This window comes from Terrihalobacillus insolitus, assembly GCF_028416575.1.
In the GTDB taxonomy this organism is placed as follows: Bacteria; Bacillota; Bacilli; order Bacillales; family Amphibacillaceae; genus Terrihalobacillus; species Terrihalobacillus insolitus.
In genome coordinates this window covers 1-57,671 of the sequence record NZ_JAMQKB010000011.1, presented here as the reverse complement: position 1 = coordinate 57,671, position 57,671 = coordinate 1, and the positions used below count along the sequence as shown (strand labels likewise).

The following is a 57,671-nucleotide window of genomic DNA, read 5'->3' as shown; positions in this document are numbered from 1 at the left end:
GTGTTTTTGTTAACATTTATAAAATATACGTCGTGAAAAATACTTGGTTTTAATCCCATATCTTGATTACAGACTGCCTTTAGCATGGGAATATATTCAAAGTCAGATGTTTTGCACGTTAGAAAAAATCTATGTGTTCTATACTTTCCATCTTCATCATCTTCTGGATAGATATAAGGGATTGTATTTTAGATAGTGGTAAAACTTGTTTCACTTCTGGTATATGCCCACATAAGTTTTAGAGCAATGTAATTTTAGATAGTGGTAAAACCCCAGTCAGTTCTTTACAGGACTGAAGGATTATATCGAAGAGTCAAATGATAGCGTAACGTCTTGAAGGGCTCTCTCTTAGTCGAATAGCACTTGATTTAGCAAGAATGAGAGTGTTATAAGCTCGGTGAAAAGGCGTGAGAATTTACCGTAACAGTCCCGGCTGACGAAATTCTACCCGCGGGGGCGGTGTAAATCATGGCGCTTGAGCTGAATGAACATGGTGAGAGAGCTCGGTCTTTCGGATTGGCATTGTCATCATAAAGAGCCTTATCATCTCACAAGAGATGATAAGTTTTCGAATCTGATCGTGCTATATGAACCTATTCACCGACTTGTCCATTTAAAGGATAAGCTTAAAATTAAAGCTACACTTCAAACATTACACCTGAACCATAAACAAAAAGAAATGATTAATGAACTTCGTAGACAATGCAACCTTCAGGCAATCTAAGATTGGAACAAAATAAACTTCTTTAAATACATAGAATAGGATGAATTGGATTAGTTGGCGCGCCGTACGCGATGAAAGTTGCACATACAGTGCAAACAGGGGGAAAAGGGGGAGATAATGTCAAACCCTTACCTATCTGTATGAGTAACTCTTATATTACGTAGTAGACTGATACTATGTAAAAGAAAAATGAATTTCAACAAACGAGGCGCGTTTGAGGAAGAAGAATAAAATTGGTTTCTGAAGAGTTAGTTACCAATATTAATGTCCGTGAACACAGTTTGTGACATGGCCACAATAGTTCAAAAACAATTGGAATTAGAACTACCTGCTAGGAAAGAAGAAATTTTATAAAAAAGAAGGCAAGGATTCTATTTGGTAATAGATCCTTGCCTTTTTTATTTAATGCTTTGTTCCGTGTATCTATTTTAATTTTAAAAAAATATTGGTTTTTTTTTAAAAAAAAAGAAGGGAATGTAACTTTTTTGAATAATTTGTAATTAAGCGAAAAGGGAGGTGTGATTAATTATTCTATTTACTAGTGCAAAACTTTAATTTTAAGGAGGAATTAGATTGAGTTTTATTGTTAAAAAAATTCTAAAGAGTATTATGGTTTTAACATCAGCAGTAGTCTTAAGTTCAATGTTTTTTATTATTGATGTGAAGGCTGATTACTTTGGTGGAAGTAGAAGTTATCAGGCAGCCCCTTATGCATGGTATCATAGTTCAGTTTATTCTTATAATTATGACGATAATTATGATGCAGGTAGAGGGTACTGGAATGATCATTTTGGTGTAAATATTAAGAAAACTTATGATACTGGTACATATATTGATAGGTATTATGTTGGAAATACATCAACTTCAGGATTGCTTGGAAGAATACAACCCATTAATGGTAACTCGGAAGTTGCAAGTGTTAATGAATATTGGTATCGCGTGAATGTATTTATTTATGACAATCAAATGAGAGCCCAATCCTCATATAATAATAGTCATGTAAGTATGAATGCAGCTCATGAGATTGGACATTCTATAAAAATGGCTCATGCATCCAGTGCATATTATTCTGTTATGCCACAAGGTTGGAGAACCTTACCGTATAATATAACAAGTTATGATTCTGGTGAAATAGATGCTAAGTGGTATTAGATATTTGACCTTGGAGGGATTAGATGAAGAATAGTAATATTTTTTTAGTATATGTTTTTTTATTAGGTATAATTTTTACTAGTGCGTGCTCAATTGAATCTGACAAAAACTCAGCACCTAAAAGTGGTGATACAAATGTTGATGAAACAAATGTTTTAGAAACAGTTAATTTTGATGCAAACTATATTAAATATACTGAGGAAAGTAAGATGTTTGAAGAAGCTGACCTTGTTGTTTTAGCCAAGGTAAATAAAAGTTTTGAGGATAGGGAACATGTTGTGAAATATTTACCATCTGATCCACAACTAAAAGAAGATGTAATAGAAGACTTTTACACTAAAACTCCTATTACAATAAAAAAAGTATTAAAGAAAACTAATGATGATAACATTGATAAAAAAGGAACTTTGAATATTATAGAACCAGTATCTATAATTAAAAATAAAGACAAAAGAAAAAAATTTACTACAGAAAATTATTTGGAATTAAAAAAGGGTGAAAAATATGTGCTGTACCTTAAGAAAAACACATTTGGTGAATATAGCGTAATAAACATGAATAATGGTCGTTTTAATATGAATGTTGATGATGAATTTAAAAACAAACAAATAGATAAGAAAGACAAAGAAACACACAAAAAAATGAAACAAGAGATAAAAAAGAAATACAAAAAAGAAATAAGTGAATTATAATAAAATGTCTGTCAAATAATTGTAGTGATGGAACAAGCCAATCTAAAAAAGTCAATCCTTAGCGTACAAAATTTCCGAATGTTGGCTGTACCCCGTATACGTCAAATTAAGTTAGAATTATTACAACAAATGACATGTTATGCTGAATTATATGACATTTTTAAGTTAGAAAAAGGCATATACTTTAAGGTCGTTTGTGACATTTCACATTAGAATTCACATCAATTGTGAATTCTAATATAAAATGTCATAGGTCAGTGATAGCATATTGCTATTACTGACTTTTTGTTATGTTTTAAAAACAATTTTTTATATTATAAAGATGAAATAGACAAGCTATTGTTAAGTAACAATAAAGTTGGAAACTGACATCAAATCAAACAACCAGGAGCTAAAGCTTTGTCACAGTGACGCCCCGAAATTTGTCGAAGGTTGAAAGGTGTTAAGAGTAGTAGAATATGATATGAGTATGCTTATAATACCCTCATTACTAGGTGTTGACTAATTTAATCTTACGAAGGCATGATGTAATTATGTCCTCCAGCCATTGATATAAGATTTTCTGAGTGAAATGAGGATTCTAATGGAGGCTTCTCATAAGTTGATGAAACTTTCGGGGAGCTTCTTTTTTCATTTTATGGGTGACGTGGAAGTATTGTACATTTTTGAGATTTGATCATCTGAATGGCCAAGTCTGTCATAGTTTATTCGAGTGTACGCAAGCCTCTGAAAGAAGTAATGTATATGTCTTAATGAATGTAGTATAAAAATTCTCGATTTAAGTCCATAATAGCTAGTTACCTTACCATATAATTTTGAACAATCTAGATGGCGATGGTATGACCATACTGTCGTTCTGTTTTGAAAGGAGAAGTTCTAGTAATAATTCGGGTCTTCACTGTGACCATACCTTGGAGAATCATTTATTGATTTTCTTAAGTAGTTCTTTTTCAATGTGTAGTACATCGGGGAAAATTAATTTTATTCCTTTTCTTTGGAGGGCTAACACTCTCTTGGCTTTAGTGATTAGTTCTTTTTCAAAAACTCCGTCTACTTTTACAGGAATATTTGCTTTAGCATCTATGTATTAATTCTTGATGTAACTTGGTAATGCAGCGCATATATTTTGAATGAGAAAAGCTTTCTCGTGTCCTAATACTTCTCCAAATACGATCGTATCACATTTACCATAACGATCGATTTTCTTCTGATATATCCCCTTGAATTTTGTAAGCTGTGAAGAGAAAGGAACGAGCCAGTATATAGAAGTCGCTTCATCGTATACAGCATAAAAACAGGGGCGATCATGTGCAATACCATGTACAGTTTCTTTATTTGACATAAGTTTAGTATCAGGAAAGTCAATAAAATAGTCATCGATTAAAAAATAAAAATTACCTAAATTCATTTTCCCCGCTATCCCCTTACATAAGTAAAGCTCTATCCAATTAGGACAGAGCTTTAAAAGCATTTGAACTCGACCTTTTATTAGTCGCATATCGAGTAGCGACAAACATTTGAACTCGGCCTTTTATTAGTCGCATGTCGAGTAGCGACAAATATTTGATATTTCTCTGTAATTAAATTGTACAGTATTTTAAATGAAATCTCAAGAGGGAATAGCAATTCTTGAGATGAACTGTATCAATTCATTACACTCATAGTATATGCTTATTTACAATAAAAATTTCGTTATTTTTTGGAAAAATTATTGTTTGGTTAAATATATTCATTTTTAGTGCTGTATAAAATAAGGAAATTCGTTAAAACTACAATTTAATCGAACTTGTTCTTATTAATATTAGTAAAAGCTAAAATCATTATAACTACTGCTTTTCATTTTTCCATCGAGAAATTCTTTAATCGATTCCGTAAATGTGAAGATCTCCAGATTAGTCGAATTGGTGGTGGCAAAAATAAACCAAGTTATAAAATTGACATATCTACAATTCAATCGCTCAATCGTAATGGTTTAATAAAATCTGAGTTACATCAATATGGACAAATTATCGTGGATGAATGCCATCACATTTCTGCCGTCAGTTTTGAAAAAGTATTAAAAGCAGTCCGAGCAAAAAAAGTGTATGGTTTAACAGCGACACCAGTTAGGAAAGATGGGTTACACCCGATAATATTTATGCAATGTGGACCTATAAGATATAAAACGAATAGTAAGCAGCAAGCCAATATTCGACCGTTTAAGCAAACTCTTGTTAGAAGAGAAAAATTAATGAGAACAAATGAAACGGACTGAAGCTTTGTCACAGTGACGCCCCGAAAGTATTCCCATCAATTTCAGAAGCTTCAACAGGAGAACCAAAATTCGCTGTTACCCCCGGTGGAGGCGAATACTGCGAATCGAACTACTGCATTTACGGTCCATATTATCAAACTGTTTCCGGAGAAGATTTAACAACATGGACAGCCAAAAATGCACCTGATTCCACCAGTTTATACGCCGCAGCACGTGAAGCCGTTTTAGACCATCATGGTTCCATTGACGAAAGTAAATCTTATCTTATTATGTATGACCAAAAAATTGTGTATAGTAGCTATGGCTTAAGTGATAATGGTTACATAATTAATGTGTACTGCTTAACATAATAAGAGGAGTTGATTAATTTTGGGACTTATTGGCGTTATAGCTATAATCGTTTCAAGTGTTGCCAGCGCTTACTGGTTTAGTGCGGGAACATCAAAAAAAAAAAAGAAAGTAATACTTAAATACAAACGAAACCCTCTGTTTAACAATAACAGGGGGTTTTAAATAAAATAGACTTCATAATTTATGCAGGTAAATAAGGTGCCACGCCAATGTTGACTATGGATTTAACCATCATGGTTCCATTGAGGTTATTGGCGTAGATAAGAAATGTTGTTTTTATGTCCAAGAGCAAGCTTCAAGAGACATGAAGGGATAGATTATTGACTGGAGGTAGCCAAGCGTGAAGGAACGCCATGGCAATCTCTTTTTTTTGCGATTCTTTCTAGCCTAAACACATACCGGGTTTGGGGGAGAAGAAATTAAGTTTTGTCACAGTGACGCCCCGAAATTTGTCGAAGGTTGAAAGCCCGATTTTGTTGTAACTTAGACAAAACTGATTTCTCTTTTACATACTTAGAGAAGATGTTTAACTTGTGTTTGAAGGTTTCGCCGTCTGCAAAGTCATTTACATCCACTACAATATAAATATCATCATTCGGTGAGTGTAAAGACTTAAATAGAGTAATTGCTCTTTTATAAACTCCTTTTAAATATGGACTATTTTTATAAGCATACTTAACATCATAGTCCACACCTAATTCAAAACGAATACCAATATCCCAATTATAAAATAGGGGTGATCTGAGTTCTAAATCAGGAAACTTTTCCTGCATATATATATCTAATAACACATTCAAATCTCATTTCTCATAGCATTTATCTCGTGGCTTTTTAATTATTCTGCTCATTACTTGAAACAAAGGCAGCGACAGCTATTAAGCTATCGCACCCGTTAGCACAACAAGGAATAGAGTTTCAAACTACCCTCTTAACAAACAATACCCTATCTTGATTTGGTCCATCGTAATCAGAAAACACAGATACTCCGTTCACTTCTTTATCACCATTTTCAATATCAAATCCCATCTTAGTATGATAAGCAATTGAAACCTTATTTACTGGTGATGTTACAGCACGGACAACATTTCTTTTATTCTTATTTACCACATTGAAAAATTCATTGTAAAGTTGCTTTCCAATTTGGTTTTTACGGTAATCAGGATTAACACCAACAAAATGTATGTATGCAACATCTGTATCAGATTGAGACAAAAAGCCAATTAAAAAGCCAATGATTTGACCGTCTTTTTCAGCAATAAAACTTGTATTATTAAAATGATCAAAGAATAACTTAGGCAACATATCGGACATTTGCCTACCACCCCACCATTCGTTAATCAAAGGTGAGATAACGTAATAATCAGAACTTTTCACATTGCGTATTTCCACTAATAAACATCCTTTCCCGTTGTTTAACTCTTGCCACCCGTTAATTGAATAAAGACTACACAATTATGTTTGTTTTAGGTTCTTTTTAGTTTAGTGAAATATCTTTAAACTCTTTGAATGTTTTTAATTCCTTTGTTACAGATTCTTTCATTTTCTCTCCACACTTTTCACTACATAAAGCAAATATACCATCAGTTCCTTGATTCTTTGCTTCTGAACCTCTAGCTGTCACAATCATAGGAACACTAGTATTCCGAGTATTTAACCCTATTTGAATAATCGTTCCTTCACTATCCGAGTAATCTACGCCTTCAGCAAACTTAACACTTAGTCCAAATACTGGCTTACCATCTTTAATTTTTTTCATACACCATACATCTCAACATTAAAATCACATCCTTATAATTTATCAGTCCATTTTTTGTTCGCTAAATTATAGGTTTTAGTAAAAACAGGATCAATAAATAACATAATAAAGTGATGCCACTATTCTATTCTTTTACGTAAGCCATATGAATATTTAATGCCGCACCAAAATTTCCTTGTGACATATGGTAATCAATCCATTGACGATCATCTTCACTATATGCTATAGACTCCCCAAAATAGTTATAAGTTAACGGCTGTTCTACTATCAATTCTACGTTTTCATCTAACAAATCGTTTTCTGACCTCACCGCAATATCGAACATCTTCCTCTTCTTTTCTGAAAGAGATTCTTCTTGTTCACGACATATTTCATCCCAAAAATCCTCATGTATTTCTTCCATACTTGGAAGAAAATATTGTTGAAAATCCCTCAATCGATTTTGAGTTTTTAATTGAATTACCTCTAAAGCCATAGGGCTAGATAAATCTTCACGAAACTGTTGTTTATTTGCATCTAAATCTACTATTTCAAAAACCTGTTCTTTGTTTTGTGATGAGTATATAAAAAGCTTTTTGCCCAAGGTAAAGAACGTATATGTGCTGTACATTCCTTCTGTCACAATTACATTCTTAATATGTTTGTGATATTTGCTTGTATTACTTTTTTGATTTTTGTACTTGTTTTTCTTATTCTTCTTTGCCATTACAGTTTCTCCTCTGAAATTTAAATATTAAGAACAGACAAACGATCAAATGACTAGAAATCTTTTCCCTGCCCTAACTTTATACACCACTTATAAAACAATCTTAACAATTTTTGTGTATAATATGGTGTTTTTCTTAAAGAAAAAGCGATTGCTTTCTCCTTCAGCAATCGCTACCCGATAATGCAATAAGAAACAATGTATCTTATCTACTGAAAAGTGTAATAAAAAACCGTCCATATGACGGTGAGGTTTAAATAATGCATTTAATCTTTATAACTTACTCCTAATAAGGGAAAAGTCAATGACCATATTCGTTTCCATCATAAAATCTAGACCAATAAATCCATCAAAACCATATGAATCTTTTGTTATCCCTAATTGAAGTGGAAATTGATTCAATACTCTTCCACCTATAGAAAGATCATTGACTATTTGTTGATTACATACTTCACCTTTTCCTCCAATACCATACATTGTAGTTGGCATACCGTTAACATAATCAACATAAAGCCCTATTTCGGCAAGTAAATCAGTGTCAAAAATACTATCTGAACAACCTGTATCTACTAACACATTATTTAGCGTTAGTTTTTTCCCTTGATACTCTATACCCATTTTCGCTATTAATAGACCGTCTTCTACCCTTAACTCCATCTTCGCCCACGAACTCCAGTGAAAAATTTTTCAAGTACTTCAGGTTTTTCTTCAGAAGTATGGAATACATATAACTCCTTTTCTGGATTTTCTTTATGAGTTTTCTTGTATGCCTTCCATGCTTCCATATTATCGTCAAAAGTTGAGATGATGGACATTTCTTCGACTGTTCGTATATTATCTCTTGAGTTAGCCGATAATGCTTCGACTAATACTAATTTATCAGGAAATTGTTCACGTACTAATCCCCAATCCATTTTTCATCCCTCCACAAAATACTTTTATATCCTTATTTTATCACATAGCTTAACATTTAGAGAGTTAGAAACAGAGAAAGCTATTCGAATTTCCTTCTTCAACTCTCGCCACCCATTACTTTAAGTACATTACTTCACAAACTCACAATTCCTTGAACAAGAAAATGTTTTTAATATTAACATCAACTGATGCTGTCGACCTTTATATATTTAACCATCTATCACTTTCGTATATGATATTAACCTCATATTTAGAAATATCGGCAGCCTTACCTGTACCATCAATGACAATATCTGCGTTTTCCTTTGGTCTATTAACCTCAATATATTTTTCTTCAGCAGGACGATAGACGTTTTCCCACATATACCTATTGCCAGCTCCAACCTGTTCCCTCTCAACGACTCTTTCAAGACTAGTTTGTTTTGGACTATCCACCCAAATTCGAACATCATAAAAAGGGAGTAATTCATTTCGAATCGAAAAGCAGCCTTCAACGATTATGATTCCATCTGTCGGCACATCGTGCCATTCAGCCAACTTATCTGTTTCCCAATCATATCGCTGATACCGCCCGAATTTGTTTTCAGTTAATGGAGTAAGCACCTGTTTGCGTACTCGTTCCCAATCAAAATTTGCACCAATTAGTTCTAAATCGATGTCTTTTTGTTCTTCAGAAGGACGATAGAAGTCATCCATATGGACAACAATCACTCTATCATCCAACTCCTTAAGTTTATCCGCTATTGTGCTTTTTCCCGAGGCACTAGCACCATCAACACCAACGATAGGAGTATTTCGGTCTTTTTGAATTTGGTCGAATTTAGTTATGAAATGCCTCAATGACCTAATCATAAACCCTCCTCCTCACTCTTCTATAATATTCCAATCTAAAATAACTATTTCTACCCTGATGGCTATAATCCCTTTGATTAAATCTTAACCTTCTTATTTCACTATCCTGCTCTTTAACACAATAAGAGCTGACGTATTGGACAACCCCTTGTTCCACTCTTGCCCCCGTTAGTTTAGCAAAAACTTTCTCACCAACTTAAAATAAGCCAGTTTTGCTACTAAAAAGCCAATTGTTAGTCCAACAAAAATACTCGTTAGCAAACGTAGCAGTCCTTCACCAAAACCATAGTTTACATATTCACCTTCCGAAAATAAGAAAGCGTATAATAACATGTCTGACAGGACAACTGAAACAATAAGATATACAGCGATACCAACGTATAAAACGGTTGTTGGGATAGCTGAAGCATATTTCTTTACCATATAAAAGGATGTACCAAAGAACAATGACCAAAAAAGTATAGCGAGCATAACTCCAATTCCCATTCCACCTGTTTCGGAGAAAATCTGAAAAAACGTCATTTTAAATCCTCCTTTTAAAATTTATCTCAATAATCTTTCCTTCTTTAAGAAATCCCTTCATTATCACTTTAACATAAGATCCCAGAACCCTTTCTGAAGAAAAGAAAAAAGCCAAGCGGTTTCCGCTCGACTTGGAAATATAATGTTCCCGCTCAAATGCAACAAAATGTATGTATGCAACATCTGAATTAGATTGGGACAAAAATCAATTAAAAAGCCTGCAATTTCAACATTTTTTCAGCGATAAAACTTGTATTATTGAAATGAACTATTCCTGCCCCAAAATACTCTTATTTCAATTCAGACAACCCTTTATCTGTCATAGAGTATACAATATCCTTGTCTTTAAAACTTACTGTGACAGTAAAATCTGAAGTTGGTGGATACCCAATGGTATATTTTTTATTGTCTTTTCCGGGAAACGGTTGTACAGAATATGGCTTAATGACATAGCCGACTTCAGTTTTTTTACCATTCTCGTCCACCCCATAGACAGGTCTTGTTGTCACACGTAACCTCTTACCATTAGTAAGTTCCAGTCGAATAGCCCCTGCTTCTAATGGGGTAGTGATTTCATTAATTGTGGTTGTGATATTAACGTCTTCGGAATGTGCTTTTGTACCTATTGCAAAGACCCAAGTTAATATTCCTGAAATAAGAGAAAATAATAATGCACTTATGATTACTCCTTTGATAAAGGACTTAACTCTTGAACGGTTCCAGAATGAAGATATTTTTTTTATAACATTAGCATCATTTCTATTTTTTTTAATTTCTTCTTTCGGAATTTTTATATCTTCTTCTATTCTATCTAATTCATTTTTGCAGCTATCACACCCTGAAAGATGTTCTTCAACTATTTTTTTGCTATCATTACTACAAACATTGTCATAATACAAAGGAAGTATATCTTTGACTATATCACACGATATTTTACTCATTATGATTCCTCCTTTAACATACTTTGAATTTTTTGTTTAGCTCGGTGAAATGTGACTCTTGCCCAACTCTCCGTTTTCTCAAAGAGCTGGCTTATTTGTTTAAAGGAGAGTTCTCCAAATACTCTTAGTGTGAATACCTCTTTATAAGGCTCATCTAAGCTATGTAAGATTTGATGAATACGTAAAGTCTTTTCTTTATCAAGTATCATCGCTTCGATACCATTCTCACTTGCTTTTTCTCCTACATCGTCTGCACTATCGTACCGTTTTTGTTTGCCAAGATAAGTAAAGTATGTATTTTTAGCTATTTGACAAAGCCATACATTGATTTTGCAATTGCCATTAAATTTATCAATACTTTTTAGAGCCTTAAAAAATGTTTCCTGAGTAATTTCTTCAGCAATCTTTTCATTACGACTTAGTGATAATACAAACGAGTATACATCTCTAAAATATTGAATGTATATACTCTCAAACTCATCCACATTTCTACCTCCTTTCATAAATATGACTACGTTAAAGGGGGTTCGTTACAAAAATCATAAAAAAAATTGGCAGAACCATTACGTCTGCCATTAAATCATATCATTTATTTACAATAACAAATCAGAATACCTTTGTTCGCACTAATTTAATTACATTCCTTATTAAAGATTAGTGGCAGTTATATACAGTATCAACTATAAAACGTTGATGTGGTGCACCTTTTATCTTTGTGTACATGTAACCAAAGTTAAGCGTTTAAGGACTTGACTTGGAGCCTCTATGGGCATGATCTGTCTTGAAAGGCTGAAGCAGTTGTTTCATCAGGCATCCAAGCCTATCATACCCACCTCTCCAAATAAAGTCCTATGTTTGTTAACGTTGAAAACTATAAATATTGACTGTATATAATCTTTCTACAAAGATAAAAATCTGGCATTTTTGGTAACTTTACTTACGTTGAATACGGTGGAAAACCATACTGTATATAACTGCCCGTTAGCTTAATAAGATTTTTATTTAGTTCCATCAATTATGAGTTCTGCTCTTTCTAAAGGTTTATGTTCCTCAATATAAACATCTTCTGAAATCATCCATATGAACAACAGTTACATTTGAACATTCCGTCTTTAGATTATTTGCTAATGTACTCTTGCCTGAACCTCCATATATTTCATAACTGGCATTACTGGGAAAACCTCTTGATCCAGTGCAATATGTATCTCTTGTTGTTATTTTCTATCTTGTACCCTCATACCACTCAACCCCTAAAATCATATTAACGCTCGGTCTAAAGTCCTCACTATGTCCCCCACCAAAAACATGTGTTTCCTTATCTTGTATACATATTATACAATATTCTCAATATCTAATTCATAAATCTAATATGTATAGGAAAAAAGGATATATGCTCTTATATTGAACATAATATCCTCTTATTAGTTTAGTCTATTTAATTAAGTAAAAGGCAGTCTTTTTGTTATATGTGAACCGCATTTTCTGCTATCCACCGCCAATACCATATATATTTCTCCATATATCTTAGTCATTATGTCGAAAATGATAACGATTATGCTGAAACTATTACATGTTATAATAAGTTATAACTTTTTATAACATGTATCAATCATGAACACATGAAAAAAAACACCTAATTCCCAAGTAAATTATTGTCTATTCTGCATTCCCCTACTATTTAAGCTTCATTCAAATTCCCGTAACAAATTTGCCATTTCTATTGCGGACAGAGCTGCTTCTGCTCCTTTGTTACCTGCTTTTGTTCCAGAGCGTTCAATTGCTTGTTCAATTGTGTCCGTTGTTAACACGCCAAAGATAACGGGTAGCCCCTCTTGCATCGAGACACTGGCAACACCTTTAGACACTTCACTACTAACATAATCAAAGTGTGGAGTTGATCCCCGTATCACTGTTCCTAGCGTAATGACTGCATCATACTTTCCTGAAGCGGCCATTTTCTTTGCAACTAGCGGAATCTCAAAGGCTCCTGGCACCCATGCAATAGAAACGTCTTCTTCCCTAACACCGTGTCTTTTTAACGTATCTTGTGCTCCACCAAGCAATTTGCTCGTAATAAATTCATTAAACCTTCCAACTACAACTCCAATTTTTAAATCTGTCGCTACAAGATTCCCTTCATAGATCTGACTCATTCTGTTTCCTCCTTATTTTCCCTATCTTAATTGTCGGTAAGATTCAACATATGTCCAAGCTTTGTGTATTTTGTTAATAAATAGTCTTTGTTGTCCTTCTGAGCTGGGATTTCAATTGGCATGCGTTCCACCAATTCTAAGCCAAACTCACTCAACCCTGAAATTTTACGTGGATTGTTTGTTAATAACCGGAGCCTTTTTACCCCTAAATCCTTTAACATCTGGGCACTGATCGCATAATCACGTAAATCAGCTGGAAACCCAAGCTGATGATTGGCCTCCACAGTATCATAGCCTTCTTCTTGAAGCTTGTATGCCTTTAATTTATTAATTAGCCCGATCCCTCTTCCTTCTTGTCGCATATATAAAAGAACTCCCCTGCCGGCTTCTTCTATTTCTGCCAATGCTAACCGGAGCTGTGGGCCACAATCGCACCGATTTGATCCGAGGGCATCACCTGTTAAACATTCCGAATGGATGCGAACAAGTACAGGTTCTTCTGTATTTACATCTCCTTTTACGATCGCGAGATGCTCTTTTCCTGAAGCTTTTTCTGTGTATGCTGCTAATCGGAAATCTCCATGCTCCGTCGGCAGGTTAACTTCAACTTCTTTCTCTATTAATGTTTCCATTTTCTTACGATACGTAATTAAATCTTGAATCGTAATAATAGGAAGTCCATGTTTAGCAGCTACCTTTTTTAATTCTGGCAAGCGAGCCATTGAACCATCTTCATTCATAATCTCACAAATCACCCCAGCTGGCTTTGCTCCTGCTAACCGAGCAAGATCAACAGCCGCTTCCGTATGTCCTGGTCTTTCTAGTACGCCACCAGGTTTTGCAATTAACGGGAATACATGTCCTGGCTGTTTAAAATCAGCTGCTATACTATTTTCTTCTATCAGTTTTTGAATCGTTAATGAACGTTCATGTGCACTAATCCCTGTATCTGTTGCTACGTGATCGACACTTACGGTAAATGCGGTTCCCAATGCATCTGTATTATTTGTTGTCATCGGGTGGAGCCTTAATTTATGTGCCAGTTCATGATCTAATGGCGTACAAATTAGTCCCCTGCCTTCTTTCGCCATAAAATTTACAGATTCAGGAGTAGCATGTTCTGCTAAGACGAAAAAATCGCCCTCATTTTCTCGGTTTTCATCATCAACCACAATGAGCATGTTTCCCATTTTTAACTGTTCAATCGCATTTTCAATCGTTTCAAACATGTACCCACCTCCTATATAAAGCCATTTTGTTTTAGCGTATCTATGGTAATACTTGTTGATTCATTTCTTTCATCTTCCCTTGCCAATAGTAAACGATCTAAATATTTTGCTAGCATATCGTATTCAATGTTTACGGGATCTCCTTCTACTTTACTTCCTAAAATGGTAGCAAGCTGCGTTTCTGGAATTAAGGAGATGATAAAACCCGTCGCTTCCACTCCAAAAACGGTAAGGGATGTACCATCAACAGCTACCGATCCTTTTTGGGTTATATATTTCAATCCCTCTTTCGGCATTCCAATATGGATATATTTTGCATTATCTTCCCTATAAATGCGTTCAATTTTACCTACTCCATCTACATGACCTGATACAAAATGACCACCCAATCGATCGGAAGCTTTCATGGCGCGTTCTAGATTTAATAAGGTTCCCACCTTAGCATCAGCAAGGGAGGATGCCCGAAAAGTCTCTGGAATAACATCAACAGTAAACTGTTCAGCGCCAAAGGAAGTAACGGTTAAACATACCCCATTAACCGCTATACTATCTCCAATGGCTACGTCAGATGTAACTATTGGACCCGTGATCGTTAGGGCTAAGGAATTCCGGTTTCTGTTAACTTGGGTTATTTCTCCTTTTTCCTCTACAATACCAGTAAACATTTAACCTTCCTCCTTTTTCGGTAAAGCAATAATTTTAATATCGCTACCAATTTGTTCAATTGAATCAATCGCCAATGAAATAGAATCTCTCATTAAAATTGGTCCTTTGCCACCAACTGGAGAGAAAGCTTCCAATCCACCCAGTAGCTTCGGGGCAATATACCAATGGCATGCATTAAATAAACCCGATTCTACAAATGATCCGTGAACAGAATTGCCGCCTTCTACGTATAAAGATTGGATGCCTTTTTTTCCTAGAAGCGTAAGCAGCGAATGAATGTCTATTTTTTTTGTTTCCATTTGAATTACGTTTATATCACGGTGCTTCTCCCTAAACTGCTCTGCATCGGCAAGAGCACCACAGACGATCCATGTAGGCGCTTCGTCTGTCAAAACGTTTGCCTGATCAGGAGTACGTAAATAGGTATCCAAAACAATGCGAATCGGATTATTTCCACCTTGGGGCAATCTAGTCGTTAATTGAGGATCATCCTTCAATATGGTTCCTATCCCAACAAGAATCGCATCGTGAATCGATCGTTGGTAATGGACGTCTTGTCGTGCAGGTTCAGACGTAATCCATCGGCTATCTCCTGTTGCTGTGGCTGTTTTGCCATCAAGGGTCATTGCCGCTTTCAGTGTCACGTATGGTTGATTGGTACGTATGGAATGGAAAAATGTACGATTGATTGTTTTTGCTCGCGCTTCCCTTAAACCAATTTCCACCTCGATTCCTGCATCCTTAAGCTTTTGAATCCCTGTCCCTGCAACCTTGGGATTTGGATCTGTACTCGCAACATATACTTTCTTCAATTTGTTATCGATAATCAAATCAGCGCAAGGAGGTGTCTTTCCATAATGTGAACATGGTTCCAATGTCACATATAACTCTGCACCTTGAGCAGCTTCACCAGCCTGTTGCAACGCATACACCTCTGCATGTGGACAACCAGGTTTCAGGTGGCTGCCCATACCTATAATCCTTCCATCCTTAACTACTACAGCACCAACAGAAGGGTTTGGACTCGTTTGACCAATCGTTGCCTCTGCAAGTCCAAGAGCTACATCCATATATTGTTCCTTTGTCAAAATTTTCACACCCTCTCTAATAGTGCGTGTTCAAAAAGTCGGCAAATTAGAAGCAAGCAGGTCGAGGCGGCGCTGTTTTGAGTAACGGAGCGTATGCTTTTAATACGTGAGTAACGGAAAAACAAGCCAACGAAGAGATGCGCCGCTTATCATTTGGTGACTTTTTGAACAACCTCTAATAAAAGAGAAACAAAAAGCCCCGATTTTAGCATCGGGGCTTTACACGTAAAAACGAATGTAATCATAAATAAACGTACCAAAGTACGATCCGTTTCCTTTTCCCATCCAGACTTTAACTGTCGGCTTTGGAATCTCACCAAATCCACCGTTACCTTTTGCTGTAACGGGTCACGGACTAAGGGTACCACTACCCATCACCGCCGGTCGGGAATTTCACCCTGCCCCAAAGGAATATCCTATTCAATTAGACATATCTTATCATAACTAATTGTAGATTGCATCTCAAATGAATTACTTATTTTGTCCTTTTGAATTTGAGAAGCAATCCAATCTACATTCTTTTCAAATGCATTGTTTCTTGCCAATAATCTATTTTCTTAGGATTCATTCGATTTAGTTCATCCACTAACGCACCATGCATAAAATAGAATGTTTTGCCTCAATCTACATATAGAGGTGATAAACAGTGGAGATATTTTTAACTTATATCATGAAACCACTTGTTATATTTTTGGTTTCATATCTTTATATTCGACTAGCAGGAAAAAAGGCCGTATCCGAAATGAACAGTTTTGACATGCTGTTTATCATCGCACTTGGAACAATTATTAGTGAACCACTTGTTACAAAACAACCTGTGCAGGCACTATCTTATGCCCTAGTTTTTTCGATCATTTACATCTTATTTTCGTTAGCTACTTTAAACAATAAACTACGTTGGTTATTAATCGCTAAACCTACTGTGTTAATAAGGGATGGTGATATTGACGAACAAGGATTAAGGAAAACACGTATAACCACGGAAGAATTGATTAGCACCCTTAGACAAAAAGGATATGCAAAAACGACAGATGTTGAAATTGCAATTATGGAAGATATGGGAAAAATCAGCGTGATTCCAAAAGCAAATGCTCGCCCACTTCAACCTAATGATATTCAACTAACACCATCACCAACATTTATACCCATTCCTATTATTATGAATGGCCAAATCATAAAACATAATATGAACTATTTGGAAAAGGATGAAGCGTGGCTTAAAGGCCAACTTCAATCACAATCAATGAGTCTAGACAATATATCCGATATTACATTGGGAACCTATACAAAAGAAGGAACATTAGCCATTGATACCGATAATCCAAACGATAAACAAAAGGGGCCACAATACTACAAACCAGGGACGAATAATTAGGAATAGAGAGGATGCTTGTTCAGCCCATTCCAACTTCATTTATAATTCTCCCTGATCTATCATTTCAAATACCTCTTCTGTCGTATAGGTTTTTCCATCCAAAATATCCTTTTTTGCTTGAAGTAATTTTTGTTTTAGTTCGGGATCGGCTTCAACATCTTCTGCAACTGTCGTTTCCGATTCTTCAATAAAGACAGGTAATACTTCTTTCCATCTACCTCAATAACTGTGTCGCCATCATGGATGATTCCTTTGATTACTTCTGCAACTTGGCCTTCAAGCTTTTTCATTAAATTGCCTCCCTGGAAAACTGTTTATATCTTATTATACAAAATCCATAATGAACTATCGACTCGACTGATAAGCATGTGGTAATAAATCCGTTTCAACTTCCCACCGTTTTACAAGTCCAAATGATCTCAATAGACCTTGAACAAACAGCTCAAGTTATGGAATTAAATAACGGCCTCTGAGACCGCTAAAAATGCGAAGCGGACTGAGAGGCCGTTATTTTCAGAAATAGGCCTGTTTTCCATGGTTAAGCGGACTCACAGTGGAATCAGATATTCTAATTGAATCTTCAATCCATCAAAAAACAAGTGCATACACTAGATATAGAGCAATCGAAAGCACAAAAGGAACGATTGTATGCTTAATCTTATATACCGAGTACTCCATAATTTCCATTTCCATTATTTTTGCTATTGTAACGGTCGTATTGCTTAGTGGCGAAATCAATCCACCTAGAGTACCACAGGCAAAAATAATTCCAATCATTAAGGATAATGAAATGTCTGAGCTCTCTGCTAGTGATACACCGATTGGCATTAATAACCCCCAAGACCCCCATGAAGAACCAATAAAATAGGCTAAAACGGACCCTATGATAAAAGTGATCGGCGGAATAAACAGACTAGGTATAAATCCTAAAGTGTTTGTAATAAACTTCGGTAGGCCAAGGTCATTAGTTGCCAACGTTAACCCCCATACAAGCGCAAAAAGAAAGAAAGCTGGCATCAATTTATTTCCTCCATCAAAAAAAGCTTTCACCAATTCTTGCAGAGGATATTTGGCAATAAGAAACTGAACAAAAGCAAGGAACAGTGTAATGATGATCGCTATGAGCATATATTTCGAAACATCCGCCTCAATAAATGCTTGAAGCACATTTGCAGTTTTCTGATACCCATCCCACCATGACAAAAATATAGATAGTACTAATGCTAATGTAAGTGGAATGAACAAATGAATCGGTTTGGATTTTATATCTGTACCTTTTTCTGTCGTAGCTTTCTCCTGTTTATCTGTGCTTTCTTTTTTATTATCAACGTTTACCTTCCCAGGTTTATTTTTTCCACCACCAAACATTTTTGGGTGCTGAAAAATACTATAGATCAATGCTAATGCAATTGTTAAAAAAGAGAAAAAGTTAAACGGAATACTTTTAATAAAGTACGCGTATGCGTTAACATCTTCTGAATTATTGCCCAAAGAAACGTCAATCGTTGACGTCATATACCCGATAAACGCGGTCGCAATAGGCACTAAAGCAATGATAGGTAAAGAACTTGCTTCAATGACAAAGCTGACCCTTTCTTTTGTAATGTTCAATTTTTGTTGTAGCTGCTTCATAATCGGTGCAATCGTAACGATCCGTAAACTAGGGGAAATAAATGTACCTAGTAGTGTTATCCAAATTAAAAAAATCGCCTGTTTTTCTGTTTTTACTTTTTCAGAGGTTAATTCAATAAAGCCTTTTATCCCCCCAGTCATATTGATCATATTTACCAAGCCAGTAAAAACATATAAAAAACCAATGATTTGTAATTTAGGTTCTTTGGCAAGGCTACCAATAATATAGGAAGTCATTTTTTCAATACCACCTAGTAACGAGGGCTCTACGATGTAGGAAGCAACTAACAGACCAAGCGTGAGTCCTGGCAAAACTTGTTTTGTCCAAATGGCAATAGGTATAATTATTAAAAAGGGTATAATTGATTCCCAATTATTCATCATCAACCATCCTTCATGTGAGTTATACCTCTTAGCTTGATCTTTAATTCTAGGATTATTCTTACCCCCTTAGGTCTTTTAAGTGTGATCACCCACAAATATTTGACTATCTATTGGTAAACCCTATTTACAAAAGGTTTTAAATAGTATGAACTATTTGGATAAGGATGAAGCGTGGCTTGAAGGCCAACTTCAATCACAATCGATGAGTCTAGACAATATATCCGATATTACTTTAGCAACCTATACCAAAGAAAGAACATTAGCCATTGATACCGATCATCCAAACGATAAACAAAAAGGGCCACAATACTACAAACCTGGAATGAATAACTAAGGCTATCATTGCTCGCCTCTCCAAATAAAGTGGGCCTTTTTTACTAGCAAAAACTGCAAAAAGAAAATACTACAAATGAAAATAAGTTAGGTGTACTTTTCAATGCCCTAAGTGTCCCTATTTCTTATCTTAGATGTTACTAAAATTTGGCATAAATGCAACCTTTTAGTGGCTGTAATCATTATTACCTAATGAATTTGGTAGCCAGCAAGCAGGGCATAAAATCTTAATTTTCAGGTTTCCAATCGAAGTCTGCATTTTCAATAAGCTGATAAAGGTTATTGTTTTTGACTATTTTGTATTGCCCCTTAGTTCCAATCTGTATATGATTTTTCCCCAACATAATTAAATAATCTTTATATGTATCGGTGTTAATAGTTATCATGTAATCTACAGTAGGTATTTTATTTTGTTTTTTTAATTCCATTTGTGAAGGCTCATTTACTATTTTATTTATTATTTGTTTATTATTTGTACGGAACATATTATCTTTACGAGTACTTTCGATTGATATTTCAGTAATTGCTTCCTCTTGATTCACCATATCTGATATAACTGTTCCATAAGTGGTATATTTCATCTGATCATTTATAAAAAGCCACGTTCCAATCCCAATTACGATTATAGATACCAATATTATTGATCTTTTTTTCAAAGCTATATACCCCCTCTTCAATTTTTAATAATACCATATGTGATCGAGTATAAAAACCAACAGGTTTTATACTCGATTTCCTTTTTATAATTCAATACATTGTCGTTTAATAGATCCATCTGCTCTATCATTACTTTACTTTTGTTTACTGATAGAAAGTATAACTGAATTAGGCGACGAGAAGCTACTGTATCTAAGATCATCCTTTGGTTCCCGATTTCTTCGCTTACACCCACAAATATTTGACTATCTATTGGTAAACCCTATTTACAAAAGGTTTTAAATAGGAGGTCTACAATGGCAAGCAACCATAAATCAGATAGCCAAACGTACTGCTATAGTGAATACGACCAACTGAAACGGGTTATCGTATGTCAGCCCCAGTATATGACGATTCGTGATGTGATCAATGAAACACAAAAAAATTTAAGGACGAAGGAATCCATATTAAGCGTGCAATCGCCCAGCACCAGGCATTTGTAAACATACTAGAAGAGAACGATGTGGAAGTCATTTTTCTTCCCTATCATAAAAAGTATCCAGAACAGGTTTTTACGCGAGACATTGGTTTTACACTTGGACAAACAGTTTTCATAGCAGAAATGGCAAGTGACATAAGAAAAGGGGAACAAGATGTCTTAAAGTTATGGCTTGAGGATGAGGAACTATCCTATTACAACATTATCGGAGACAGGATTGAGGGTGGAGATGTCATTATCGATCGTGACACGATTTATGTTGGATTAAGCAATCGAACCGATCAAGAGGCAGCTGAGCATTTGCAACGTCTCTTGAATCAGTTTACTGTTATACCAATCCCTTTTAAGGAAAGGTATTTGCATTTGGACTGTGTATTTAATGTCGTTTCTCCAGAAGTTGCCTTAATCTTTCCAGAAGCCCTAACAAAAGAGGACATCGAGCTTTTTGGTTCAAGATACGACCTAATTGAAGTAAGCAAAGAAGAGCAATTTTCACTCGGTACAAATGTTTTGGGAATTGGAAATAAGCGTATTTTAAGCCTTCCTGTTAATAAAAAGGTGAACAGGGAACTCCGCAACTGGGGCTTCGAGGTAATAGAAGTAGATATTTCAGAAATCATTAAATCTGGAGGTTCTTTTCGCTGCTGTACACTTCCTATTTTACGCGAAACGACATGATGTAAACCTGCCTAACGAAAGTCGCTACTATTCTTGTTAGGAGCGACTTTCGTTAGGTACAAGTTAGTTTTTCTTTAAATCTAATGATAACAACATATTACCCAATCCATTCATAAAGTACAATGGAATAATAAATCGGGTCAAATAAAGGGTTGGATTGAAACGTCTTTACTTTTCTTATTTTCCCTTCAAGACTGGCTCCCTGTTTTTTAAATCCCTCGATGACGCTATTCGTTAAATAGATCTTTTCTGTTTTTCTGTTTTGGATTTCTCCAAGAAATTCACTGTACGTGTAAATTTCTCTATGTCCATAAGAAACATTTAAGTAATCGAGCACCCTGGTTTCTTCCCAAGTATACACAAACAAAGGCTTACTATAAGAACTAAGTTCGCTCGCCAATTGATAGGTTGCTGGAGGAACTGTCGCTTTTTCTTTGATCCATTGAAATCCTGTCCAAGATTGCATCACAATAAATAAGGTAAGTAAAATAACTTTCGCCTTCATATGTTTTCTATTTTGAAAAATAACATAAAAAAGAACGTATCCACCTATGGGTATTAATGGAGCGATATGTCTTGGCTTTTCAACATTTTGAGCAATTAGTGCCCATAAAAAGTAAGCAGTGCCCATCAAAAAAAGAATCTTAAACTCTTGGCTGAACTTTATTCGCCTATTCGTAACGTAGGTTATGATGAGGACACAAGCCAATAATATGATTAACGCTATTTTTTGACCAAAAATACCTGTCCAAATTAAATTTTCCCACGTCAGCATGAACAGTCTGTCGATTAATGGGATCGATGTCGCTGTAACCGCTCCACCCCAATCAGAGAAGTGCCCGCTTACAAACGATATAGATAAATAAACAAAGTTCCGTATACTTCCTTCCGAGATGATCAGCGCACCAATCCAAATGAATTGTAAACCGACCGCAAGCATGATTTGGTTTGCAATAAACGTCTTCTTTTTATAATTATTTCTCTTCCAATCCAAGTACCAAAGCAGCACAAGGACAATACCAAATGGAAAATAAGATAACCTTGTCCCAAGAAGTAGGCTGTATAACAATAAAGGTAATAAGCGAAACTTCATATGTTGCGGTCGATTAAGTGTTATGAAAACACTCCAAAGAAACCACCACAAAATTGAAATCGCCATCCCCTCACTCATTGGATCCGTGCTGATAATCCAAAGATAACTAAATGATTGAACAAATAGAACGGAGAGCAGGCTTAAGACTCGTGTAAAGTATTTTCTAGCCATTAAATAGATAGGAATCCCTGAAAGTGCAGTCATAATGGCAGTTAAAATTGATAGGGAAAGAGCTGGATCCTTAATAAATATATGGGTGATCATCCCTCCTAAAATAAAATAGGGATAGCCCGGAAAATGTGGTCGCATCTCTAATAAGCTAAATCTGTCAATTGCAAGAGCAAAGTCAACTGTATCCCATGAAGCTGCGAACGGATTACTATAAATAATCCTCGTTATGTTCATGACTAGTAGACCTATGAATAGTATGGTAACGAACACTTTTTCTCTATTATAATCGACATTACTTCCCATGAAATAATCTCCTCCCCTCTATCAGCATGCACAAGGTCTGGGAGCATATTCGCCGCACATATCATTACACTTTGTTTTAACCACTAATTGAATTTAATAAATATAAAATAGCAAAGCGGTCCGCTCTGATGCGAACCGCTTGCTCGTTACTCATATTATCTTGTTTTCATCAATGGATTCGTGTGCTGTACTACTTTTTCAGTTGTCTTTTTTCGTTTGAATTGTAATATACTTATCCTACCTTTTCCGAACATTTTGATCCAACCGATCACCCCTGCAAAGTATAACCAATAAAAGATTACTTGTTCGACGGAAGGGTTTTGAGAGTAGCCAAACATTGCCGCCATAAACAGACCAACCTGACCACTGATTAATGGAGATTCTCCAGTGTTGCGTTCGTATTGTACTTCATCAATGTAATGCTCAGGCATAAATTCAACAATGTTATAAACTGGTGCAGGTTTCCCATCTGCCCCTTCATAGACGCTACCAACGACTCCTAGATCTTGAAGGACACCGACACCTTGAACGAGCAAGCCAGCTGCGATAAACATGATAAATACCCCTGTAATTTGGAAGAAGGCTTTCAAAGAAATCTTCATCGTGCCAGAGAAAAACGCATAACCAATAATTAACGCTAGAATAAGTCCACTTAATGCTCCATAGCTAGTAAGAACATTTTGGATGTCCCCACCACTGATCGCCGCAAAGAAGAAAACCGTTTCAATCCCCTCACGCACGACGATGAGATAAGAGTGAATAATCATGGACGAAATACTACCAGCAGTCAAGGCCGTCTGAATTTTAGTTTTCATTTCACCTTGTAAACTATTAGACTGTTTTTTCATAAACATAACCATGTGCGTCAATAAAATGACAGAAGCGAACATTATGGCAACTCTAAAGTAGATGTCTGCGCCGTATGTAGCAAATCCTGTTAGAACGACCTGGAATAACATCGCTACAAGGTAGCTTGTAACCAATGCTAATCCAACACCAACAATGACCCATTTACGGTATTTTTTTCCGTTCAATCTCGTTAAAAAGGATAAGATTAAACCTACTATTAAAATGGCCTCAAGTGATTCTCGTAACGTTATAAGAAAAGCCTGAAAATCCAAACAAATTCCCCTCCCTTTTTCATAAGATAAGAAAGAATAAATCCTTGCTTATCTTATATTTACGACTACAACTCTGCTGTCGACCCGTTCACTTTATTCATAATTCTACTTCTTATTTCTCTTTTTCCTAATGTTTAAAATAACTAGTACGATCAGAATCGCGGTTAATCCTAAGGCAAACACGAACCAAAACATTTGGTTTCCTTGCTCACCTTGCATGAAATTTAACTCCTCCGTAAAGTCTTTCTGTTCTTTATTGCTACTTTCTCCTGGCATTGGGAATAAGGGCTTAAGCTCATTCTCTATGTATTTTTTTTCAGTCTGAAAAGCTTCGAGATTGCTTTCTGCCTTTCCGACTCCAAATAATCCAGGATTCCCTAATGCTTCTAATGCCTTATCAAACGACGAGTAAATCTCATCCACAAATTCTTGACTTTCTTTTTCAGCTGCAATTGGCTCAAGCACATTAAACGTTCCCCTTGCTTTCGCTAAAAGCAATTTTGCTTGACCGTAATCATCGAATTGATCCTCTGCAAACTGCAACCTTCTTTCAATATTTTGGACCATGGCAGTTTGGTAGGCTGATTGAATCAGGTCTTTATCCTTTTTTTCAAACCCTTGTTCGATTAATTGTAGGGATTCTTGAAAATAAAGGTCAAATTCTTCCTGCTGAGAGGCTACCGCTTCCTTAGCCATTTCCCAATCATCACTTTCTAAATAGGACTCTAGTTGTTTATACGTTTCAGCCATCTTTTCTTCACCGGGGTTCCCATAAGTATAAGCAAAAGCGGTTTTTTGAGTAACTGCAATTAGACTGACCGCGATCAACATAATTTGAAAATATCTTTTCATCGTATCCTCCTTTTATGATAATGATTATCATTGTTAATGTCAATTGTTGTCACTAATTTTTTAGGCTTTAGGATGTTTTCCTCTTTGGATTCATTAAAGCAACAGGACTTTTCCGCTTCCTGTTTACAGGTCTTCTCATCTCTTTTATGATAGCTGGAAGAACAGATGACATATATGCTTTAAATTTAATAAACGATTGCCCTTTTGTCCGAACCTTGTAATCAATCGGCACCTCAATCATTCGGTAACCTTGTCTCATTAAATTAAGTGTTAACACTTGCGCATAATTGTAGTCGTGAATAATGTGTGCATTTTTGATTGCTGATCGAGAAAAAGCTCTCATCCCCGACTGTCCATCCCAAATCCACCTTCTCAATAAGATCGATTGCAAGAGTGTAAATAAATAGTTACCATAGCGGCGATGGATCCTCATTCCCTGAATTGTCCCTTTGAACCGAGACCCCATCGTGTAGTCTGCTGTGCCATCTAAAATTGGTTGGATTAGCTCTGGAATTTGCTTTGCTGGGTATTCGTGGTCAGCATCAATCATAACTGCAATACTGGCATCGTGCTCATAGCTTAGCTTCAAGCCTTGCCGAACCGCTGCTCCTAAGCCCTGATTGTTAGGTAAGCTATAAACCACATCAGCCCCCGCTTCTTTCGCCACCGCTACCGTTTGATCTGAAGAACCATCATCGATCACGATCACCTGCACTTCAAGTCCTTCCCCTAGATGACGTGGTACTTCACGAATCACCTCTCCTACTGTATCCTCTTCATTGTAAGCAGGTAAAAAAACAACTATTTTCTTCATACAGCCTTCTCCTTCTGCTTCCCTTTCATTGCCTCAAGCAGGACATGTCCTCTACTTTTATTCGGATAAGGTGCACCAAGCAGATAAGCAATCGTTGGTGCAACCGAGACTAATGAATGCTTTGTTTGAATTATTTGTCCACTTTCAATCGATGGACCATGCAAAAAGAACGGTACAAATCGTTCACCTTCATCCAAATGACCATGTCCACCAATTCCGTCGGCTTGACCGTGGTCTGCACAAATAAGCAAGGTAGTATTATCCATCATGCCATTTTCCGTTAACCAGTCGACATATTCTTCTATGAGCTTGTCTGCTTCTTCAATTTTTTCTTTATATTCTTCATACAATGCCCCCCGACTATGACCTGTTTGATCTGTACTAATTAATTGGGTAATGAGTAAATCAGGGTTCTGTTCCTTCATAATCTTTTTAGATCGTTCCATAATGTTTCGATCAGCTAGGTCATTGTTCATTACAGCCGTTACCGTTTCAACATCCGTACCCATTGAATCAACGAGATGGGCAATTCCTAACAAACGACCTTTTTTACCGACTTTCCGCAAAGAATCAAAAATACTTTCAACCTTTATTCCAAGCTTCCAAACCATGTTTGAAGTAATCCCATGCTCCCTTGGGTAAGTTCCCGTGAACATCGACGAAAAACAGACGACCGTTCTTGCTGGGTAAACAGTCTCCATTTTTGTGAACTCAGTTCCATCTTTTCTTAACGAATCCAGAAAAGGGGTTTGGGCCTCTTGAAAGCGATCCATTCTCATTCCATCTATAACGATCACAATAACTTTCTTCGATAATTCAGCTGATTGATTCGGATGTTGTTCCGTTGTTAATTCTTTATATTCACTTGGCTTCCAATCAAATAAATAACGATGGAGAATATAACTATACAGGAAGAGCCCAATATAGAAGCCAGTCAAAATTAAATAGTTTGAGAGATTAAGCTCTCTACCATTTTCAAACGCAGTGAAAAAGTAATTCCAAACCGATAATAACAGTAAAAATTTTGGCATCTGTTCTTGGGCATTTCCACTTGTTGAATCACTATTTTTCAAGACGAGCTTCCAAAAACGGGTGAAATTCGTCCAGGCTGTCCCAATCCTGAGATGATAATAAAAGGTACCCCAAAAGAAAACGGTGAAGAAAAAATATAACCCTACTGCGAACAGAAGTAATGGTAGATTTATTCCATTAAATAGTAGCAAATAAGCGAAGAGCGGAATCCACAAGTAATTTCGAAGCATTAACGGAAAATCAAAAATAAAAAACAGGGCGATTAATGGTATGCTAATCGCTAAGGCTAGTAAAAAGTGAATCCAGAAGCTACCATTTAGCAAACTAGGAATCTGAAATATAAGAATGGTGCCAATGACAAAGATAGGTGTAAATGGTTTCCCTTCGTTTAAAAGATTCCAGCATCTAGCAGCTATTTTTTCAAATTTAGAAGCTTGTTTCATCGTGGTTCATTTGCTCCTTTCTTTTCTTCCATTCTTTTATTTGATGGAATGTAATTGGTGTTGTAACAAGGAGAATCATTCCTACAAAGAATGAGTAGACAAACTTATATGCATGTGTAACGACGGCAATCGTTAGCCCATCTTTTAATGAATAACGCAACACAGAAAGGCTGTAACTCATAAAACTTTCATATGTACCAATACCACCTGGTGAAAATTGAAAGGTTTGTCCTGCAATTGTAATACTATTAACCCAAACAGCTTCCGTAAAAGAGAGTTCCTTCCCACTTCCTACCACATTAGCTATTGAAAAAACAATTACTGCTTCCAGTATCCAGCTAAGGGTAATAAGCAATACGATACGAACACCTTTCCAGGAAGACATCGTTTCCATTAAAACGCGCAGATAGTGCAGGATTATTCTCCTCGTTTTTTTAAAGGAGAAGCTTCCTAGAATAAGGGTGGAAATGATAACAAGAATGACGATAAAGACTTTAAAGGACAGTGCAAACTGATAATAAACTGCTCCTATGACGACAAAACTAGCAAGCAACAATAAGTCGAACATTCGCATAATGACGACCGAATACAGCACATCCGCCCATTTGCAGTTTGTTTTTTGGACAAGAAACCCTACTCTAATAAGATCTCCAGCCTTAACTGGAGAAAGATGATTCACAACGAGACTATACAGTATAGCCGTTAAGAATTTACTTAGTGATTCATTAGATCGGAGAAATAACTGCCATGCTTTAGCCCTCGCGAAAAACGCAGCCGTATAAGCAATAGTCATAATTACGGGTAGCCACGGTCGTTTAATTAAAGTAGCCGAATATTGAACGATTTGCTCGAGATCAAAGAACTGAGTAATTAGCCATACAAAAAACCCGAAAATAGAAAGCTTTATCGTCCAGGTCACGCTTTTTTTATTTATAATTGTTGTTTTGCCCATTGGATTGTCCGCTCAATTCCTTCTTCAATAGAGATAGTCGGTTTGTAATTAAATACCTTGTGCGCCTTTTCAACATTAGCCCACGTTTCCTTGACGTCTCCTGGCCTTGTAGTCTTGTCGATGATCTTCATTTCAGGAAAATGCTTACGAATAATGGACAATAATCGATCCATTGAAACAGGCTGTGATGAACCGAGGTTAAATGTTTCGTTTTGATGGTTCAAAGAAAGAACAGACGCAATGCCAGCAACAATATCATCAATGTACGTGTAATCCCTACTCGACTGCCGGCCATACACTGTTATCGGTTCATCCTGCAAACACCGATCTATAAAAAGAGGAATCGCCATATCTGGTCTGCCCCAAGATCCATAAACGGTAAAAAAGCGAAGAATCGTCAGCTGGAATTGATACAGATCTTGATAAACGTGACAAAATGATTCTGCACTAAATTTTGAAGCAGCATAAGGCGATATCACTCTCCCCGTTGCCATTTCCTCCGATAAGGATTGGTCCTGCTTGTTTCCATAAACAGACGATGAAGAAGCGAAAATGACATGCTTCACATTTGTTTCACCTGCTAATTTCAAAACATTAATAGTTGCCTTAATATCATAATCAACATAAAGAAGTGGATCCTTCAGAGAATAGGAGACCCCTGGAACAGCAGCTAGATGGATTACGATATCAAATTGGTGCCGTTTAAAAATTTTTTCCACTCGATCAAAATCGAGTAGATTTTCCTGATAAAAGGTAAACGTGCCCTCTTTTTTAATTTGATGAAGTTGTTTTTCCTTTCGTTCAACGGAATAATATTCGTGCAGGCTATCAATGATCGTTATGTGATGTTGTTGTTGAAGAAGGCGAATGGACAGATGACTGCCAATAAAGCCCGCTCCTCCAGTAATTAAAATATGCATAGTTTATCCGTCCCAATTCATTAACAGTGCGTGTTCAAAAAGTCGACAAATTAGAAGCAAGCAGGTCGAGGCGGTGCAGTTTTGAGTAGCGCAGCGTATGCTTTTAATACGTGAGCAAAAGGAATGCTTCCCCGAATATACTTCGCACGCAGGAAAAGCGAGTTTCTTTTCCAAGGAACGGAAAAACAAGCCAACGAAGAGATGCGCAGCTTATCATTTGGTGACTTTTTGAACATCCTCTAACAGAAAAACCTTGTCACAGAAGACAAGGTTTTTCATCTGTCCATTTTACTTCGCTGTTTCCACGACGTTTGTTAATGTCTCCACAATTTGCTCATTTAATTCAAGTGCTTTATCTTGTTCATCTGCCTGAACAGCTTCTAAATAAGATTGGGCTTGTTCATTTAACGTACTATACCCATCTTCTCCAACAATTCGCTTCAGGTCAGAATCGATCATGTCGATAAAAAGTGCTCCCTCAAGAGCAGTAATAACTGCTTCGTCTTTACCCAAGTTTTCTTCGCTTTCTTCAAACTCATTTAGCGCCGTTTGCGCCCAGCCACGAACAAATGCAAGGTTAACCGTTTCTGGGTTAACCTCTTTTACATCTGTTTCGAGGTTGAATTGTTGCTCAATTAATTCAGCTTCTTCAGGAGAATTACCAGTTAAATAACCTACTAGGGATTGATAGAATGCCCATCCTTCAGCTTGCTGTACTTTTGCTTCATTTACATCTTCATTTGCAGCAATCTTTGTTGCATAACCATTAGGTAGAGCTCCTGTAGCTAGATAAAATGTCTTCATAAGCGTCTTATCAACAACTTGCTTCCCAAGCTGGAACGCTAGTGAATCATCATTCGTTACCGCTTCTTCCATTTGAGTAAATCCTGCATCGATTTTATCAACAAGTGTTGTTGAATATGCAGCATCACGTTTTTCTACGGTTCCTTTAATTAACTCGTAAAATTCTTCTGCTTCTTCAATCTCTTCATTTACTTCTTCCTTATCATCCCAAGCTTCCGTAACTTCAGCAAATTCAGCACGAATCGTTAAGAAGAACACCTTTTGCATCAACTTGTCAAAAAGTTGCTTGACGACAGCAGGATCCATATCCCCTGATTTACCAGCTTCTAGTGCTGCTGTAATCGTTTGATCTAAATTATCCTTGTCAGAATCACGATTTTGTACGAAGGGTTGAAGCTTTTCATCATAGATTGAAATCAGTTTATCAAAGTCAACCTCTTCTTTAGCAAGTTCATCAAGACCTTCTTTATATACAGCGCCATAATCAATTTCTTCTTCTGATTCTTCATCTTCTTCTTGATCTTCTGATGCATTTTCCTCATCATTAACTTCTGTATCTTGGCTAGCAGCTGTCGTATCATCCTCTTTAGCTGCTGATTCATCGGTTTGACCACACGCCGCTAAGACTAAAATTAGTGCTGTAGCAAGGAATGCTACTATAATATTCTTGTTCTTAAACATGAAGTTTTTCCCCCTAATATGTATTAATTGATAATGATTTTCATTGTCGAAATCAATTATAAAGAGAATGAGAATCATTGTCAACAACTTTTTCAACAACTTTTTCAAAATAACGTAGACATTCAAAAATGCTCTTTCTATAAATCCACGAAGCACTAAGAAAGGATAATACGATAGGATGTTCAAAAAAGCCCATGCTAAGCAGCGATTTTTTGATCTCACATCTCTAGAAAATTTCACACTAAAAAGCATTGGAAAAGATTCGTTTTCATCCTTTTCCAATGCTCTTTTTGAACATCCTCTTCTATTTTTGTTAATCAACCTTTGCTGGCTCTTCCATATCTTCACCAATTATCTTTACTTCTCTTTCTAAGGATACAGCGAATTTTTCCTTCACTGTACGTTGGACAAGCTCGATGACGGAAATGTACTCTGTTGCTGTTGCATTATTTTTGTTTACAATAAATCCAGCGTGCTTTGTAGAAACCTCTGCTCCACCAATGCTTTTACCTTGTAAATCGCTATCTTGAATCAATTTGCCGGCAAAATAACCTGGTGGACGTTTGAACACACTTCCACATGATGGATATTCTAATGGCTGCTTTGATTCTCTACGGTGTGTAAGGTCATCCATAACAGCCTTTATTTCATCATATTCCCCATTCTTTAATTGAAACCTAGCTTCTAACACAATATAACCTTTTTCTGGGATGTTACTTGTGCGATAGTCGAGATCTAATTCGTCGGCGGATAATGTTAATTGCTCCCCGTTTCGATCTACAACGACCGTTTCATAAAGAACATCCTTAATTTCCCCACCGTAGGCACCTGCATTCATGAACAGTGCACCACCAACCGTTCCTGGAATGCCACATGCAAATTCCAACCCTGTAAGGGCGTCAGCTAATGCACTTCTAGAGACATCGATAATTGCTGCTCCACTTTGGGCTATAATCCGTTCGTCTTCAGTTGTAATGTCTTTCAGTCGCTTTAAGCTCAGAACAATCCCCCTGATGCCACCATCCTTTACAATTAGGTTCGAACCATTACCTAATAAAGTAAAAGCGACATCCTCTCGATTAGCAAGCTTTACGACTTCCTGTACTTCATCATAGTTTGTTGGTGTGACAAAAAGGTCTGCTTTACCACCCAATTGTGTGTAGGTATGATTTTTCAAGTATTCATTCACCATCACGTTTTCTTCAGAAGTAATGGCTAGTAGTTTTTGATAAATTTGATGGTAATTACCCAATCGGAATCATTCCTTTATAGTGTATGTTCAAAAAGTCTGAAAACATGTCATCGAAGCCCAGCGCGGGCAAGTAGATGGACTGCTTATCATTTGATCCTTTTTGAACATCCTTTTATTCGGATCGTCTATGATGTTATTATATCAGACAGTGAGGAGAGGCTCCAACTATCCTTTTAGCACTTGGTAAGAAACAGTTCCTTTGGTTTATACGTATGTCTAAACATAGTTGATTGTGCCTACACAACCTAAACCTAAAGTACTTTAAATACGGCTATATGACTAAAGATACATTAAATACTTCTCAACTAAAGAAATGTAATGTATTATTAAGATAATTTAAATAAACGATTAAAAAAGGTGGGGTGAGATCGATGCGGACAATTACTCTTGAACGTATTAATCAAAATATTACGAATAACCGTAAACAAGCAAATGCTATTATCAGAACTTCCGCACTTGCCAATGGACGTAGAAAGAAATCTCGCACCCGTACACCTGGAGAAGTAAAAGCCTTGAACGAAATATCCGTTGCTCGATGGCAAAAAGCTGTAAAAGCTGGCAAAATTATTAGAACGGGTAAGAGGTCCATGTACTATGACTACAGTTAATGATTTAAAAGAAGCACTGAAATATTTAGAAGATAAACCTATATTCGAGAGACAACTTGAATTTGCATCCCTTATAACAGACTTTTTTAAAAATAAAGGTATTACGCCTATAGTTGTAGGTGGATTATCTGTTGAAATCTACACAAGAAATGATTACCACACACATGATATAGACTTTGTAAGTGATGGTTGGAATCTATTTGACGAGCTTCTCACTAACCAGTTAGGGTTCGAGCGTACGGAACGTGAGTGGTACCATGTGGAAACTGAAATTGCAGTTGAAGTACCGTCCAACCACCTTGAAGGTAATCCAGATCTTGTGTTTGAATTGACACTTCCTAATGGCAAGAAACTCTATGTAATAGGTGTTGAGGATATCATTATTCATCGTATTGAAGGGATTGCTTTTACCATAAAGTTCCCCGAAGATGATGAAGATTATGAATGGGCTTATAGAATGTTCTTAATTCATAAAGATGACATGGATCTTAAGTATTTGGTCGAGCGTGCGAAACAAACTAAAATTTTCAACCTTATAGAACATTGGTTTTACTAGGTAGAAGTGTTTGGCGAGAATATAGGTAGAGGATACGGTTCAGTTTTAATTGATTCATTAATTAAATTTGCTATAGATAACTCTGTAAAGAAGATTTCGGGTTGGATCTCCTATTCGGATAAGGACCACTTTGATAAACTGGATTTTTTCTATAAAAAACATTCTATCTCATCGGGGTTTTCTACGGCGTGTAACGTTTGGCCAAGGTGGCCCTCTTGTCCACCTTGGGATTTACCTGTTTTTGACCGTAAGCTTTTGGTTTTTCGAAGCCATCTGAAGAAGAGGTTTACTGCTGTTATGGCTGTCTTTGTTCATTTGTGATTTCAGGGCGACTATTGTATCTGCCGCCCATTCAGGGTTTTTCTTGCATTTGGAGAGAATGCCCTGATATTTTTCCATCACAGAGGACCTCCTTATACTTGCGGTTTAGTGGATAAAGATACACATCCTTGACGAGAACTTTAAGTGTTGTGTTCCGATCATTCCGACTTCTCCCTTTGGTTTTGCCAACGTATTGCCAGTTGGCAGCTTGATAACTTGTCCCCCGAAAACGTTCGCGCTCCATAAAGGTTTCAAGTAAATGAATGGGATGACCTTATTTGTTGATCCAATCTGTACTTAGCCGGCGACTTACCTTGCCTAACAGATGGCTGGCCAACTGCGGCACCTTTACCCAATGGAAAATCAAAAAACGTGTATTGTTCGTTGTCAAATGAAGATGGGCTTTTCGCTCCTCTTCCTGCCAGCCAATCCACTGGTCTCGGGCAGCGACGCGCCAGGCAGATGATCCGAACAAAAGGCAGGCCAATGGTCTCCCGTAGATATCAAAGGCCATGTATTGCATATTTTCGCCGACGGTTCCGTGAAAACCCAAATAGTGATACTTGTCCAGCAGATGGTTGAACAATGACTTCTCCCCAGCCTTCTCAATGGGAAGAACGCGAACCGGCGCAATCTTACTAAGACTACCGGAAATCTCCGTCGTATCATGATCAACCGCTGGCTGTGGCTTTTTTCTGATAACCGCTCAATCCGACACGACGGGGTGCCGGAAGCGTGATGAACCCTTTTTGTTCCAGTTTGCGTAAGAGGGAACGGCATGCAATATCTTTGGGTTGTCCATTTTCATGCACCCAATTCCAGACCAGGCAGATTTCCTTGGATAATCGCGTTCGATGCCAAGACGGGTTCGACTCCATTAGTTGTCGTATCCACGTAATATCTTCTGTTATGATTTGTCTTCCTTGAAGAATCATTATTTGTTTTTCCATATGTTAAATATACTACAGAAAAGATTAAGAGTTCGGAGGGAATTTTTAAAAATGAAGTTTTTTGGTGAAAAAAAAGAGGCACCTGAACAGTTACGTCCAAAAAAACATTAGTGATTGGTAATATTTCTTTAAATGAAAAGAAGGTAAGATGTCACTGTATAGAATTGACCTTTTCTAAAACCTGTTTAGCATCAATTATCTCTACTGTGCTGCTTTCTTATTAAATGTTGATTTACTTTCTTTAAGGACTTTCGCTAACTCGTTACTTTGAATACTAGGGTATGCACTTTTAGCAAGTGCAGCAATACCTGTTACATAAGTAGTGGCAAACGATGTACCATTTGAGAATGTATTTTCCCCCTCAGGCAAGACTCCGTAAACGTTTACTCCTGGTGCTGACACCAGATCCAAACCGTAACCAGAAAACTCTTCCAATTCCCCTGCATTATCAACCGCACTTACACATGTAGCCTTAAAATAAAGTTCGATTAAAAACCCCCACGAACCCGTATTTTACCGTAACCAAGAAGAACCCATTTTGAAAAAAGATTGAACAAATGGATTCCTTATTTGTGAAGTAGTATACAATTTTTGTAATAAAGATTGATTATTTTCTACCTATGTTGTTAAACAATTGTCAGCAATAGATAAGCCTTTAGTGTTATCTCCAGTTTTCTCCTGCTCAATACGGGGCGTGTAAGTTTCCCCGCACTCCGCGTTCCATCTAACAAAATTTACTTGATTATAAGTTCCTCGTTACTTCATGTTTGAGTTTTCGATAGATTCAAGTTTATATTTTCTCCGAAAACGATTGACTTTTTCAATCATTGTCCCCGTAAGTAGAAATCTCTTTATGAGTTCATCAGTATCAGTCATCTTTTTGTCCTTCGTATGAATCATTCGATGCACATCTTTGTGAATTATACAAAAGGTAAGGTGGTAAACAGTTTGTAAATTACTGGTACATTCTGTGTCACTTGGCTGCAAAAAATGATGGCAAGCGTATTTTATTCGCCGTAATCACTTTTCGAGCACAAAGGCTACATCTGTTCAAGCTGAAGTTTTCACAGCGTCTTAACAGCCGCTGACACAGCTTATATAAAAATAACAACCAACCCACTTCGACATTTTCAAACATTAACATCTTACAAAAATACATTTTTAATTTCCTGCCTAAGTAGGTTATGAACATACTTCATTTCTTGATTTTTTTCAAATATGATTACGCTAACTATCACATGATGAATATAATCGATGTAATTAATATCTATTTTCCTATTGATTAAAAAACTATCTCTTGTATATTTTATTGAATATCCTATTTTATTTTTATGAATTTTTATTGACTTAAAATCTTTTAATCTAACTATTCCATTAGAAGCCTTGATAAATGCTTCTTTGATACCAAAAAAAAGTGCCAGAACATTTTCAGGATTCATATCCGAGTTAATAACATCAATTTCATACTCATTGAACCATTTTTGTAAAAAAAAGTCGACTCTATCGCTGTGATAAAGTTGACTAATTCTCCTTTTATCAACAATATCAATACCTGTTCCATACAAACTACTGTTCATTAACTCGACATTTTTCCTTTTCTTTTCCGTTAACTTTTTTTCGAATGTTTATAAAATCCACAAGATACTTAGCTATTAATACTACTACTGTTATGATTCCTGAAATCACAAAAATTAGTGATAAAGACTTTTCAGCAAGCGGACTGAATAAAAAAGCTCCTATGCCAACACCAACATAAGACATGATACCAAATAAAGAATATGCATCTGCTTTAAAACGTTGTTCATTTACAGCTGCTATAATACTATAAAACACATTCATCAATGCCCCATAACCAAATCCAAATATCCCCCCCAAAGGAAGTAGTAACCAATAACTGCCAGCGTAACCAATTAACATGATTGATACAGATAATACAAAAAGAAATAGATATAATAATGTTGGAAGTTTAAATTTTACACCTAGTCTCGGAACAAATATTTGCGCCAATACAAAACATATCCAAAATGCCAAGTAGAAGTAATCAATCCGCAAGTCATTTATGTCTAACAAAATCGGTAAATATGCGATAATACAGCCATAATTAATGGAACTAATTAAAAAAATCAAGAGGTTTGATGCATAATCCTTGTTAAGAATTATCGCTTTTAAATTTAGCTCATTTGATTCTGATTTCTCTTCATTAACTTTTCCTTTACCGAACAGAAAACTAACGATTACCATTGTAGCTCCCATTGCAAATAGAATTGGATACATGTTCTCCTTCAATTTATTTAGCATATACACACCCAAAACAGGACCTGTCGCTGATGCTAAAGCCATTAACATATTATGATAAGAAACAGCTTTTTTGTCGGAAGATGCATCGGTCAACATCGTGAGTAGTATAGGACCAACCACTCCAACGCCTACTCCTAAAAATACGCTCCCTATATAAAAGGCAATAATCTGATCATAATAAAAAACTAATAATAAAAATCCTAAACAATATGAAATAACCCCAAATTTATTTAGTAATATTGGTTCAACATATTTATAAAACAAAATAAAACGAACAGTAAGTAAAGACACCATAAATACTGTCATAACGTAACCAGAGGTTGCTGAGGAATTTGTTATTGAAAAAACAATTAACGGTAAGATGGCTGTTAATAAACTAAATAAAAAATTAAATGTAAATACCAGATATAGAATTTTTTTCTTCATTTATTTTGCCTTCTGTCTATGATTTAGAAAAATTTTTCTGTAATATTCTTTTAGCAAAGCCACTTAAAAATTTACTCTTAAACGAAATAAAAGCATGATTAGGTATTAAAGAACAACCAATTCTTTTTTTGGTTTCATAGGTTGTAGAGCCACAATACATTTTTTTATAGCCTTTTGAAATACCATATTGAATAGCTATGTAAAATAAATTAAAGTATGCAAAACAATCATAGCTATGTTTGTAATCTAAACCTACATGTTTAAAGACTAATGCTTCATTCTCTTCAAACAATAAAGCAAATCCCACAAGCTGATTCTTATATGTAACATATATCCATTTATAACAGTCTGGTAATTCATTCATGTTGTTAAATGTCTGTTGATTATAGTTAATTACATTACTTACTTCTTCATTATGATTACTGGTATTTTTATAGAGCTGGAATACTTCTTCGTAATTATTGATCTCTGAATTACGATATATCACTACATCACAACCATACTCATTCAAAAGCTTCATCTTGTTCCTAGCATCCCACCGCTTTTTCTTTTTCAGATGCTTTAAATAATCTTCAAAGCTATTAAAATCTAGCTCTAGAACGGTATTAGGATAAAACGGAATTCTATTATACGTTTTACTATAGCTATTTACATTTGCATCACTGATATTATTCACAAATATAGACGCTGGCTTAATATTTGTGTATATATAGTCGGTAATTTCACTGATGAACTCATCTAATAAAACTTGGTGAGCCACCCTTATTCCCTTCTCACCTGACATAGGATTTGTCAAAAAGACAACATTAAACTTAAATGGATTGATTTTTAACTTATTTAAAAAAGATAAAATTTTCTTTATTCTGGGAGGTAAATACTGTAATAAATCTAATCTTTGAACGTTATATCCTGTACCAAGTGCCACTAGTTTTTCATTCTTAATTCCAACGAAATATAAGGGTTCATAATTAGGCAGATGTTGATCCAATAAGTGGTACCAAGCTATGTGGCTGTCTAAACTATCTAGCAATATATTATTTAAATCTTCTTTATAATCTTTTTCAACATCTTTTATCGTGTTATAAAGTGAAATTTGCATATTATATAGCTAAACCCCCGTCAACAATAATGGTTTGTCCTGTAATATAAGAAGCTTTATTACTGATTAAGAAAACAACAACATCTGCAATTTCTTTCGTACTACCAAATCTTCCTAATGTAATATCTTGTATCATTTCTGTTTCATTCAGTTGTTCGGTCATTTCTGTTTTAATAAAACCAGGACAGACAGAATTAACTCTTATGTTATTAGGGCCAAGTTCTTTAGCTAAAGCTTTTGTAAATCCATTTACACCAGCTTTAGAAGCCGAGTAATTAGTTTGTCCTTTTAAGCCAATAAAGGCTGAAATGGACGAGATATTGATAATCACACCAGTTTTCTGTTTGATCATCTGTTTTCCTACAAATTTACTGTAATTAAACACACCAGACAAATTTGTTTCAATTACATCTCTCCAATTTCTTTCGTTCATAAAACCTAACGATTTATCTCTCTTTATTCCGGCATTGTTTATTAAGCAATCAATTTTTCCCTCAATTGAAATAACTTCCTCTACCACTTCCCTAGTCCTTTTGTAGTCCTTTACATCTGCTTTATAAGCAAAGACATTCTCATATTTATCTAGAAGGTCATTTGCACTCTGTTCATCGCTTTGATAAGTAAAATGAACATTCCAATCATTACTTGCCAATTGATGGACAATGGCCGCCCCTAGACCTCTAGTTCCCCCAGTGACAATAGCTATATATTTCTTCAACAATTTAAACCACTCCCTCTGAAGATAAAATGAGTATACTTTTATTACCTATTTGATTTGTCTCAACTATCATACTATTAGATTTCTGTTCAAGTGCTAGTAAGACCTTTAACATACCCGGTAAAAACATCGTATCATCAGTATAGCTATGAAGTTTATACTGATTTATACTAGCTCTATCTTCAAAGTAGCTCCGTATGAATGCATCATTCTCGTTAGATGATCCAAATATAATATGGTTGACATCTGATAAAGCATATTTTTCAAAAATCGTGTTTAAACGCTTATTAGATATGTTAGAATTATGTTCAAATTCTTGCCAACTGCTAATGAAGTCAATATATCCATAATTTGAAATAGCTTCGTTTTCACGCTCCAAAATAATTGTAGCAGCATGTTCGGGGAATTGCCCGTCACCTAACATTTTTTTATTGTAAGAACTCCCTTTTCCTACACCATCAACCCCAATTACAAGTGCATGGTCTATAATATCATTTTCCAAGTATGTCTTTGCCATATCTATAGCATCAAAGGGTGAAGTAATACCAGTTTGAAGTGTATTATTAACCCCTTGAATATTAAAAACGATAGACACCCATCCAGAGATATTATTAAGTACTGTATTGGGAAACCTCATTGGACTCACATATTTCGCACCACTATTGGCTGCATCATCTAAAAAATCATAAACCTCATCTAAATAACTTAATGAAGTACCAACAAAAACACCAACTCTTTCCATATTCCATTCTTGACTGTTCTCATGGCCTTCCAAAGCTATTGCAGTGGAGGCAATAGCTATTTTTGCTGACCTCCCAATAGTCCTTAACCCTTTTTTATTAATATAATCTTTAAGATTAAACTGCTCAATTTCTATTTGATCCAAAAATTGCCCATTTCTTATCTTTTCTATTATAAGATTTACCTGATCACCAGTTGGTGTGACGGCTCCAACTCCCGTTACAGCAATTTTATCCATATATTTACTCCTCTTTCTTTATTCAGCTTTCTTGAATAAAACACTTGCGTTCGTGCCTCCGAATGCATAGGAGTTATTAAGGGCTTTATTCACATTTAGTTCTCTCGCAGTATTAGGGACACAATCAATTCTGCAATTGTCATCTTTATTCTCGAAATTTATTGTAGGAGGAACAATTTGGTCCCTGATTGCCAAACAGCAGGCTACACTTTCGATAGCACTTGCTGCTCCCATAGAATGACCGAGCATAGATTTAATAGAACTTACAGGAGTAGATTCTCCAAAAATCTTTTGTATAGCCATCGATTCTGCTTTGTCATTTGCATTTGTTCCTGTTCCATGCGCACTAATATAATCTACATCAATTGGCGATATATCTGAATTATGTAAGCATTTCAAGGTAGAACTGATTATACCCTTAGCCTCAGGGTGAGGCGAGGTAATATGAAAAGCATCAGCACTCACTCCATACCCATTCATTTCCGCTAGGATAGGGGCATTTCTTTGTCTAGCAGACTGGTATTCTTCTAGTATTAAACAGCCTGATCCCTCAGCTACTAGCATTCCTTTTCTATTTTTGTCGAATGGACGACATTTATCAGGAGAAATTGCATTTAATCGGTTAAAACCATAATATGCCACACTAGAAAACGGATCAGTTCCAGCTGCAATTGCTATCTTACTATTACCATTTCTAATTTTTTCATAGGCTTGGATAGTTGCATAGTTTCCCGCAGCACAAGCATTACTTATAAGCATTGCTGAGCCATACAAGCCAAACTCCTTACACGCATAGACAAGAATATTATTTAACTTATTAAGTTCTAGTAGACTTTGATCGGCTTTCTGATTATTAGTATATAATGAATGTGTATACTCACCAATCACTTCGCCCATTGTAGTGCCTACAAAAAGATCAGCTTCGCCATATTCTTCTTTTTTTAATTTTGCATGTTCAAACGCATGCCTTATACTTGCAATCAGCAATTGGGCACCACGTCCAATATGATTAACTAGAATTTTTTGTACATAGTTACTTGGATTGAAATGGTGAGTTTGTCCACCAAATTTTGGTCCAACTAGCTGTAAACCTTCCTTTTTAATCTCACTAATTCCTGATTGTCCATTAAGGCATGCATCCCAAAAGTTCTCTGCGCCTTCACCTATAGATGTGATCACACCTACTCCTGTAACGACAACTCTTTTCATAACATCACCTTATCCTTCAAATACTTTTTTTGTAAAAGATAATATCCCACTTGAAACTAACCTTTCTTTTACATACACCTTACCCTCTACAATTGCAGAGTTTTTAACCTTTTTCTGTAATTCAATCTTAATCAGCAATTGATCACCTGGGGTTACTACATCTAAAAACTTTATATTTGTACGATACAAGAGTGGTAATTCATCTAATTCCTCTTGTGCATTTTCATTTGAATTGGCAAGCAGTACAATGGAAGCTTGGGCCATTGCTTCTGTAATTAACACACCAGGGAAAATCTTTTGCTGAGGGAAATGACCTAAAAAGAAAGGATCGTTTCCACTAACATTTTTTACTACATGTGCCTCTTTATCATTTATTTCAATTACTCTATCAATTAACAACATAGGATATCTCTGCGGGAGAATTTCCAGTATTTCATTAAATGTAAGGGATTTTTTCTTACCTTCTTTAACCAACATTAGTTTTTAAATCCTCTAATAGTTTTAAAATAGAGTTAACACTAGTCATTTCTTCTAGCAGTTCCTCGGGGATAGTGATCTTTAATTCTTTTTCTAATAAAGCTACGATCTCCAGAGCCATCATGGAATCAGCATCTAATTCTTCAACTAGATCAGTTTCATCAAATACTTCACTTTCTTCAACTTCCAATACCTCGGCAACAATTTTTCTTACTAATTCAGCTTTTTTTTTCACTTTAGATCAATCCTTTCAATTCGTTTATATTAGACTTCTTCCTTGAAAATCGTTTTGTTAATATCTTCAATGTCTAAAAGCATCGGACATTCATTTGAAATTCCTTTGTATACTTTATACTTACCGATTTGCTTAAAACCAAGTCTCTCATACATTTTTTGAACTGATACTGTACTTTGTAAGAACAAATGTGTAAGTCCCTTATTTATGACGAGTTCTTGAATTTTTTCAAATAAGCTCCCTATTATCCTTGCCTTAATACCAAAGGTAGAAGTATTACTACATTTACGAATAATTAACCTCATTACTTCCCCATATGAATGGTTTTCATCAAGTAGAACATCATGACATTTCTCAATCATTAGCGTACAGTTGTCATTTTTTTCAACTAAACTTATACATCCAACCAACTCATCATCTATAAAGCAACCAATGTGATATGCCGAATTGTCAAAATCATCTTTAAGAAGGCCATCAGTATACAAACTAGCTGGAGCGGCATTTTGTTCAATCACAAAGGTTTCGTATCTTAATCGGTAGAAGTCATGTAATTCATCTGGACTTTTCAAAAGTCTTGTGCTTAAGGTTTTGATCATTTTTTTAAAAGGCACTCCCTTATTTTCTTCATAGTAACAATAAATTTCATTACTTGAATTATCTATAAAGAATCATCAGACTAATGTGTAGAAAACATCATGGGGAACAGATCTTAGGTGGATAATATCCAAAGTCAAGGGAATTTGAATACTATGTGAATGAAATGTGATAACAGAGTTGGGACCATTTAATAGAAAACACCACCTCCATGGTAGAGTCATTTAGTATGAAATTCCATTAAAGTATTTATTATGAATATTATATCTATAATATACTACTAATAAAGGGTTGTCTATAGAACATACTTTTAGAATCCGATCATATTGAATTTGAATATGACGCCCCCTGCTGCGGCAGATCTTTATGGAAGCATGGTAGCTATAAGCGCGTGGTTCATCATAAGTCTAAATCCTATATCATTAAGATCATCAGGAAACGATGTCCTGATTGTAATAAAACTTATTCTTTCATCCCATCTTTTGTTAGGCCATGGGCACGATTTGCCAATCATATTCGTGAGTTTTTTGGACGGTGGGTTTTGACTGATATCCCTGTTTCACGTCTTCCTGAGCAGTTAACTAGTTATGGCACATCTGTCGTATCATTAAAGACTTTATATCGGTGGAAAAAACAAATGGGACATTTCTATCAAAAATGGTTAGTTAACCTAAGAAGTCAAGTCCTAGACGGACTTCATTTTGGAGAACAATTGATAAACCTGTATAGAGAAGGTGTTACGACTAGTGAAGAGTGCTTGTTTTTTCTTAACTATTATTTTGATGGACGTCTTCCGAAAAGGGGGAATTTGATTTCGACCATCAATCTTTCCCTACCGACAAAGGAATGGTGGTAACTGCAGCCTAGGTAGATGTCAGCTTGATGTGGTAATAAATGGGTATTTTCTTATTTATCACTCCACAAAATATGGCTCTACCCCTCCCCAATCTTTTCCTAAATAATGAATGATGTAAGTTATTTTTAGGAAACGGAGAGGAAAACCATGGATGAAACGTTAAGGAATGAAATTGCAGCCTTCCGATTTGGACTAATTGCACAAATTGTGCAGCGTAAATTGGGGCCTGGGGACAAGTATGCCCTTTTAAGAGAAATTGCCAAAGAAAGGTACACGATTCCTGGTAGTGAAAAAAGCACCGTGAGCGTGCGAAGTCTAGAAAGGTATTTAATAGCCTATGAAGAAGGTGGGTTTGAAGCACTAAAGCCGAAAGCACGGGAGAAAAAGGGAAGTTTAAAAACGATAGACTCAGCTGTCTTGGAACATGCCATTGCCCTTCGAAAGGAATTACCAAGTAGAAGTGTTGAACAAATTATCCGTATTCTTGAGTTAGAAGAAGAAGTTCCTCTTGGGAAACTGAAGACACGAACGCTTTCGCGTTACTTTCAAGAACAAGGATGGAGCCGAAGGGATCTTGGTCGCTCGGTGAGGAAAGCCTTCAAACAATTTGAGCATGAAGCAGCGAATGATTGTTGGCAAGCGGACACACAACATACGTTGTATCTTCCAGATCCTAAGGATTCAAATAAACGTAAAAAGGCTTATTTAATAGCTATTATTGATGACCACAGCCGGCGTATCATGCATGCAGAATTCTTTTATGAAGAGCGTTATCCAAGACTAGAACGATGTATGCATAAAGCTATTTTAAAATATGGAACACCTAAGATTTTTTTCGGTATAGTCACAGCTATGACGAATTCGTCATAGCCATGATAACGGAACTATCTACACTTGGCGTAGTTCAATCTACCCCATCAATGCTGTCATTAGTGCTTTTTGTGCATGCAATCGATTCTCGGCCTGTTGGAAAACAACCGAATGCTTGCCGTCGATCACTTCAGCACTTACTTCTTCTCCCCGGTGTGCTGGTAAACAGTGCATAAACGTCACATCGGGCTTCGCTTGGGAAATAAAATCACTTGTTACTTGATAACCAGTGAAAGCCTGTTCTCGGATCACTTGCTCTTCCTCTTGTCCCATACTCGCCCATACATCTGTATAAATGACATCAGCTAGGTGAACTGCTGTCTCTGGATCTTCTTGAATACGTATACTTGCATGATGCTTTGCGGCAATGGATTGTGCTTTTTTCGTAATCTTTGCGTCAGGTTGGTACCCTTTAGGAGCAGCTATTACAAGTTCCATTCCCATAATAGCCGCTCCTAGCATAAGAGAATGGGCCATGTTATTGCCATCTCCAACATAGGCGATCTTTATTCCTGCCAGTGTGCCTTTGATTTCTCGAATGGTCTGTAAATCAGCTAATACCTGGCAGGGGTGGTACATGTCGGTTAGCCCATTAATAACAGGTATGCTTGCAAACTCAGCCAATTCTTCCACCACAGATTGAGAGAACGTACGGATCATAATGCCATCCACATATCCAGATAGCACCTGCGCGGTATCTGAAATGAGTTCCCCCCTACCTATCTGGATATCATTGGAATTTAAAAATAAACCTGTACCGCCTAATTGATAAATTCCCGTTTCAAAGGATACACGCGTTCTTGTCGATGATTTGTCAAAAATCATTCCTAATGTTTTTCCTTTTAACGGTTCTACTACATTTCCATTCTGGCGCTGTATTTTAAGATAGTCTGCTAGATCCATCATATAATGAAGTTCATCCTGTGAAAAATCTTCCAAGCTCAAAAAGTCACGTCCGTGCAACTGTTGTTTATCATTCATCGGCATTACCTTTAGTGTCATCCGAAGATCTCCTCCTTCACCATATTTAGATCCCCTACTTTTTCCAAATAACGATGGATCGGTTCAGGTAATGCTTGCTTTTGTTTAGAAGCTAACAGGTAAGCATGAAAAGTCTCAGTAGAAGAGAAACAGGTAGTATCTGATTTTAATGCGGCAGCACGAAGCATAACGTGCGGATCATCTCCCGATTGAAGCTGTGTGCTGCAAACAATTGAAAATGCACCATCTAAACAAAGGTCAACAGCTTTGTTTAGAGCAATTGTTTCATTTACGATAATCCCTTTTTCATTTAACAGTGGAGCAGATATAGGAGCCGCAGCTATCTTCGCTTTTGTTTCCACCAAGGCCTTTACAAATGAAGGATCTTTATCCAAATCATTTTCTCCTATAGCAAGATAAATAATGTCATCGTCGTTCAACTCTTTGAGCATATTCTCTTTCCAACCAAAAGCTTTGGCCAGTGCTGCTTCTACAGTTGTACCTAAACCAATTGCTTCTCCAGTAGATTTCATCTCAGGTCCTAGATATGGATCAACTCCTGCAAGCTTGTTTGTTGAAAAAATGGGCATTTTAACAGCATAGTACGGAACAGGCTTGTGAAGCCCTAGTTGCCATTTTTGGTTCTTTAACGGTTCACCCATTTGAATTCGGGTTGCCAAATCAATCATTGGTACCCCAGTGACCTTACTAGAAATCGGAACGGTTCTTGAAGCACGGGGGTTCACCTCTAATACATACATTTCTTTTCGATCCTCCCCAATGACAAACTGGATATTCATAATTCCTCTAACAGACAGTTCGGCCGAAATTTTTTGTGTGTAATCCGTGATCATTTGTTTTTGTTCTTCTGTAAGATCAGGTGCTGGAAAAACTGCTATGCTATCACCTGAGTGGACTCCGGCTCGCTCAATGTGCTGAAACACACCTGGAATTAGTACATCTTTCCCATCACAAACCGCATCAACTTCCACTTCAAATCCTGTGATGAATCGGTCAATTAATAATGGAAAAATACGAGATTCTGTTGAAGTATCTTTTAATACTTGCAAGTAATCAATCAGTTGGTCTTCATTTTGAATAACGACCATGCCTCTTCCACCAATAACATAAGATGGACGAATCAATATGGGATAGCCAATCTTAGCTGCAGCTTTTCTTGCGTCTTTGATAGCTGTTACCGTAGCACCTGGAATATGCGGAATGGATAGTTTTTGAAGCAATTGATAAAATTGATCACGATCCTCGGTTGCCTCAATGGCGTCCAATGACGTTCCAGCTATCGAAACCCCAGCCTGGCTTAATCCATCTGCTAGATTAATAGCTGTTTGACCACCAAATTGGACAAGCACGCCATCTGCTTTTTCTTTTTCGATAACTTGTAAAACATCTTCTTCTGTTAATGGTTCAAAATACAAATGATCTGCGGTATTAAAATCGGTACTCACGGTCTCAGGGTTGTTATTGATCACGATTGTATCAATGGTTTGCTGTCTTAATGACATTGCCGCCTGTACCGAGCAATAGTCAAATTCAACTCCCTGCCCAATCCGAATTGGACCTGAGCCTAACACAACCATTTTTTTGTTCCCCGTCAAAGGTTCTACTTCATCGTATTCGTTGTAGGTGCTATAAAAATACGGCGTATCTGCTGAAAATTCTGCTGCACAAGTATCCACCATTTTGTATGAGACACAGACATCTTGCTGCTTACACTTTTCACGAATATCCGTTTGATTAACTTCAAACAGGTTAGCTAGGAAAAGATCTGAGAAACCTAACTGCTTTGCACGTTTGAGTTCTTCTACATGAATTGTATTCCAGTTTGTGTCTTTTAGCTTTCGTTCAAATTGAATCATGAAATAGATTTCGTCTAGGAAGTATTTATTCATTTCGGTGATATGATGAACGTCATCAACGGTATAGCCCCGGCGAAAGGCTTCTGCAATAAGGAACAACCGTTCATTTGACGCATTTATAAGTGCAGATGTTAACTCTACGTCCGTTAGTTGGCTTGCATTTGGCAAATATAGTCCATTCAATCCAATCTCAAGGGAACGAATCGCTTTGTTAAGCCCCGCGGGAAAATTCCTAGCAAGCGCCATTACTTCCCCAGTCGCCTTCATTTGAGTACCAAGCAAACGATCCGCTGAGGCAAATTTGTCGAATGGCCACCTCGGTATTTTAACCGCAACATAGTCGATGGCAGGCTCAAAGCTAGCGTAAGTATCACCAGTAATCGGATTAAGTACCTCATCCAAGTCATAGCCGAGTGCTAATTTTGCAGCAATTCGTGCGATTGGATAGCCAGTCGCCTTTGATGCAAGTGCACTGGAACGACTAACACGAGGATTGACTTCGATTATGATATAATCATCACTGTTTGGATTTAAGGCGAATTGAATGTTACATCCCCCGACAACACCTAGTTCACGGATGACTTTACACGAAGTTGTTCGTAGCATCTGATATTGACGATCTGTCAACGTTTGGGAAGGAGCGACTACAATGCTATCACCCGTATGAATGCCGACAGGGTCGACATTTTCCATGTTACAAACAATAATGCATGTATCGTTTGCATCACGCATAACCTCATATTCGATTTCTTTCCAACCTTTTACACTTTGCTCAATTAATACTTGCTGGATCGGACTAGCTTGTAAACCGTGTTTCACGATACTAAAAAGCTCTGCTTCATTATTGGCAATTCCACCACCAGCACCGCCCAGTGTATAAGCTGGACGAACAATAATTGGATAGCCGACATTTGTTGCAAATTGAACTGCTTCATCGATCGAGCTAGTCGAAATACTTTCCGCGATAGGTTCATTCATCGATTTCATCATCGATTTAAACATCTCTCTGTCTTCTCCCTTTTGAATCGTATCTAAAGGGGTTCCGAGTAACGCAACATTGTATTGCTTCAAAACATTAGACTGGGATAAGGAGACGGCGAGATTTAATCCTGTTTGCCCTCCTAACGTTGGCAACAAACCATCAGGGCGTTCCTTTTTTATGATTTCGGTAACCGAATCAGGGGTTAGTGGCTCTAAGTATACTTTGTCAGCAAATTGTTGGTCGGTCATGATGGTTGCTGGATTATTATTTACGAGGATAACCTCAATACCCTCTTCTTTTAATGCAAGACATGCCTGTGTACCAGCATAATCAAATTCTGCAGCTTGCCCGATTACAATTGGACCTGATCCAATGACAAGAACCTTCTCAATATCGTTGAACTTAGGCATGCTGCTTCTCTCCTTTTCTCACTAACCGATTGAAGAAGTCTTGAAAAATGAGATGAGTATCAATCGGCCCTGGATGTGCTTCTGGATGAAATTGAACAGTCAAAATTGGTTTCTCACGGTGCATCAACCCCTCAACAGAACGATCGTTGACGTTAATGTGGGAAATTTGCCACTCTTGTTCATCGATCGAATCCATATCCACCACATATCCGTGATTCTGTGTCGTAATCCAAACCTTACCGGTCGTCAAATCTTTTACTGGATGGTTGCTACCACGATGCCCATATGGAAGTCGTGTTGTTTCTCCTCCATGCGCAATTGCTACAAGCTGATGGCCAAGACAAATCCCCAATGTCGGGTACAACTCCGTTAGCTTTTTAATTGAATGTTTTAAGTAATCAAGGTCTTTAGGATCACCAGGTCCATTTGATAATACAATCCCATCTGGTTCTAAACCTTTGATCACTTCTACGGATGTATTGTATGGAACAATCGTAACGTCACACCCTAATTCCATTAGTGCGTGACGGATCGAGTGCTTGTAACCAAAATCGACAAGAACAACATGTGCTTTTGAAAATTCCGTTAAATGGCTTTGGTTAGACGACGTACGAAGTCGAATCATTTTTTTGACAGAAACCTGATCTACTATTTTAGCGTCCACTTTGGCCTTTTTCGGTTTATCTTCTTTGCTCATGCTAAACTTACCGTATACTTCACCGTTTTCACGGATAATTCGAGTCAGTGCTCTTGTATCGATATCATAAAGAGTGGGGATATGAAATTTATCCACAATCTCACGGATGGAAGAATTGGCTTGATAATGATCGGGTTTATAACAAGGGCTGGATATAATCAATCCAGACAAAGCAGGTTCCCCACTTTCAAAATCGATATCATTGATTCCATAATTCCCGATAAGCGGATAGGTCATCGTGACAATTTGACCAGCATAGGATGGATCTGTCATCACTTCTTGATAGCCAGTCATCGCCGTATTAAAGACCATTTCTCCCTCAACAGACGAGGAAGCTCCTAACCACTTTCCTTCTAAAGCGTCTCCTGTGCTGAGTACTAAATATCCTTTTTCTAACACAATCCCACTCCTCTCCTGTTTATTTATTTTTATGCATAAAAATAAATATTAATACAATTCATGGTTTGAAAATACATCGCATTTACCATAATAAGTAAATGCAATGTCTTTTCTAGTCCTTCTATTTATTGAAAAATTTCTACTCTCTTAAAGTGTAAAAAAACTAGCCTTTAAGATTGCCCTTCTACTATTTCTGCATGTGTCTGAATCCAGTCCAAGCTCTTTTTAATCAGTCCCTCAGCAGCAGTTAATTGATCCTCTACCCGATTTTTCGCTGTCCCTCCTGCAACGTTTCGAGCATTCACTACTGCTTTAGGTGCAAGAACGTCATAAATGTCTTTTGCTATCAAGGGAGAAAATTGCTGAAATTCTTCTAAACTTAAATCTAAAAGATACATATTATGCTGGATGCTGTACAATACAACCTGACCTACAACTGCATGTGCTTCACGAAAAGGTAGATCCTTTCCGACTAAATAATCAGCAAGGTCCGTCGCATTGGAATAATCCTTAGCAACAGCAGCATACATTTCTTCTTTCTTCACCTGCATCGTTTCGATCATTGGTGCAAATAGTGCAAGTGCACCTTTCAATGTTTCTACAGTATCAAACATTCCTTCTTTGTCTTCCTGCATGTCTTTATTGTATGCCAATGGTAAGCCTTTTAAGGTCGTCAACATGCCCATTAAATGCCCGTATACACGTCCTGTTTTTCCTCTCACAAGCTCCGCTACATCCGGATTTTTCTTTTGTGGCATCATGCTACTCCCAGTACTAAAAGCATCATCTAATTCAATAAAATTAAATTCAGCACTCGACCATTGAACGAGCTCCTCACACAACCGAGATAAATGCATGGAAATAAGGGATGCATTGGATAAAAACTCTACTACAAAGTCACGATCACTAACGGCATCTAGGCTATTTTCACAGATTCCGTCAAAATGCAGCTTTTCTGCAACGTAATGACGATCTATCGGAAACGATGTACCGGCTAATGCCCCTGCTCCAAGCGGGGATTTGTTTACACGTTTCCAGCTATCAGTAAGACGCTCAATGTCGCGTTGAAACATAAAAACGTAAGCTATCATGTGATGGGCAAACAGTACAGGCTGTGCCCTTTGCAAATGGGTATAGCCTGGTAAAACTGTATCTAAGTTTGCTTTTGCTTGTTTGTGTAAAGCCTGTAGCACCTCAACGAGTAATTGGCTAATCGTAATCAATGCTTCCCGCAAATACAAACGCATATCTAGCGCTACTTGATCATTACGACTTCTACCTGTATGCAGTTTGCCACCTACTGTCCCCACTTCATCGATTAGCAATTTTTCTACATTCATATGGATATCTTCATTGTCTTCACTTAGGACAGCATCGCCAGCCTCAATTTTACTGGCGACGGCCTTCAGCCCATTTGCGATCGTCTTTGCATCAGACTCAGAAATAATTCTACACTTGGAGAGCATATCAACGTGTGCTAAGCTACCTTGTATATCATACTTTGCCAGCTTTTGATCAAAGGAAATCGAAGCAGTATATTCATCAACTAATTGATTGGTTGGTTTCGTAAAACGCCCTCCCCAAAGCTTCATTGTTTGACAGCTTCCTTTACATCTACAACTACTTGATCAATTGAGGCATCTTTTTTAGCGTTCGTTTTATTGACAGTAGCATGTACCTGGGTTGGCAAGCCCCATAGCTTAATAAATCCAAGTGCCGCTTCATGATCAAAATTATCCTCTGGCTTATATGTCGCAAGGTCAAAGTCATATAGCGATTGTGCCGATTCACGTCCAATTACTTGAGCATGGCCTTTATATAATTTCACCTTAACTGTTCCTGATACGGTTTCTTGTGTTTGCTCAATAAATGCCTTTAATGCTTCAGTTAATGGCGAATACCATAAACCATCATATATCGTCTGCGCAAGTTTTTGTTCTACGACAGGCTTAAACTGCGAAACCTCTCTTGGAAGTGTTAAAGCTTCTAGTTCTTGATGGGCTGCAATAAGTGTCAATGCAGCTGGGCACTCATAAATTTCACGAGATTTTATTCCCACTAAACGATTTTCCACATGATCAATTCTTCCAACACCATGTTTTCCAGCAATGCTATTTAATTTTAAAATAAGCTGATCTAACGGATAGGATTTGCCATCAATAGATACTGGTTTGCCTTTTTCAAAAGTGATTTGTAGCACCTCAGGTTGATCTGGTGCATCAATAGGATCCACGGTTAAATCGTATGCCTCTTTTGGTGGTTCTGCCCACGGATCCTCTAAGATTCCACATTCATTACTACGTCCCCAAAGGTTTTGATCCACACTGTACGGATTGTCAACATCAACTGGGATTGGAATACCATGTTCTTGTGCATAGGCAATCTCTTCGTCTCTAGACATCGCCCATTCACGAACAGGTGCCACAATTTTCAATTCAGGGTTTAATGATGTAAACGCGACATCAAATCGAACTTGGTCATTCCCTTTACCAGTACAGCCATGTCCAACCGCAACTGCTCCTTCTTTTTCTGCAATATCTACTAATACCTTTGCAATTAATGGACGAGACAATGCGGATACTAATGGGTATTTCCCCTCGTATAGAAGGTTTGCTTTTAGTGCTGGCAATACATATTCGTTTGCGTAAAGCGACTTCGCATCAACCACATACGATTTAATTGCACCGACATCAAGTGCTTTATTTTTTACAAACTCTAAGTCCTTTCCTTCTCCAACATCTAATCCAACTGCAATTACGTCATAATTATATTCGTCTTGCAACCATTTAATTGCAACCGAAGTATCAAGCCCACCAGAATATGCTAAAACAATCTTTTCTTTCCCCATTGATGATCTTCCTTTCGATATGTTTATTTGACTTTCCGTTTATTCATTCGTATGTGAATTATTATGCACTATTAAGTATATTAATTCAAGATAAGAGTGTGAATTTTTTATAAAAAATTTATATTTTAATCAAAAGGAACCCACTCTGTGCGTTTCCCTTGATTAAAACACTTCCATAACTGTAACAATATGCTACGTTCTTTCGTCTAACTAAACAAAAAGAGAGGTGGGTCAATATGAAATACAGGTTTCTTCTTACATTCGTTATTGGCTTTATAATGGTTCTAGGGGCTTGTAGCAATAATGAGTCTACTTCTGAAGGCCAATCGGCTGATTCTAGCGAAATGAATGACGCCAGTACTGAACAATCAGCAAAGGAAAATTCAAAAATGGAATTGACAACAAGTGATTCAAAAAATCAGGACCAAACAAAAGCAACACCAGCAAACAAAGAAAGTAGCTTTTCGTCTCAAGACTCTTCAAGAAAAATGATATACAATGCCAATCTTTCAGTAGAGGTAAAAGATTTTGAAGCATCGGTAAATGACATCCAATCACGGATCACAGAAGCTGGAGGATATATTGTTAACTCCTCTACAAACGGTGGAGCCGATGGAAAACGACTATACGGGCAAGTAACTGCTCGAATCCCACAAGAACGGTTTCGCGATTTTCTCAAAACAGTTGAAAAAGAGAGTATGAAGGTTCTGGAAAGCAACGTGACTGGTGAAGATGTAACAGAAGAGTATGTCGATTTAGAATCTCGATTAAAATCAAGAAAAGTCGTAGAAAAACGGCTACTTGATTTTATGGAAAAAGCCGAAAAGACAGAGGACCTTCTAAAGATTTCGGCAGACCTTGCTAATGTCCAAGAGGAAATTGAACAAATTACTGGTCGTATGAATTATTTACAAAATAAAGCCGATCTTGCAACCGTTACGATTAATATTTCCGAGAACAAAATTAATGTTCCAAAAATTGAAGAAGAAAACTTAAATACATGGGAACGAACAAAAAAATTATTTATGGAAAGTGTTAACTTTTTACTATCAACACTGTCTGGGTTATTTGTTTTTATAGTGGGGAGCCTCCCTGTTTTACTATTATTGGGGTTGATTGGCTTCGTTAGCTTCAGAATATACAAGAAGAAGAAGAAAAACAAAGATCAGGGATAAATTTATAGCTTTTCTTACACGACTAGTCATATAATTACAGATAGTAAAAAGAAAAGGGACTCAGCAAGTGAGTCCCTTTTCTTTTTATCGTTTCCCATTTTGAAGACTTTGTTCGGCGATGTTGATCATTCGTTTGACCATTTCGCCTCCCACAGATCCGTTCGCACGTGCAGTTGTGTCCGCACCAAGCTGAACACCAAATTCGTTAGCGATTTCTTCTTTCATGTTATCCATCGCATTCTCTGCACCTGGCACTAACAAGTCGTTGTTGTTATTATCTGCCATGACCGATCACCCCTCATGGGAAATTGAACAGTATCATGCTGTTCACTAGTTATACTGCGCTAAATTGTTTACCTGTACACCTGTTAGATTTAGGAAAAATGAAATTATTCAATGTTGTTAAAGAAGATGGCAGAAACACTGTTCGTGCAGTCCCCCCGTTAATTAACTTTTTTTGATATGTATTTGTTAATGAGCAGGGATTCTGACCCATTTCTCTATAATGATAAAGGCAAAGAAATGATATAATAAGAGCATAAATAGAACGGTGAAAGATATGAAGTGGTCTGAGATTATACAATTGTATCCAAGTCAATTCGCAAATTAAAAGTGTTATCGTCTCATATTGAAAATGGCCGAAGTTATTGAAGTTAATTGGGTACGAGGAGGTTAAAATATGGCTATAAGTAATGAAGAGTTAGTTGAAATTGTAAAGAAGCTGCCACAGTCAGCAAAAAAATCAGCATATGATTATTTAAAATTTTTAACTATTAGTCATAACCGTCCAAACTGGGATGAAATTATGGATTTAGAGCCAGATGGAACCCCTTTGAGTGAAGAAGAAGAACGTCAACTAAAGAATAACTCGGAGTTTATGTCTTGGGAGGAAGCTATGAATGAGCTTGACTTACCAATTGACATTACGTCGTGAAGCGATAAAATTTTTAAGAAAGCAAGAAAAATCAGTTAAGAATAACCAAAGCTTTAAAACGTACTGGGCGGCATGATGTAAGACGCATCATAAAGCCTTTATATATCAAGGTCTTAAAGGTCATGAGTTTAACTCGTGACCTTTTTTTGATTTTATTTTCAGATTGCCAGTTTTGTTTTCACACCAATTTATCATATGTGAAAAGGGATACCTTGCTAGTGGTATCCCTTTTCATATTTTATTTCGTTGGCAAGTCCTCGATACTATCAATATCCATATACTCTGGTACAACAAAACCTTGTTGTGCACCTTCTAGATTTGGGCCCAAGTCAACGATTTCATCTTTAAATCGCTCAGCATAGGAGGCAGCACCTACAGGGAGCCAGGCGATTAACATCCCATCGATGTCCCCTTCAGAAAGAGATTCAAATGCGATCCCCATATCGAGTGATGTTAATTCGACATTGTAGCCCAATTCTTCAAGAACAAGGGCAACAACATTGGTGGAAGAAAGTTCAGTATCCCAGTTTACATAGGCCAGTTCAACGGTCTCTCCATCTACTGGTTCAATGCCTTCCATCCAGGCTTCCACTTTATCCCGATTGTCTGCAATCCATTCTTTCGCTGCATCTCGCGGTTCCACACTTTCGTCCTGGCTGAATTTTGACATCACGGCATTCATGTCAGCTACTTCCCAATAGAAGTTGTCCAGCAGCTGATAGGCTGATGGATATTCATCCTCAAGGCCTTGCCGTACCATCGTATGTATGTTTTCCGATGACCCTAATGTTCCCTTAGGATCCTCTAGGAATTTCAAATCATATTCGCTAAACGTCCAATGCGGTTGCCAAAGGGTAACCACAATTGGTTCTTCATTCTCTATGGCATTTTGCAGCTCTGTGACCATTGCTGGTTCGGAACTTGGCGTTAGTTCCACATCTAAATTGTATGCATCAACGGTTTCTTGCGCGATATTCATCGTTCCGGATCCCGGCTCAATCCCCACAATTTCATCTACCGCATTTTCTTCGGTGGTATTCTCATCGCCACCACTATTTCCAGATTGGCAGCCTGCTAACAACAATAACATCCCTATGCTGAAGAGGATGATGCCTTTATTTAATTGTAATCTCATCTTGTCGTAAACCCCTTCCATAAAATAGTAGAAGATTTCATAACCTACTATGTACTATATTTCGTACTAAACTTGACGATATTTGTATGATAAAGCAGAACAAGTTAAAGGGCAAAGCTGATTACAGCGATTCTCAGCCGATTTTGGAGGAAGTATGTAATTCAGTGAGGTTTAGCGACAATTCATTTCAGAATCCCCCTATGTTTGAAAATATTCATACCAGTGTAGACCAATTATTGAAGGATTTATCAAATGAACAATGGGTTGAAAAAGTTGGAACTTTTAATAATATTGCCTCTATTATAGACCATATGTCTACTGTTGAAATCGGTTTTATGAAAGTTCGGTAGCTCCTATTTTGCTAAAGAGGCAGGTTTGTGCAACAAGTGGTTAGTTACAAATTAATATATGGTAGAATTTAATTATAAAATCGAGAAATGAGGGATGTATAGTGGGGATTGATTTTCATAGCGAGAAAAATCGATTTACTTACACAACTCGAACTGCTGACAAATCGTGGATTGAAACATTAAAAAAACTTGTACCTATCGACAATATTTCTAAAGCTGTAGATGTAGGTTGTGGCGGAGGAATTTATTCAAAAGCACTATCAGACATGGGAGTGGATTCAGTTACTAGTGTAGATTTTTCTGAGGCAATTCTTGAAGGGGCAAGGGAAAATTGTAAAAAATATAAAAATGTATCTTTCAAACATGGAAGTGCTTTTGATACGGGGTTAGATAGCAATAATTTTAATTTATTGCTTGAAAGAGCGTTAATTCATCATTTTAAGGACTTAAAAAATTGCTTTAAAGAAGCATTTAGAATAGTGGATTCCAATGGGTTTTATATAATTCAAGACCGCACTCTTGAAGATTGTTTATTAGAAGGTAATGATAATCATATTAGAGGTTTTTTCTTTGAACTCTTTCCAAGATTAATTGAAAAAGAAACTAATCGTAGGCACAATAGTCAAATCGTAATTGAAACCCTAAAAGAAGTTGGATTTAAGGACATTGAAGAAGTCAAGTTATGGGAAACAAGAAGAGTGTATGAAAGTAAAAAGCAATTATTAAAAGATTTAAATCAAAGAACTGGAAGAAGTATTTTACACGAATTAGATGATAAAGAATTAAATGTATTGATAAATCATGTAGATAAGTCACTTTCATCTGATAAAAGTATAGTAGAAAGAGACAGGTGGACAATTTGGAAAGCTGTTAAATAAACTAAGATTGTTTACTTTTGCAAAATATATTCAAGGAGCTAATAGGGTGTATATAAGAATAACAAAGATAGAGGATTTACAAAGGTTATTGTATATATTGAATGCAGTTACTTTGGATTTACAACAAAAAGGGATAAACCAGTGGGACTACCCTTGGGATGAAGATGATATTTTTAATCAAATTAGGAATCATTATTCTTACGTTCTATTATTAGATGAAAAAATAATAGGAACTTTTTGTATAAATAATATAGAAAATATAAACGGGTTATCTGTTGAGGTAGGTAGTAAATATCTATCCCAAATTGCAATTTTGCCAAAGTATCAAGGGAGAAATTTTGGCAGTAAAATAACAGAATATGCTTGTTCGTTAGCGGTGTTTGTCAATATAGTTGTCGCATTTTATTGCTTTAGTTTTTTATTTTTCAATCCCTCATCAGACAAAGCTACCGCGCTACGCTTGCTGGCCTAGTGATGGAAGTCAAAAGGAAGATCATGCTTTTGACTTCCATCACTAGGGAAAAAGGGATATTATGATTGCCCCTATGATTTCACTTTCTCCTCCTCTCGTATGGGATTAAGTGCTACTTGTTCATGTGGTCTCCAATTTCTTACGCTTCTTGCCCAACGCTCAGGGTGTTTCTTCCTTGCTTCGTCATAGACTTCCCTGCGTTTTTCTAAGATGGCAATGTGCTCTCCTGTATGGCACTGTTCAGGTGTCACAAAATTCAGTCCACTATGCAGATGAATCTGGTTATACCACTGAACGAATTCTTGTGCCCATTTCCTTGCTTCTTCTAGTGATGCAAAACCCTTGTGCGGAAAATCTGGTC

General features: G+C 36.6%; 61 protein-coding genes, 5 pseudogenes and 1 riboswitch (1 of these 67 running past the window's edge). Of the genes and pseudogenes, 17 read left to right on the top strand and 49 right to left on the bottom strand.

Annotation, left to right across the window (positions count from 1 at the left end):
* Nucleotides 1-188: pseudogene (locus tag NC797_RS11670) on the bottom strand (DUF3885 domain-containing protein); its annotated part reaches 145 nt to the left of the window's first position; the annotation flags it as partial.
* Between the two features lie 296 nt (nt 189-484).
* On the opposite strand from NC797_RS11670, the gene NC797_RS11665 reads away from it, so the two are divergent.
* From NC797_RS11665 to NC797_RS11655, 3 genes are all read left to right on the top strand, one after another.
* On the top strand, nt 485-724 hold the full coding sequence (locus NC797_RS11665; RefSeq protein ID WP_272436962.1) for a hypothetical protein: 240 nt from the start codon (nt 485-487) through the stop codon (nt 722-724).
* Between the two features lie 573 nt (nt 725-1,297).
* Complete coding sequence (locus NC797_RS11660; RefSeq protein ID WP_272436961.1) at nt 1,298-1,876, top strand: hypothetical protein; 579 nt, start codon at nt 1,298-1,300, stop codon at nt 1,874-1,876.
* Nucleotides 1,877-1,899: 23 nt separating this feature from the next.
* Entirely contained in the window at nt 1,900-2,568 is a 669-nt protein-coding gene (locus NC797_RS11655; protein ID WP_272436960.1) for a hypothetical protein, read from the top strand.
* Between the two features lie 1,087 nt (nt 2,569-3,655).
* Here NC797_RS11655 and cptIN read toward each other — a convergent pair.
* Complete coding sequence (cptIN, locus tag NC797_RS11650; RefSeq protein WP_272436959.1) at nt 3,656-3,976, bottom strand: type III toxin-antitoxin system CptIN family toxin; 321 nt, start codon at nt 3,974-3,976, stop codon at nt 3,656-3,658.
* Nucleotides 3,977-4,354: 378 nt separating this feature from the next.
* On the opposite strand from cptIN, the gene NC797_RS11645 reads away from it, so the two are divergent.
* Entirely contained in the window at nt 4,355-4,822 is a 468-nt protein-coding gene (locus NC797_RS11645) for a DEAD/DEAH box helicase (protein ID WP_272436958.1), read from the top strand.
* Nucleotides 4,823-5,643: 821 nt separating this feature from the next.
* Here NC797_RS11645 and NC797_RS11640 read toward each other — a convergent pair.
* The 14 genes and pseudogenes from NC797_RS11640 to ribD form a co-directional block, all read right to left on the bottom strand.
* Nucleotides 5,644-5,946, bottom strand: a pseudogene (locus NC797_RS11640) (DUF3885 domain-containing protein); the annotation flags it as partial.
* 142 nt (nt 5,947-6,088) lie between these two features.
* Entirely contained in the window at nt 6,089-6,562 is a 474-nt protein-coding gene (locus NC797_RS11635; RefSeq protein WP_272436957.1) for a GNAT family N-acetyltransferase, read from the bottom strand.
* Between the two features lie 85 nt (nt 6,563-6,647).
* On the bottom strand, nt 6,648-6,929 hold the full coding sequence (locus NC797_RS11630; RefSeq protein WP_272436956.1) for a hypothetical protein: 282 nt from the start codon (nt 6,927-6,929) through the stop codon (nt 6,648-6,650).
* Between the two features lie 124 nt (nt 6,930-7,053).
* On the bottom strand, nt 7,054-7,635 hold the full coding sequence (locus tag NC797_RS11625; RefSeq protein ID WP_272436955.1) for a hypothetical protein: 582 nt from the start codon (nt 7,633-7,635) through the stop codon (nt 7,054-7,056).
* A 273-nt stretch (nt 7,636-7,908) separates the two neighbouring features.
* Nucleotides 7,909-8,292, bottom strand: a complete 384-nt coding sequence (locus tag NC797_RS11620) for an aspartyl protease family protein (protein ID WP_272436954.1) — start codon at nt 8,290-8,292, stop codon at nt 7,909-7,911.
* Nucleotides 8,283-8,549, bottom strand: a complete 267-nt coding sequence (locus NC797_RS11615; RefSeq protein WP_272436953.1) for a hypothetical protein — start codon at nt 8,547-8,549, stop codon at nt 8,283-8,285. The genes NC797_RS11620 and NC797_RS11615 overlap by 10 nt, the downstream gene beginning before the upstream one ends.
* A 202-nt stretch (nt 8,550-8,751) precedes the next feature.
* On the bottom strand, nt 8,752-9,402 hold the full coding sequence (locus NC797_RS11610) for a uridine kinase family protein (protein ID WP_272436952.1): 651 nt from the start codon (nt 9,400-9,402) through the stop codon (nt 8,752-8,754).
* Between the two features lie 168 nt (nt 9,403-9,570).
* Nucleotides 9,571-9,924, bottom strand: a complete 354-nt coding sequence (locus tag NC797_RS11605) for a hypothetical protein (protein WP_272436951.1) — start codon at nt 9,922-9,924, stop codon at nt 9,571-9,573.
* Nucleotides 9,925-10,214: 290 nt separating this feature from the next.
* Nucleotides 10,215-10,865: a zf-HC2 domain-containing protein gene (locus tag NC797_RS11600; protein WP_272436950.1), complete on the bottom strand. Its 651-nt coding sequence runs from the start codon at nt 10,863-10,865 to the stop codon at nt 10,215-10,217.
* A complete protein-coding gene (locus NC797_RS11595) occupies nt 10,865-11,350 on the bottom strand; it encodes an RNA polymerase sigma factor (RefSeq protein ID WP_272436949.1) in 486 nt (161 codons plus the stop codon). Before NC797_RS11595 ends, NC797_RS11600 begins: the two co-directional genes overlap by 1 nt.
* A gap of 1,200 nt (nt 11,351-12,550) precedes the next feature.
* Nucleotides 12,551-13,018 carry a 6,7-dimethyl-8-ribityllumazine synthase gene (gene ribH, locus NC797_RS11590; protein WP_272436948.1) on the bottom strand — a complete coding sequence of 156 codons (468 nt, stop codon included), beginning with the start codon at nt 13,016-13,018 and terminating at the stop codon, nt 12,551-12,553.
* Between the two features lie 26 nt (nt 13,019-13,044).
* Entirely contained in the window at nt 13,045-14,247 is a 1,203-nt protein-coding gene (locus NC797_RS11585; RefSeq protein ID WP_272436947.1) for a bifunctional 3,4-dihydroxy-2-butanone-4-phosphate synthase/GTP cyclohydrolase II, read from the bottom strand.
* 11 nt (nt 14,248-14,258) lie between these two features.
* A complete protein-coding gene (gene ribE, locus NC797_RS11580) occupies nt 14,259-14,912 on the bottom strand; it encodes a riboflavin synthase (protein ID WP_272436946.1) in 654 nt (217 codons plus the stop codon).
* Nucleotides 14,913-15,983: a bifunctional diaminohydroxyphosphoribosylaminopyrimidine deaminase/5-amino-6-(5-phosphoribosylamino)uracil reductase RibD gene (gene ribD, locus NC797_RS11575; RefSeq protein ID WP_417168711.1), complete on the bottom strand. Its 1,071-nt coding sequence runs from the start codon at nt 15,981-15,983 to the stop codon at nt 14,913-14,915.
* 287 nt (nt 15,984-16,270) lie between these two features.
* Nucleotides 16,271-16,416, bottom strand: a riboswitch (FMN riboswitch).
* A gap of 231 nt (nt 16,417-16,647) precedes the next feature.
* Between ribD and NC797_RS11570 the strand changes: the two genes are divergently transcribed.
* Nucleotides 16,648-17,376, top strand: coding sequence for a DUF421 domain-containing protein (locus tag NC797_RS11570; protein WP_272436945.1), 729 nt, complete (start codon nt 16,648-16,650; stop codon nt 17,374-17,376).
* A 134-nt stretch (nt 17,377-17,510) separates the two neighbouring features.
* Here the strand turns inward: NC797_RS11570 and NC797_RS11565 are convergent, their stop codons facing one another.
* On the bottom strand, nt 17,511-17,666 hold the full coding sequence (locus NC797_RS11565) for a hypothetical protein (protein WP_272436944.1): 156 nt from the start codon (nt 17,664-17,666) through the stop codon (nt 17,511-17,513).
* A 298-nt stretch (nt 17,667-17,964) separates the two neighbouring features.
* A complete protein-coding gene (locus NC797_RS11560; RefSeq protein ID WP_272436943.1) occupies nt 17,965-19,389 on the bottom strand; it encodes a Na+/H+ antiporter NhaC family protein in 1,425 nt (474 codons plus the stop codon).
* A 148-nt stretch (nt 19,390-19,537) separates the two neighbouring features.
* Between NC797_RS11560 and NC797_RS11555 the strand changes: the two genes are divergently transcribed.
* Nucleotides 19,538-19,726, top strand: a complete 189-nt coding sequence (locus NC797_RS11555; protein WP_272436942.1) for a hypothetical protein — start codon at nt 19,538-19,540, stop codon at nt 19,724-19,726.
* Between the two features lie 226 nt (nt 19,727-19,952).
* Here NC797_RS11555 and NC797_RS11550 read toward each other — a convergent pair whose 3' ends face one another.
* Together NC797_RS11550 and NC797_RS11545 are read right to left on the bottom strand one after the other, a co-directional pair.
* The gene (locus NC797_RS11550) at nt 19,953-20,381 is read right to left on the bottom strand and encodes a hypothetical protein (protein ID WP_272436941.1); all 429 of its coding nucleotides are present in this window, start codon (nt 20,379-20,381) and stop codon (nt 19,953-19,955) included.
* Between the two features lie 17 nt (nt 20,382-20,398).
* A complete protein-coding gene (locus NC797_RS11545; RefSeq protein ID WP_272436940.1) occupies nt 20,399-20,584 on the bottom strand; it encodes a hypothetical protein in 186 nt (61 codons plus the stop codon).
* 94 nt (nt 20,585-20,678) lie between these two features.
* On the opposite strand from NC797_RS11545, the pseudogene NC797_RS11540 reads away from it, so the two are divergent.
* A pseudogene (locus tag NC797_RS11540) lies at nt 20,679-21,538 on the top strand (dimethylarginine dimethylaminohydrolase family protein).
* Nucleotides 21,539-21,635: 97 nt separating this feature from the next.
* Here NC797_RS11540 and NC797_RS11535 read toward each other — a convergent pair.
* From NC797_RS11535 to murB, 9 genes are all read right to left on the bottom strand, one after another.
* On the bottom strand, nt 21,636-23,105 hold the full coding sequence (locus NC797_RS11535) for a nucleoporin-interacting protein (RefSeq protein WP_272436939.1): 1,470 nt from the start codon (nt 23,103-23,105) through the stop codon (nt 21,636-21,638).
* Between the two features lie 155 nt (nt 23,106-23,260).
* Complete coding sequence (locus tag NC797_RS11530) at nt 23,261-24,226, bottom strand: FTR1 family iron permease (protein ID WP_272436938.1); 966 nt, start codon at nt 24,224-24,226, stop codon at nt 23,261-23,263.
* A gap of 105 nt (nt 24,227-24,331) precedes the next feature.
* Nucleotides 24,332-25,078 carry a hypothetical protein gene (locus NC797_RS11525; RefSeq protein ID WP_272436937.1) on the bottom strand — a complete coding sequence of 249 codons (747 nt, stop codon included), beginning with the start codon at nt 25,076-25,078 and terminating at the stop codon, nt 24,332-24,334.
* A gap of 67 nt (nt 25,079-25,145) precedes the next feature.
* Nucleotides 25,146-25,892 (bottom strand): glycosyltransferase family 2 protein, encoded by a 747-nt coding sequence (locus tag NC797_RS11520; protein WP_272436936.1) that lies wholly within the window; start codon nt 25,890-25,892, stop codon nt 25,146-25,148.
* On the bottom strand, nt 25,889-27,367 hold the full coding sequence (locus tag NC797_RS11515; protein ID WP_272436935.1) for an alkaline phosphatase family protein: 1,479 nt from the start codon (nt 27,365-27,367) through the stop codon (nt 25,889-25,891). Before NC797_RS11515 ends, NC797_RS11520 begins: the two co-directional genes overlap by 4 nt.
* Entirely contained in the window at nt 27,351-28,319 is a 969-nt protein-coding gene (locus NC797_RS11510; protein WP_272436934.1) for a lysylphosphatidylglycerol synthase transmembrane domain-containing protein, read from the bottom strand. The genes NC797_RS11515 and NC797_RS11510 overlap by 17 nt, the downstream gene beginning before the upstream one ends.
* A complete protein-coding gene (locus tag NC797_RS11505) occupies nt 28,298-29,239 on the bottom strand; it encodes an NAD-dependent epimerase/dehydratase family protein (protein WP_272436933.1) in 942 nt (313 codons plus the stop codon). The genes NC797_RS11510 and NC797_RS11505 overlap by 22 nt, the downstream gene beginning before the upstream one ends.
* Nucleotides 29,240-29,527: 288 nt before the next feature.
* Nucleotides 29,528-30,724 (bottom strand): hypothetical protein, encoded by a 1,197-nt coding sequence (locus NC797_RS11500; RefSeq protein WP_272436932.1) that lies wholly within the window; start codon nt 30,722-30,724, stop codon nt 29,528-29,530.
* A gap of 313 nt (nt 30,725-31,037) precedes the next feature.
* Entirely contained in the window at nt 31,038-31,976 is a 939-nt protein-coding gene (gene murB / locus NC797_RS11495) for a UDP-N-acetylmuramate dehydrogenase (RefSeq protein ID WP_272436931.1), read from the bottom strand.
* Between the two features lie 371 nt (nt 31,977-32,347).
* Here murB and NC797_RS11490 point away from each other — a divergent pair, with 371 nt between their 5' ends.
* Both NC797_RS11490 and NC797_RS11485 read left to right on the top strand, forming a co-directional pair.
* Complete coding sequence (locus tag NC797_RS11490; protein ID WP_272436930.1) at nt 32,348-32,584, top strand: hypothetical protein; 237 nt, start codon at nt 32,348-32,350, stop codon at nt 32,582-32,584.
* On the top strand, nt 32,571-33,140 hold the full coding sequence (locus NC797_RS11485; protein WP_272436929.1) for a hypothetical protein: 570 nt from the start codon (nt 32,571-32,573) through the stop codon (nt 33,138-33,140). The genes NC797_RS11490 and NC797_RS11485 overlap by 14 nt, the downstream gene beginning before the upstream one ends.
* 231 nt (nt 33,141-33,371) lie before the next feature.
* Here the strand turns inward: NC797_RS11485 and NC797_RS11480 are convergent, their stop codons facing one another.
* The 12 genes from NC797_RS11480 to NC797_RS11425 form a co-directional block, all read right to left on the bottom strand.
* Nucleotides 33,372-33,539, bottom strand: coding sequence for a hypothetical protein (locus tag NC797_RS11480; RefSeq protein WP_272436928.1), 168 nt, complete (start codon nt 33,537-33,539; stop codon nt 33,372-33,374).
* 196 nt (nt 33,540-33,735) lie between these two features.
* The gene (locus NC797_RS18370; protein WP_334313222.1) at nt 33,736-34,116 is read right to left on the bottom strand and encodes a Druantia anti-phage system protein DruA; all 381 of its coding nucleotides are present in this window, start codon (nt 34,114-34,116) and stop codon (nt 33,736-33,738) included.
* Between the two features lie 496 nt (nt 34,117-34,612).
* Complete coding sequence (locus NC797_RS11470; RefSeq protein ID WP_272437003.1) at nt 34,613-34,900, bottom strand: S8 family serine peptidase; 288 nt, start codon at nt 34,898-34,900, stop codon at nt 34,613-34,615.
* 656 nt (nt 34,901-35,556) lie between these two features.
* Complete coding sequence (locus NC797_RS11465; protein WP_272436927.1) at nt 35,557-35,988, bottom strand: 4'-phosphopantetheinyl transferase superfamily protein; 432 nt, start codon at nt 35,986-35,988, stop codon at nt 35,557-35,559.
* The gene (locus NC797_RS11460; protein ID WP_272436926.1) at nt 35,978-37,135 is read right to left on the bottom strand and encodes an MFS transporter; all 1,158 of its coding nucleotides are present in this window, start codon (nt 37,133-37,135) and stop codon (nt 35,978-35,980) included. Before NC797_RS11460 ends, NC797_RS11465 begins: the two co-directional genes overlap by 11 nt.
* Before the next feature lie 16 nt (nt 37,136-37,151).
* Nucleotides 37,152-38,234, bottom strand: a complete 1,083-nt coding sequence (locus tag NC797_RS11455; protein ID WP_272436925.1) for a peptidogalycan biosysnthesis protein — start codon at nt 38,232-38,234, stop codon at nt 37,152-37,154.
* Nucleotide 38,235: 1 nt separating this feature from the next.
* Complete coding sequence (fabG, locus tag NC797_RS11450; protein ID WP_272436924.1) at nt 38,236-38,955, bottom strand: 3-oxoacyl-ACP reductase FabG; 720 nt, start codon at nt 38,953-38,955, stop codon at nt 38,236-38,238.
* A gap of 1 nt (nt 38,956) precedes the next feature.
* The gene (locus NC797_RS11445) at nt 38,957-39,931 is read right to left on the bottom strand and encodes a beta-ketoacyl synthase N-terminal-like domain-containing protein (protein WP_272436923.1); all 975 of its coding nucleotides are present in this window, start codon (nt 39,929-39,931) and stop codon (nt 38,957-38,959) included.
* A gap of 18 nt (nt 39,932-39,949) precedes the next feature.
* Entirely contained in the window at nt 39,950-41,140 is a 1,191-nt protein-coding gene (locus tag NC797_RS11440; RefSeq protein WP_272436922.1) for a beta-ketoacyl-[acyl-carrier-protein] synthase family protein, read from the bottom strand.
* A gap of 9 nt (nt 41,141-41,149) precedes the next feature.
* The gene (gene fabZ, locus NC797_RS11435) at nt 41,150-41,617 is read right to left on the bottom strand and encodes a 3-hydroxyacyl-ACP dehydratase FabZ (RefSeq protein ID WP_272436921.1); all 468 of its coding nucleotides are present in this window, start codon (nt 41,615-41,617) and stop codon (nt 41,150-41,152) included.
* Nucleotides 41,607-41,852, bottom strand: a complete 246-nt coding sequence (locus NC797_RS11430) for an acyl carrier protein (protein ID WP_272436920.1) — start codon at nt 41,850-41,852, stop codon at nt 41,607-41,609. The genes fabZ and NC797_RS11430 overlap by 11 nt, the downstream gene beginning before the upstream one ends.
* A gap of 29 nt (nt 41,853-41,881) precedes the next feature.
* Nucleotides 41,882-42,448, bottom strand: a complete 567-nt coding sequence (locus NC797_RS11425) for an N-acyl amino acid synthase FeeM domain-containing protein (protein ID WP_272436919.1) — start codon at nt 42,446-42,448, stop codon at nt 41,882-41,884.
* Between the two features lie 302 nt (nt 42,449-42,750).
* Here NC797_RS11425 and NC797_RS18455 point away from each other — a divergent pair.
* From NC797_RS18455 to NC797_RS11415, 3 genes and pseudogenes are all read left to right on the top strand, one after another.
* Nucleotides 42,751-42,951 (top strand): annotated as a pseudogene (locus NC797_RS18455) (DUF6431 domain-containing protein); the annotation flags it as partial.
* A 36-nt stretch (nt 42,952-42,987) separates the two neighbouring features.
* On the top strand, nt 42,988-43,302 hold the full coding sequence (locus tag NC797_RS11420) for a hypothetical protein (RefSeq protein ID WP_272436918.1): 315 nt from the start codon (nt 42,988-42,990) through the stop codon (nt 43,300-43,302).
* Nucleotides 43,303-43,449: 147 nt separating this feature from the next.
* Nucleotides 43,450-44,139 (top strand): annotated as a pseudogene (locus NC797_RS11415) (transposase family protein); the annotation flags it as partial.
* 72 nt (nt 44,140-44,211) lie between these two features.
* On the opposite strand, the gene argF reads toward NC797_RS11415, so the two are convergent.
* The 5 genes from argF to NC797_RS11390 all read right to left on the bottom strand — a co-directional run bounded on the left by argF (nt 44,212) and on the right by NC797_RS11390 (nt 52,366).
* A complete protein-coding gene (gene argF / locus NC797_RS11410; protein WP_272436916.1) occupies nt 44,212-45,174 on the bottom strand; it encodes an ornithine carbamoyltransferase in 963 nt (320 codons plus the stop codon).
* Nucleotides 45,171-48,422: a carbamoyl-phosphate synthase (glutamine-hydrolyzing) large subunit gene (gene carB / locus NC797_RS11405; protein WP_272436915.1), complete on the bottom strand. Its 3,252-nt coding sequence runs from the start codon at nt 48,420-48,422 to the stop codon at nt 45,171-45,173. Before carB ends, argF begins: the two co-directional genes overlap by 4 nt.
* Nucleotides 48,415-49,518 (bottom strand): carbamoyl phosphate synthase small subunit, encoded by a 1,104-nt coding sequence (locus tag NC797_RS11400; protein ID WP_417168709.1) that lies wholly within the window; start codon nt 49,516-49,518, stop codon nt 48,415-48,417. The genes carB and NC797_RS11400 overlap by 8 nt, the downstream gene beginning before the upstream one ends.
* A gap of 170 nt (nt 49,519-49,688) precedes the next feature.
* A complete protein-coding gene (argH, locus tag NC797_RS11395; RefSeq protein WP_272436914.1) occupies nt 49,689-51,110 on the bottom strand; it encodes an argininosuccinate lyase in 1,422 nt (473 codons plus the stop codon).
* Complete coding sequence (locus NC797_RS11390) at nt 51,107-52,366, bottom strand: argininosuccinate synthase (protein WP_272436913.1); 1,260 nt, start codon at nt 52,364-52,366, stop codon at nt 51,107-51,109. Before NC797_RS11390 ends, argH begins: the two co-directional genes overlap by 4 nt.
* Nucleotides 52,367-52,602: 236 nt before the next feature.
* Here NC797_RS11390 and NC797_RS11385 point away from each other — a divergent pair, with 236 nt between their 5' ends.
* Nucleotides 52,603-53,541 carry a DUF4349 domain-containing protein gene (locus NC797_RS11385; protein ID WP_272436912.1) on the top strand — a complete coding sequence of 313 codons (939 nt, stop codon included), beginning with the start codon at nt 52,603-52,605 and terminating at the stop codon, nt 53,539-53,541.
* An 84-nt stretch (nt 53,542-53,625) separates the two neighbouring features.
* Here NC797_RS11385 and NC797_RS11380 read toward each other — a convergent pair whose 3' ends face one another.
* On the bottom strand, nt 53,626-53,826 hold the full coding sequence (locus NC797_RS11380; RefSeq protein ID WP_272436911.1) for an alpha/beta-type small acid-soluble spore protein: 201 nt from the start codon (nt 53,824-53,826) through the stop codon (nt 53,626-53,628).
* Between the two features lie 394 nt (nt 53,827-54,220).
* Between NC797_RS11380 and NC797_RS11375 the strand changes: the two genes are divergently transcribed.
* Complete coding sequence (locus tag NC797_RS11375; protein ID WP_272436910.1) at nt 54,221-54,475, top strand: hypothetical protein; 255 nt, start codon at nt 54,221-54,223, stop codon at nt 54,473-54,475.
* Nucleotides 54,476-54,713: 238 nt separating this feature from the next.
* Here the strand turns inward: NC797_RS11375 and NC797_RS11370 are convergent, their stop codons facing one another.
* The gene (locus NC797_RS11370; RefSeq protein ID WP_272436909.1) at nt 54,714-55,610 is read right to left on the bottom strand and encodes a glycine betaine ABC transporter substrate-binding protein; all 897 of its coding nucleotides are present in this window, start codon (nt 55,608-55,610) and stop codon (nt 54,714-54,716) included.
* An 86-nt stretch (nt 55,611-55,696) separates the two neighbouring features.
* Between NC797_RS11370 and NC797_RS11365 the strand changes: the two genes are divergently transcribed.
* The 3 genes from NC797_RS11365 (at nt 55,697) to NC797_RS11355 (ending at nt 57,310) form a co-directional block, all read left to right on the top strand.
* Complete coding sequence (locus NC797_RS11365) at nt 55,697-55,960, top strand: hypothetical protein (protein ID WP_272436908.1); 264 nt, start codon at nt 55,697-55,699, stop codon at nt 55,958-55,960.
* A 101-nt stretch (nt 55,961-56,061) separates the two neighbouring features.
* Nucleotides 56,062-56,838: a class I SAM-dependent methyltransferase gene (locus NC797_RS11360; protein WP_272436907.1), complete on the top strand. Its 777-nt coding sequence runs from the start codon at nt 56,062-56,064 to the stop codon at nt 56,836-56,838.
* Between the two features lie 46 nt (nt 56,839-56,884).
* On the top strand, nt 56,885-57,310 hold the full coding sequence (locus tag NC797_RS11355; RefSeq protein ID WP_272436906.1) for a GNAT family N-acetyltransferase: 426 nt from the start codon (nt 56,885-56,887) through the stop codon (nt 57,308-57,310).
* Between the two features lie 71 nt (nt 57,311-57,381).
* Here NC797_RS11355 and NC797_RS11350 read toward each other — a convergent pair.
* Nucleotides 57,382-57,671: integrase core domain-containing protein (locus NC797_RS11350; protein ID WP_272436905.1), on the bottom strand; the 290-nt coding region annotated here is incomplete at its 5' end.

Bases quoted from the DNA above. Each gene is read 5' to 3' on its own strand.
- NC797_RS11665 (WP_272436962.1), top strand. From the start codon at position 485: ATGAACATGGTGAGAGAGCTCGGTCTTTCGGATTGGCATTGTCATCAT.
- NC797_RS11655 (WP_272436960.1), top strand. From the start codon at position 1,900: ATGAAGAATAGTAATATTTTTTTAGTATATGTTTTTTTATTAGGTATA.
- cptIN (WP_272436959.1), bottom strand. From the start codon at position 3,976: ATGAATTTAGGTAATTTTTATTTTTTAATCGATGACTATTTTATTGAC.
- NC797_RS11630 (WP_272436956.1), bottom strand. From the start codon at position 6,929: ATGAAAAAAATTAAAGATGGTAAGCCAGTATTTGGACTAAGTGTTAAG.
- NC797_RS11625 (WP_272436955.1), bottom strand. From the start codon at position 7,635: ATGGCAAAGAAGAATAAGAAAAACAAGTACAAAAATCAAAAAAGTAAT.
- NC797_RS11620 (WP_272436954.1), bottom strand. From the start codon at position 8,292: ATGGAGTTAAGGGTAGAAGACGGTCTATTAATAGCGAAAATGGGTATA.
- NC797_RS11615 (WP_272436953.1), bottom strand. From the start codon at position 8,549: ATGGATTGGGGATTAGTACGTGAACAATTTCCTGATAAATTAGTATTA.
- NC797_RS11610 (WP_272436952.1), bottom strand. From the start codon at position 9,402: ATGATTAGGTCATTGAGGCATTTCATAACTAAATTCGACCAAATTCAA.
- NC797_RS11605 (WP_272436951.1), bottom strand. From the start codon at position 9,924: ATGACGTTTTTTCAGATTTTCTCCGAAACAGGTGGAATGGGAATTGGA.
- NC797_RS11600 (WP_272436950.1), bottom strand. From the start codon at position 10,865: ATGAGTAAAATATCGTGTGATATAGTCAAAGATATACTTCCTTTGTAT.
- ribH (WP_272436948.1), bottom strand. From the start codon at position 13,018: ATGAGTCAGATCTATGAAGGGAATCTTGTAGCGACAGATTTAAAAATT.
- NC797_RS11585 (WP_272436947.1), bottom strand. From the start codon at position 14,247: ATGTTTGAAACGATTGAAAATGCGATTGAACAGTTAAAAATGGGAAAC.
- ribE (WP_272436946.1), bottom strand. From the start codon at position 14,912: ATGTTTACTGGTATTGTAGAGGAAAAAGGAGAAATAACCCAAGTTAAC.
- ribD (WP_417168711.1), bottom strand. From the start codon at position 15,983: ATGGATGTAGCTCTTGGACTTGCAGAGGCAACGATTGGTCAAACGAGT.
- NC797_RS11565 (WP_272436944.1), bottom strand. From the start codon at position 17,666: ATGAAAAAGCTTGAAGGCCAAGTTGCAGAAGTAATCAAAGGAATCATC.
- NC797_RS11560 (WP_272436943.1), bottom strand. From the start codon at position 19,389: ATGAATAATTGGGAATCAATTATACCCTTTTTAATAATTATACCTATT.
- NC797_RS11555 (WP_272436942.1), top strand. From the start codon at position 19,538: ATGAACTATTTGGATAAGGATGAAGCGTGGCTTGAAGGCCAACTTCAA.
- NC797_RS11545 (WP_272436940.1), bottom strand. From the start codon at position 20,584: ATGATCTTAGATACAGTAGCTTCTCGTCGCCTAATTCAGTTATACTTT.
- NC797_RS11535 (WP_272436939.1), bottom strand. From the start codon at position 23,105: ATGGGAAGTAATGTCGATTATAATAGAGAAAAAGTGTTCGTTACCATA.
- NC797_RS11525 (WP_272436937.1), bottom strand. From the start codon at position 25,078: ATGAAAAGATATTTTCAAATTATGTTGATCGCGGTCAGTCTAATTGCA.
- NC797_RS11520 (WP_272436936.1), bottom strand. From the start codon at position 25,892: ATGAAGAAAATAGTTGTTTTTTTACCTGCTTACAATGAAGAGGATACA.
- NC797_RS11515 (WP_272436935.1), bottom strand. From the start codon at position 27,367: ATGAAACAAGCTTCTAAATTTGAAAAAATAGCTGCTAGATGCTGGAAT.
- NC797_RS11510 (WP_272436934.1), bottom strand. From the start codon at position 28,319: ATGGGCAAAACAACAATTATAAATAAAAAAAGCGTGACCTGGACGATA.
- NC797_RS11505 (WP_272436933.1), bottom strand. From the start codon at position 29,239: ATGCATATTTTAATTACTGGAGGAGCGGGCTTTATTGGCAGTCATCTG.
- NC797_RS11500 (WP_272436932.1), bottom strand. From the start codon at position 30,724: ATGTTTAAGAACAAGAATATTATAGTAGCATTCCTTGCTACAGCACTA.
- NC797_RS11490 (WP_272436930.1), top strand. From the start codon at position 32,348: ATGCGGACAATTACTCTTGAACGTATTAATCAAAATATTACGAATAAC.
- NC797_RS11485 (WP_272436929.1), top strand. From the start codon at position 32,571: ATGACTACAGTTAATGATTTAAAAGAAGCACTGAAATATTTAGAAGAT.
- NC797_RS11480 (WP_272436928.1), bottom strand. From the start codon at position 33,539: ATGGAAAAATATCAGGGCATTCTCTCCAAATGCAAGAAAAACCCTGAA.
- NC797_RS11465 (WP_272436927.1), bottom strand. From the start codon at position 35,988: ATGAACAGTAGTTTGTATGGAACAGGTATTGATATTGTTGATAAAAGG.
- NC797_RS11460 (WP_272436926.1), bottom strand. From the start codon at position 37,135: ATGAAGAAAAAAATTCTATATCTGGTATTTACATTTAATTTTTTATTT.
- NC797_RS11455 (WP_272436925.1), bottom strand. From the start codon at position 38,234: ATGCAAATTTCACTTTATAACACGATAAAAGATGTTGAAAAAGATTAT.
- NC797_RS11445 (WP_272436923.1), bottom strand. From the start codon at position 39,931: ATGGATAAAATTGCTGTAACGGGAGTTGGAGCCGTCACACCAACTGGT.
- NC797_RS11440 (WP_272436922.1), bottom strand. From the start codon at position 41,140: ATGAAAAGAGTTGTCGTTACAGGAGTAGGTGTGATCACATCTATAGGT.
- fabZ (WP_272436921.1), bottom strand. From the start codon at position 41,617: ATGTTGGTTAAAGAAGGTAAGAAAAAATCCCTTACATTTAATGAAATA.
- NC797_RS11425 (WP_272436919.1), bottom strand. From the start codon at position 42,448: ATGATCAAAACCTTAAGCACAAGACTTTTGAAAAGTCCAGATGAATTA.
- argF (WP_272436916.1), bottom strand. From the start codon at position 45,174: ATGACACTAAAGGTAATGCCGATGAATGATAAACAACAGTTGCACGGA.
- carB (WP_272436915.1), bottom strand. From the start codon at position 48,422: ATGCCTAAGTTCAACGATATTGAGAAGGTTCTTGTCATTGGATCAGGT.
- argH (WP_272436914.1), bottom strand. From the start codon at position 51,110: ATGAAGCTTTGGGGAGGGCGTTTTACGAAACCAACCAATCAATTAGTT.
- NC797_RS11390 (WP_272436913.1), bottom strand. From the start codon at position 52,366: ATGGGGAAAGAAAAGATTGTTTTAGCATATTCTGGTGGGCTTGATACT.
- NC797_RS11385 (WP_272436912.1), top strand. From the start codon at position 52,603: ATGAAATACAGGTTTCTTCTTACATTCGTTATTGGCTTTATAATGGTT.
- NC797_RS11380 (WP_272436911.1), bottom strand. From the start codon at position 53,826: ATGGCAGATAATAACAACAACGACTTGTTAGTGCCAGGTGCAGAGAAT.
- NC797_RS11375 (WP_272436910.1), top strand. From the start codon at position 54,221: ATGGCTATAAGTAATGAAGAGTTAGTTGAAATTGTAAAGAAGCTGCCA.
- NC797_RS11370 (WP_272436909.1), bottom strand. From the start codon at position 55,610: ATGAGATTACAATTAAATAAAGGCATCATCCTCTTCAGCATAGGGATG.
- NC797_RS11365 (WP_272436908.1), top strand. From the start codon at position 55,697: ATGATAAAGCAGAACAAGTTAAAGGGCAAAGCTGATTACAGCGATTCT.